This is a genomic window from Melghirimyces profundicolus (assembly GCF_003054245.1).
Lineage (GTDB): Bacteria > Bacillota > Bacilli > Thermoactinomycetales > DSM-45169 > Melghirimyces > Melghirimyces profundicolus.
In genome coordinates, this window is sequence record NZ_QBKR01000011.1 from 1 (window position 1) to 56,412 (window position 56,412).

General features: G+C 53.1%; 62 protein-coding genes, 2 tRNA genes, 1 rRNA gene, 1 other RNA gene and 5 pseudogenes (1 of these 71 only partly in view). 19 read left to right on the forward strand and 52 right to left on the reverse strand.

From position 1 onward, the window contains the following. Together C8P63_RS19545 and C8P63_RS08930 are read right to left on the reverse strand one after the other, a co-directional pair. Positions 1-162: pseudogene (locus C8P63_RS19545) on the reverse strand (IS5/IS1182 family transposase); the annotation flags it as partial. Positions 163-252: 90 nt separating this feature from the next. After that, a pseudogene (locus C8P63_RS08930) lies at positions 253-452 on the reverse strand (NAD(P)H-dependent oxidoreductase); the annotation flags it as partial. 193 nt (positions 453-645) lie between these two features. Here C8P63_RS08930 and C8P63_RS19550 point away from each other — a divergent pair. From C8P63_RS19550 to C8P63_RS19080, 4 genes are all read left to right on the forward strand, one after another. After that, positions 646-987: a LysR family transcriptional regulator gene (locus tag C8P63_RS19550; RefSeq protein ID WP_245920801.1), complete on the forward strand. Its 342-nt coding sequence runs from the start codon at positions 646-648 to the stop codon at positions 985-987. 12 nt (positions 988-999) lie between these two features. Next, positions 1,000-1,545: a substrate-binding domain-containing protein gene (locus C8P63_RS19555; protein ID WP_245920803.1), complete on the forward strand. Its 546-nt coding sequence runs from the start codon at positions 1,000-1,002 to the stop codon at positions 1,543-1,545. A gap of 145 nt (positions 1,546-1,690) precedes the next feature. Beyond that, positions 1,691-2,203: an MFS transporter gene (locus C8P63_RS08940; RefSeq protein ID WP_281258698.1), complete on the forward strand. Its 513-nt coding sequence runs from the start codon at positions 1,691-1,693 to the stop codon at positions 2,201-2,203. Next, entirely contained in the window at positions 2,200-2,364 is a 165-nt protein-coding gene (locus C8P63_RS19080; protein WP_170109581.1) for a hypothetical protein, read from the forward strand. Before C8P63_RS08940 ends, C8P63_RS19080 begins: the two co-directional genes overlap by 4 nt. Positions 2,365-2,453: 89 nt before the next feature. Here the strand turns inward: C8P63_RS19080 and C8P63_RS08945 are convergent, their stop codons facing one another. From C8P63_RS08945 to C8P63_RS18775, 5 genes are all read right to left on the reverse strand, one after another. Further along, positions 2,454-3,248, reverse strand: coding sequence for a 3'-5' exonuclease (locus C8P63_RS08945; RefSeq protein WP_108023342.1), 795 nt, complete (start codon positions 3,246-3,248; stop codon positions 2,454-2,456). 8 nt (positions 3,249-3,256) lie between these two features. Further along, a complete protein-coding gene (locus tag C8P63_RS08950) occupies positions 3,257-5,167 on the reverse strand; it encodes an N-6 DNA methylase (RefSeq protein ID WP_108023344.1) in 1,911 nt (636 codons plus the stop codon). 75 nt (positions 5,168-5,242) lie between these two features. After that, on the reverse strand, positions 5,243-5,431 hold the full coding sequence (locus tag C8P63_RS20025) for a DUF2325 domain-containing protein (protein WP_108023346.1): 189 nt from the start codon (positions 5,429-5,431) through the stop codon (positions 5,243-5,245). Continuing rightward, complete coding sequence (locus C8P63_RS19760; RefSeq protein WP_281258699.1) at positions 5,407-5,538, reverse strand: hypothetical protein; 132 nt, start codon at positions 5,536-5,538, stop codon at positions 5,407-5,409. Before C8P63_RS19760 ends, C8P63_RS20025 begins: the two co-directional genes overlap by 25 nt. Positions 5,539-5,751: 213 nt before the next feature. Next, positions 5,752-6,108, reverse strand: coding sequence for a hypothetical protein (locus C8P63_RS18775; RefSeq protein ID WP_146172149.1), 357 nt, complete (start codon positions 6,106-6,108; stop codon positions 5,752-5,754). Between the two features lie 12 nt (positions 6,109-6,120). Between C8P63_RS18775 and C8P63_RS08965 the strand changes: the two genes are divergently transcribed. Beyond that, positions 6,121-6,840 carry a hypothetical protein gene (locus C8P63_RS08965; protein WP_146172150.1) on the forward strand — a complete coding sequence of 240 codons (720 nt, stop codon included), beginning with the start codon at positions 6,121-6,123 and terminating at the stop codon, positions 6,838-6,840. A 79-nt stretch (positions 6,841-6,919) separates the two neighbouring features. On the opposite strand, the gene C8P63_RS08970 is transcribed toward C8P63_RS08965, so the two are convergent. After that, positions 6,920-7,129 carry a hypothetical protein gene (locus tag C8P63_RS08970; protein ID WP_108023353.1) on the reverse strand — a complete coding sequence of 70 codons (210 nt, stop codon included), beginning with the start codon at positions 7,127-7,129 and terminating at the stop codon, positions 6,920-6,922. 478 nt (positions 7,130-7,607) lie between these two features. Here C8P63_RS08970 and C8P63_RS08975 point away from each other — a divergent pair, with 478 nt between their 5' ends. The 4 genes from C8P63_RS08975 to C8P63_RS08985 all read left to right on the forward strand — a co-directional run bounded on the left by C8P63_RS08975 (position 7,608) and on the right by C8P63_RS08985 (position 10,275). Beyond that, entirely contained in the window at positions 7,608-8,936 is a 1,329-nt protein-coding gene (locus C8P63_RS08975) for a DUF2225 domain-containing protein (RefSeq protein ID WP_245920804.1), read from the forward strand. After that, entirely contained in the window at positions 8,923-9,063 is a 141-nt protein-coding gene (locus tag C8P63_RS19085; protein WP_170109583.1) for a hypothetical protein, read from the forward strand. The genes C8P63_RS08975 and C8P63_RS19085 overlap by 14 nt, the downstream gene beginning before the upstream one ends. A gap of 695 nt (positions 9,064-9,758) precedes the next feature. Continuing rightward, on the forward strand, positions 9,759-10,013 hold the full coding sequence (locus C8P63_RS18780; RefSeq protein WP_146172151.1) for a hypothetical protein: 255 nt from the start codon (positions 9,759-9,761) through the stop codon (positions 10,011-10,013). 19 nt (positions 10,014-10,032) lie between these two features. Further along, positions 10,033-10,275 carry a hypothetical protein gene (locus tag C8P63_RS08985; RefSeq protein ID WP_146172152.1) on the forward strand — a complete coding sequence of 81 codons (243 nt, stop codon included), beginning with the start codon at positions 10,033-10,035 and terminating at the stop codon, positions 10,273-10,275. Between the two features lie 425 nt (positions 10,276-10,700). Here the strand turns inward: C8P63_RS08985 and C8P63_RS08990 are convergent, their stop codons facing one another. Then, positions 10,701-11,000, reverse strand: a complete 300-nt coding sequence (locus C8P63_RS08990) for a hypothetical protein (protein ID WP_108023359.1) — start codon at positions 10,998-11,000, stop codon at positions 10,701-10,703. A 140-nt stretch (positions 11,001-11,140) separates the two neighbouring features. Here C8P63_RS08990 and C8P63_RS19765 point away from each other — a divergent pair, with 140 nt between their 5' ends. Further along, on the forward strand, positions 11,141-11,380 hold the full coding sequence (locus C8P63_RS19765; RefSeq protein ID WP_108023361.1) for an ATP-dependent DNA ligase: 240 nt from the start codon (positions 11,141-11,143) through the stop codon (positions 11,378-11,380). 23 nt (positions 11,381-11,403) lie between these two features. Then, on the forward strand, positions 11,404-11,928 hold the full coding sequence (locus C8P63_RS09000; protein ID WP_108023363.1) for an ATP-dependent DNA ligase: 525 nt from the start codon (positions 11,404-11,406) through the stop codon (positions 11,926-11,928). A 110-nt stretch (positions 11,929-12,038) separates the two neighbouring features. Here the strand turns inward: C8P63_RS09000 and C8P63_RS09005 are convergent, their stop codons facing one another. From C8P63_RS09005 to C8P63_RS19770, 6 genes and pseudogenes are all read right to left on the reverse strand, one after another. Then, positions 12,039-12,395: a DUF3147 family protein gene (locus C8P63_RS09005; protein ID WP_342748066.1), complete on the reverse strand. Its 357-nt coding sequence runs from the start codon at positions 12,393-12,395 to the stop codon at positions 12,039-12,041. After that, positions 12,376-12,786 carry a MarR family winged helix-turn-helix transcriptional regulator gene (locus C8P63_RS09010; RefSeq protein ID WP_108023367.1) on the reverse strand — a complete coding sequence of 137 codons (411 nt, stop codon included), beginning with the start codon at positions 12,784-12,786 and terminating at the stop codon, positions 12,376-12,378. Before C8P63_RS09010 ends, C8P63_RS09005 begins: the two co-directional genes overlap by 20 nt. 127 nt (positions 12,787-12,913) lie before the next feature. Continuing rightward, positions 12,914-14,083, reverse strand: a pseudogene (locus C8P63_RS09015) (IS110 family RNA-guided transposase). A 313-nt stretch (positions 14,084-14,396) separates the two neighbouring features. Continuing rightward, a complete protein-coding gene (locus C8P63_RS19090) occupies positions 14,397-14,672 on the reverse strand; it encodes a hypothetical protein (protein WP_170109585.1) in 276 nt (91 codons plus the stop codon). Between the two features lie 179 nt (positions 14,673-14,851). After that, positions 14,852-15,088 carry an HNH endonuclease gene (locus C8P63_RS20030; protein WP_425437276.1) on the reverse strand — a complete coding sequence of 79 codons (237 nt, stop codon included), beginning with the start codon at positions 15,086-15,088 and terminating at the stop codon, positions 14,852-14,854. Between the two features lie 314 nt (positions 15,089-15,402). Next, positions 15,403-15,672, reverse strand: a complete 270-nt coding sequence (locus C8P63_RS19770; protein WP_281258700.1) for a thermonuclease family protein — start codon at positions 15,670-15,672, stop codon at positions 15,403-15,405. Between the two features lie 528 nt (positions 15,673-16,200). On the opposite strand from C8P63_RS19770, the gene C8P63_RS09035 reads away from it, so the two are divergent. Beyond that, positions 16,201-16,920 carry a hypothetical protein gene (locus C8P63_RS09035; protein ID WP_108023373.1) on the forward strand — a complete coding sequence of 240 codons (720 nt, stop codon included), beginning with the start codon at positions 16,201-16,203 and terminating at the stop codon, positions 16,918-16,920. A gap of 203 nt (positions 16,921-17,123) precedes the next feature. Here the strand turns inward: C8P63_RS09035 and C8P63_RS09040 are convergent, their stop codons facing one another. The 3 genes and pseudogenes from C8P63_RS09040 to C8P63_RS09050 all read right to left on the reverse strand — a co-directional run bounded on the left by C8P63_RS09040 (position 17,124) and on the right by C8P63_RS09050 (position 18,771). Further along, positions 17,124-17,630: a hypothetical protein gene (locus tag C8P63_RS09040; protein ID WP_170109586.1), complete on the reverse strand. Its 507-nt coding sequence runs from the start codon at positions 17,628-17,630 to the stop codon at positions 17,124-17,126. Continuing rightward, positions 17,631-17,750, reverse strand: a pseudogene (locus tag C8P63_RS20035) (TcaA 3rd/4th domain-containing protein); the annotation flags it as partial. Between the two features lie 778 nt (positions 17,751-18,528). Beyond that, positions 18,529-18,771, reverse strand: coding sequence for a hypothetical protein (locus C8P63_RS09050; protein WP_108023379.1), 243 nt, complete (start codon positions 18,769-18,771; stop codon positions 18,529-18,531). An 865-nt stretch (positions 18,772-19,636) separates the two neighbouring features. Here C8P63_RS09050 and C8P63_RS09055 point away from each other — a divergent pair. Next, complete coding sequence (locus C8P63_RS09055; RefSeq protein ID WP_108023381.1) at positions 19,637-20,446, forward strand: mechanosensitive ion channel family protein; 810 nt, start codon at positions 19,637-19,639, stop codon at positions 20,444-20,446. Positions 20,447-20,578: 132 nt separating this feature from the next. Here the strand turns inward: C8P63_RS09055 and C8P63_RS09060 are convergent. The 7 genes from C8P63_RS09060 to C8P63_RS19095 form a co-directional block, all read right to left on the reverse strand. After that, positions 20,579-20,654, reverse strand: a tRNA-Thr gene (locus C8P63_RS09060). A 20-nt stretch (positions 20,655-20,674) separates the two neighbouring features. Further along, positions 20,675-21,041, reverse strand: a transfer-messenger RNA (tmRNA) gene (gene ssrA / locus C8P63_RS09065). Positions 21,042-21,159: 118 nt separating this feature from the next. After that, positions 21,160-21,627 (reverse strand): SsrA-binding protein SmpB, encoded by a 468-nt coding sequence (smpB, locus tag C8P63_RS09070; protein WP_108023383.1) that lies wholly within the window; start codon positions 21,625-21,627, stop codon positions 21,160-21,162. Positions 21,628-21,711: 84 nt separating this feature from the next. Further along, the gene (gene rnr, locus C8P63_RS09075) at positions 21,712-23,973 is read right to left on the reverse strand and encodes a ribonuclease R (protein ID WP_245920811.1); all 2,262 of its coding nucleotides are present in this window, start codon (positions 23,971-23,973) and stop codon (positions 21,712-21,714) included. Then, positions 23,939-24,793: an alpha/beta hydrolase gene (locus C8P63_RS09080; RefSeq protein WP_108023388.1), complete on the reverse strand. Its 855-nt coding sequence runs from the start codon at positions 24,791-24,793 to the stop codon at positions 23,939-23,941. Before C8P63_RS09080 ends, rnr begins: the two co-directional genes overlap by 35 nt. Before the next feature lie 514 nt (positions 24,794-25,307). Beyond that, positions 25,308-25,424 (reverse strand): 5S ribosomal RNA (rrf, locus tag C8P63_RS09085). Between the two features lie 123 nt (positions 25,425-25,547). Continuing rightward, positions 25,548-25,757: a hypothetical protein gene (locus C8P63_RS19095; protein WP_170109579.1), complete on the reverse strand. Its 210-nt coding sequence runs from the start codon at positions 25,755-25,757 to the stop codon at positions 25,548-25,550. Between C8P63_RS19095 and C8P63_RS20040 the strand changes: the two are divergent. Both C8P63_RS20040 and C8P63_RS09095 read left to right on the forward strand, forming a co-directional pair. Further along, a pseudogene (locus C8P63_RS20040) lies at positions 25,692-25,919 on the forward strand (ion transporter); the annotation flags it as partial. The gene C8P63_RS19095 and the pseudogene C8P63_RS20040 sit on opposite strands and share 66 nt — an antisense overlap. A gap of 59 nt (positions 25,920-25,978) precedes the next feature. After that, the gene (locus tag C8P63_RS09095; RefSeq protein ID WP_245920806.1) at positions 25,979-26,500 is read left to right on the forward strand and encodes a potassium channel family protein; all 522 of its coding nucleotides are present in this window, start codon (positions 25,979-25,981) and stop codon (positions 26,498-26,500) included. A 38-nt stretch (positions 26,501-26,538) separates the two neighbouring features. Here C8P63_RS09095 and C8P63_RS09100 read toward each other — a convergent pair whose 3' ends face one another. The 9 genes from C8P63_RS09100 to rpoN form a co-directional block, all read right to left on the reverse strand. Continuing rightward, positions 26,539-27,258: an alpha/beta hydrolase gene (locus C8P63_RS09100; protein ID WP_170109588.1), complete on the reverse strand. Its 720-nt coding sequence runs from the start codon at positions 27,256-27,258 to the stop codon at positions 26,539-26,541. 119 nt (positions 27,259-27,377) lie between these two features. Next, entirely contained in the window at positions 27,378-27,611 is a 234-nt protein-coding gene (gene secG / locus C8P63_RS09105) for a preprotein translocase subunit SecG (RefSeq protein WP_108023396.1), read from the reverse strand. A 289-nt stretch (positions 27,612-27,900) separates the two neighbouring features. Beyond that, a complete protein-coding gene (eno, locus tag C8P63_RS09110; protein WP_108023398.1) occupies positions 27,901-29,187 on the reverse strand; it encodes a phosphopyruvate hydratase in 1,287 nt (428 codons plus the stop codon). A gap of 42 nt (positions 29,188-29,229) precedes the next feature. Beyond that, complete coding sequence (gene gpmI / locus C8P63_RS09115; RefSeq protein ID WP_108023400.1) at positions 29,230-30,765, reverse strand: 2,3-bisphosphoglycerate-independent phosphoglycerate mutase; 1,536 nt, start codon at positions 30,763-30,765, stop codon at positions 29,230-29,232. Next, positions 30,762-31,532, reverse strand: coding sequence for a triose-phosphate isomerase (tpiA, locus tag C8P63_RS09120; RefSeq protein WP_108023402.1), 771 nt, complete (start codon positions 31,530-31,532; stop codon positions 30,762-30,764). The genes gpmI and tpiA overlap by 4 nt, the downstream gene beginning before the upstream one ends. A 13-nt stretch (positions 31,533-31,545) precedes the next feature. After that, positions 31,546-32,730, reverse strand: a complete 1,185-nt coding sequence (locus C8P63_RS09125; RefSeq protein ID WP_108023543.1) for a phosphoglycerate kinase — start codon at positions 32,728-32,730, stop codon at positions 31,546-31,548. A gap of 78 nt (positions 32,731-32,808) precedes the next feature. After that, positions 32,809-33,816 (reverse strand): type I glyceraldehyde-3-phosphate dehydrogenase, encoded by a 1,008-nt coding sequence (gene gap / locus C8P63_RS09130; RefSeq protein WP_108023404.1) that lies wholly within the window; start codon positions 33,814-33,816, stop codon positions 32,809-32,811. A 48-nt stretch (positions 33,817-33,864) separates the two neighbouring features. Further along, positions 33,865-34,890 (reverse strand): sugar-binding transcriptional regulator, encoded by a 1,026-nt coding sequence (locus C8P63_RS09135; protein ID WP_108023406.1) that lies wholly within the window; start codon positions 34,888-34,890, stop codon positions 33,865-33,867. Positions 34,891-35,087: 197 nt separating this feature from the next. Then, positions 35,088-36,482 carry an RNA polymerase factor sigma-54 gene (gene rpoN, locus C8P63_RS09140; RefSeq protein WP_108023545.1) on the reverse strand — a complete coding sequence of 465 codons (1,395 nt, stop codon included), beginning with the start codon at positions 36,480-36,482 and terminating at the stop codon, positions 35,088-35,090. A gap of 346 nt (positions 36,483-36,828) precedes the next feature. Here rpoN and C8P63_RS09145 point away from each other — a divergent pair. The 4 genes from C8P63_RS09145 (at position 36,829) to C8P63_RS09165 (ending at position 40,347) form a co-directional block, all read left to right on the forward strand. Continuing rightward, positions 36,829-36,903, forward strand: a tRNA-Arg gene (locus C8P63_RS09145). Between the two features lie 130 nt (positions 36,904-37,033). Next, positions 37,034-37,630, forward strand: a complete 597-nt coding sequence (gene clpP, locus C8P63_RS09150) for an ATP-dependent Clp endopeptidase proteolytic subunit ClpP (protein ID WP_108023408.1) — start codon at positions 37,034-37,036, stop codon at positions 37,628-37,630. A gap of 319 nt (positions 37,631-37,949) precedes the next feature. Then, positions 37,950-38,675 (forward strand): hypothetical protein, encoded by a 726-nt coding sequence (locus C8P63_RS09155; RefSeq protein WP_108023410.1) that lies wholly within the window; start codon positions 37,950-37,952, stop codon positions 38,673-38,675. Between the two features lie 313 nt (positions 38,676-38,988). Then, complete coding sequence (locus tag C8P63_RS09165; protein ID WP_108023414.1) at positions 38,989-40,347, forward strand: S8 family serine peptidase; 1,359 nt, start codon at positions 38,989-38,991, stop codon at positions 40,345-40,347. Positions 40,348-40,598: 251 nt separating this feature from the next. On the opposite strand, the gene C8P63_RS09170 is transcribed toward C8P63_RS09165, so the two are convergent. The 18 genes from C8P63_RS09170 to hisG all read right to left on the reverse strand — a co-directional run. Beyond that, positions 40,599-42,425: a monovalent cation:proton antiporter family protein gene (locus tag C8P63_RS09170; RefSeq protein WP_108023416.1), complete on the reverse strand. Its 1,827-nt coding sequence runs from the start codon at positions 42,423-42,425 to the stop codon at positions 40,599-40,601. Between the two features lie 142 nt (positions 42,426-42,567). After that, entirely contained in the window at positions 42,568-42,828 is a 261-nt protein-coding gene (locus C8P63_RS09175; RefSeq protein WP_108023418.1) for an HPr family phosphocarrier protein, read from the reverse strand. A gap of 65 nt (positions 42,829-42,893) precedes the next feature. After that, positions 42,894-43,829: a DNA-binding protein WhiA gene (whiA, locus tag C8P63_RS09180; protein WP_108023420.1), complete on the reverse strand. Its 936-nt coding sequence runs from the start codon at positions 43,827-43,829 to the stop codon at positions 42,894-42,896. 37 nt (positions 43,830-43,866) lie between these two features. Further along, positions 43,867-44,835, reverse strand: a complete 969-nt coding sequence (locus C8P63_RS09185; protein ID WP_108023422.1) for a gluconeogenesis factor YvcK family protein — start codon at positions 44,833-44,835, stop codon at positions 43,867-43,869. Between the two features lie 23 nt (positions 44,836-44,858). Further along, positions 44,859-45,737, reverse strand: coding sequence for an RNase adapter RapZ (rapZ, locus tag C8P63_RS09190; RefSeq protein ID WP_108023424.1), 879 nt, complete (start codon positions 45,735-45,737; stop codon positions 44,859-44,861). Between the two features lie 40 nt (positions 45,738-45,777). Next, positions 45,778-46,734, reverse strand: coding sequence for an ROK family glucokinase (locus C8P63_RS09195; protein ID WP_108023426.1), 957 nt, complete (start codon positions 46,732-46,734; stop codon positions 45,778-45,780). A 118-nt stretch (positions 46,735-46,852) separates the two neighbouring features. Next, on the reverse strand, positions 46,853-47,305 hold the full coding sequence (locus C8P63_RS09200) for an 8-oxo-dGTP diphosphatase (protein ID WP_108023428.1): 453 nt from the start codon (positions 47,303-47,305) through the stop codon (positions 46,853-46,855). A 161-nt stretch (positions 47,306-47,466) separates the two neighbouring features. Continuing rightward, positions 47,467-47,946: a CBS domain-containing protein gene (locus C8P63_RS09205; protein WP_108023430.1), complete on the reverse strand. Its 480-nt coding sequence runs from the start codon at positions 47,944-47,946 to the stop codon at positions 47,467-47,469. A gap of 179 nt (positions 47,947-48,125) precedes the next feature. Further along, complete coding sequence (locus tag C8P63_RS09210) at positions 48,126-48,461, reverse strand: thioredoxin family protein (protein ID WP_108023432.1); 336 nt, start codon at positions 48,459-48,461, stop codon at positions 48,126-48,128. A 19-nt stretch (positions 48,462-48,480) separates the two neighbouring features. Beyond that, positions 48,481-50,223, reverse strand: coding sequence for a tetratricopeptide repeat protein (locus C8P63_RS09215; RefSeq protein WP_108023434.1), 1,743 nt, complete (start codon positions 50,221-50,223; stop codon positions 48,481-48,483). Positions 50,224-50,301: 78 nt separating this feature from the next. Further along, the gene (locus C8P63_RS09220; protein ID WP_108023436.1) at positions 50,302-51,252 is read right to left on the reverse strand and encodes a ribose-phosphate diphosphokinase; all 951 of its coding nucleotides are present in this window, start codon (positions 51,250-51,252) and stop codon (positions 50,302-50,304) included. Between the two features lie 439 nt (positions 51,253-51,691). After that, complete coding sequence (hisIE, locus tag C8P63_RS09225) at positions 51,692-52,312, reverse strand: bifunctional phosphoribosyl-AMP cyclohydrolase/phosphoribosyl-ATP diphosphatase HisIE (RefSeq protein WP_108023547.1); 621 nt, start codon at positions 52,310-52,312, stop codon at positions 51,692-51,694. Positions 52,313-52,320: 8 nt separating this feature from the next. Beyond that, positions 52,321-53,079: an imidazole glycerol phosphate synthase subunit HisF gene (gene hisF / locus C8P63_RS09230; protein WP_108023438.1), complete on the reverse strand. Its 759-nt coding sequence runs from the start codon at positions 53,077-53,079 to the stop codon at positions 52,321-52,323. Further along, positions 53,076-53,819 (reverse strand): 1-(5-phosphoribosyl)-5-[(5-phosphoribosylamino)methylideneamino]imidazole-4-carboxamide isomerase, encoded by a 744-nt coding sequence (gene hisA / locus C8P63_RS09235; protein ID WP_245920808.1) that lies wholly within the window; start codon positions 53,817-53,819, stop codon positions 53,076-53,078. Before hisA ends, hisF begins: the two co-directional genes overlap by 4 nt. After that, the gene (hisH, locus tag C8P63_RS09240) at positions 53,816-54,439 is read right to left on the reverse strand and encodes an imidazole glycerol phosphate synthase subunit HisH (protein ID WP_108023442.1); all 624 of its coding nucleotides are present in this window, start codon (positions 54,437-54,439) and stop codon (positions 53,816-53,818) included. The genes hisA and hisH overlap by 4 nt, the downstream gene beginning before the upstream one ends. A 1-nt stretch (position 54,440) precedes the next feature. Beyond that, positions 54,441-55,031 carry an imidazoleglycerol-phosphate dehydratase HisB gene (gene hisB / locus C8P63_RS09245; protein WP_108023444.1) on the reverse strand — a complete coding sequence of 197 codons (591 nt, stop codon included), beginning with the start codon at positions 55,029-55,031 and terminating at the stop codon, positions 54,441-54,443. Then, positions 55,024-56,307, reverse strand: a complete 1,284-nt coding sequence (gene hisD, locus C8P63_RS09250; RefSeq protein ID WP_108023446.1) for a histidinol dehydrogenase — start codon at positions 56,305-56,307, stop codon at positions 55,024-55,026. The genes hisB and hisD overlap by 8 nt, the downstream gene beginning before the upstream one ends. Beyond that, positions 56,304-56,412, reverse strand: partial view of an ATP phosphoribosyltransferase gene (gene hisG / locus C8P63_RS09255; protein ID WP_108023448.1) — the end only. The gene runs 545 nt beyond the window's last position; the window shows 109 of its 654 coding nt (coding positions 546-654); its start codon lies off the right edge, out of view — the gene reads right to left on this strand; its stop codon occupies positions 56,304-56,306. The genes hisD and hisG overlap by 4 nt, the downstream gene beginning before the upstream one ends.

Here is a 56,412-nt window from a genome sequence, read left to right on the forward strand (position 1 = left end):
CCCTGTCTTCTCGGAATAAAGAGGAGCCACCCATTCGTGAACCTGAGAAAAGTCGATGACATCTTTCAATTTCCGCAGGATATGCTTTTGGGGAATGATCGCTTCCATATCGATCGCCTGAAAAAGACGAGGCTGGACGTATGATTGCTTTGGCGCTTTCATCAACTCACCCTATCGATCCGTGATGTTCTTCCGTAGACAGTTTTCGACACTGGAAGCTAAAAACCTGGTTTTAGTTGGACTTTTTCACCGGACTTCTAGGGAATATTTATGATTGTCAGCTGACCAATCGGGCTCATCGGCCTCCCATAATACAGGATTAAAACCATGCGATGTAAATCCAAGACTTCCGTCTCATGACCTGCTTCATTCAAACCTTCTATAAAACGGCTTGCTATCGCAAACGTCAAAGAATTGATCCTCGGATGCGTTACAACGGTCAGTACTTTCATGAACAGTTACCCTCCATTTTTCTTGAATCGGAAGTATCTATATTTATAGGGCGAAGGGACCGATCAACTCGCGTTTCAAGAGGCATTCCTCCTTTCGTCTGTCTCATTATAGATCCGGACTCCCCATTTGTTAAATGAATGGTTATGATTTAAACGATCGGATTTTATAATGAGAAGGAAAGGAGAGAACGCCATGGAGCTGCGCCATTTGAAAACATTCCGAACCGTGGCTAAAAGGGGCGGTTTTACCCGGGCCGGGGAGGAGCTGGGATATGCCCAGTCGACGATCACCTCTCACATCCACGCCTTGGAGGAGGAACTGGGCAGTCCCCTCTTCGACCGACTGGGGAAGCGGACAGTGCTGACCGAGGCAGGCCAACGCCTTCTCCCCTATGCGGAGGAGATGGACCGGCTATCCCGGGAAGCGGCGGAAACCGTCGTTACGGAGGAGACCCCGTCGGGTCCGTTGCGTATCGGGGCGCCGGAGTCCCTGCTCGTCTACCGGCTGCCGACGATCCTCTACGAGTACCGATAGCGTCATCCCCGGGTGCGGCTCGAACTCTCCCCCGGCCAGTGCCGGGATCTGCGGAGCAAACTGAAGGAGGGGGAGATGGACCTGGCTTTCCTTCTGGACGAGGAACGTACGGAAGCGGAACTGTGCACGGAAACATTGATTCGGGAGGAACTGGTACTTGTCGCTCCCCCCGGCCACATCCTGTCCGGCAGAGAGAAGATCTTCCCCGTCGACCTCGCCGACCATACTATCCTCCAGACGGAGGCGGGCTGTACCTACCGCACCCTGTTGGAAGACCGGCTGAAGGCAGCGTCTGCGGGCACTGGGCAACGGATCGATTTCTGGAACAGCGAGGCGATCAAACAATGCACCATGAGTGGCCTCGGCGTCGCATATCTTCCCCGCATAGTCGTGGAACGGGAACTGGAGGAGGGACGGTTGACCGAGCTTCCCTGGACCCACCCCGAAGACCGCGTCTCAACCCAACTCGCCTGGCACAAGGACAAATGGAAATCCCCCGCCATGTCCCACTTCATCCATCTGGTACGGGAGAGAATCGGTCCGGGAACCGCAAACTGAATCTAGGGGTAATACTACCAGGGGAACAAGAAAATAACCTCTTCGAATCTTCGTTTTTTGAGGAACAAACGAACTCCCCTGGAGGTTGAATATTGAAGGAACTGGATGATCGATCGTTGGGATTGGCCAACCGCTTGGCGCCCCCTTGGCGACCTTTTTTGTACGAAACCGGCCGGAGGACGTGGGACTCGTGCCAGATGAGGCCGGGAACACCGATCCATCGGATCCGTCGGCTGTTGTACATGAAACGGACTGGACATTAAAGAAAGCGATGCGGCTGATCCTTCTCTGCGTAAGTTTTCCGGCTCTGGTCAACACCGGACTCACCTTTCACTTGACGTCGATCATGAAGGAACTGGGGCTCGGAGTTTCCACGACGGCCCTCGTCTTGAGCTTGATGGCGGGGGCCGGCTTTCCCATGATCTTCATTGGTGGGTTTGCGGTGGACCGGTACCCCACCCACCGGGTCTTGGCATTTGTCTTTCTACTGCAACTGTCTTTTTTGGTTCTGATCTTGAATGTCCATTCGGTCACGGCTGCAGTGATCTTCGCCGTTATCTGGGGGGGATCAACCGGACTTGGACAGATTGTGTTGAATGCCATATGGCCTCAGTATTTCGGACGACGTCATCTCGGAAGCATCAAGGGGCTGCCATGACAGTCACGGTCGTGGGTTCGGCCTTGGGCCCCCTTCCTTACGGCATGGCTTACGACTGGTTCGGCGGCTATACAGAAGTGATCTTGGCGACCATGGCCTGTCCGGTCATTGGAACAGCCGCGGCATGGGCCTCCAAAGCTCCAGAAAAAGACGGCATCTGACCGTTCCCTAAGAGGAACGGTTTTTTTCAATCTTTGCCAGCTAAAAGAGGCTGTTGGCTTTTTCTTCGCCAACAGCCTCTCTTTTTATCTCATCGGGATGTAGTAACCGGATTTAAGCGATTTAACAATGGAAACGAGTTTTTCCTGGCTAAAACCGTGAGTCGGTGAAGCGGTCGGGTCATGGAGACATACAACAGTTTTAAATCCAATTCGTTCTCCGAGAAGGATTCCTCCCAAGTCACCAGAATAACATAATCAAACTCCAGTCCCTTGACGACATGGGAAGGAACCAAGACCACATCCACATCCCGCGTTTTCTCCTCCCCGGTCAGCAATTGAACGGAAAAGTCCGTTTGGGTCATGAGCGCTCGTTGAATCTTTTCGCACTCCTGAAGAGACCGTCCGATGATGGCTACGTTTCCGTATCCGTTGGCTTGGGCAAGATTCAGCTCGTCACGAATCGCGTGGATGCCTTCCTCCAACGTGTCGAACTCTTTAAACCGGGGCTTCTCCCCATGGCGAACCACGGGTTGGGCCGGAAGCACCCCCGGTTGCTCCATCCGATCAATCACTTCATTGGCGCATTCCATGATTTCAACCGTGGTTCGGTAGCTCTTTTCCAACGTGCGGAACTGACATCGATCTTCAGGGAAGACGTAATCGATGACTTCCTGCCAATCCCCGATTCCCCGATACCGGTGGATCCCCTGGGCCAGGTCCCCTAAAATCGTGAAGATACTGGTTCCCAACGCTTCTTTCAGGGCGTAGATCTGAAAAACACTGAAATCCTGCGCCTCATCGATGACCACATGCTGGATCTTTCGTTTGTTGGGGATCCCGTGCAGGCGATGTTTCAGATAAAGGAGCGCGAAATCCCCTACCACTCCTTTGCTTAAGATCGTTCAATAAACTTCAGAATCCCCATCTCATCATACAATTCCTGCAGTTGTTGTTGATACTTCTTTTCCGCCGCTTGAATCGCTTCTCTTTTCTCGTTATCCGCTCTCAGAAGGTGACGCGCGATTCGTTCCTGTTTATGATAAGGCAGGAGCGGGATCTTTATCGAAGCAAGATGTTTGGGGTTGATAATAGGTGCGACACTTCCACCTTGAAGGGTTTCGATGTATTGCACACCGACCGGGCTTTCCAGGAAGACTTTCAGGAAATGCGAATGTAGACCTTCCTTTGGACGCACCACTATAAAGTTATTCGAAGGCAGAAGCTTTTTTTGTGTCTCAGGAATCACGGCGACCTTCAAAGCCGTTCCTCGACTGGAAACTAGCACATCACCCGGTTTTGCTTCAAAGCGCAACGCCCTTCGAGGCTCGACATAGGTCGGCTTCAGCTGGTTGAACAGGATTTTGCCATCTTGAACATCGACAAGATTGATCAAATGGGAATTGGGTTCCTCCTCGTTTTCTTTGGGTGGATTCATTCCGCGAAAGGGTTTTGGTTCAGAGAGCTCACCCAGTACCTTTAAGGGAAGGTCAGAGTTCTCATAAGCTTTCGTACTGACCATGACATTGCCAATGGAGGTTTCAACGGAAGATGCTTCGATGTATCGTGCAACAGTCAAAACCCAGTCCTTTTCTTTAATTTCCTCCAAGGAAACCAGTCGGCTGTATCGCTGAACTTCTTGTTTGTCGCGATACGTTTGGACGATTTTCTCGAGCAATTGATTTTGTCTTCTGCCTTGTTGAAAGTCTTGTTGGGCGTAAATGAACTGAACCTTTCCCTTATGACTTTTGTTTTTGTTTAAGATGAGAATGGCAACAGGAATGCCTGTATTGTAAAAGAGGTTGGGCGGCAAGGAGATCACAGCATCGATCACATCCTCTTCCAACAGCGCCTGTCGAATCTGTTGGTCGGCTCCTCCTCGAAACAGTACTCCCATAGGAATCACGATGGCGGCCTTTCCTTGATCCTTCAAGGAAGACAGCGCATGCTGAACAAAGGCCAAATCAGAGCCGATTCCACTTGGAATGCCGTATTGAAACCGTCCGTAGGGATCCTGCCCGGCTTCTCTTTGCCCCCAATTCCTCAGGGAAAAAGGCGGGTTCATCAAAACATAATCAAACCGCTTCAGTTGAAATCCATCCGCCCACTGAGGTTCACGGATCGTATCTCCTTTTTTCACCTTGGCATCGTACAAGCCGTGAAGGATGAAGTTCTGCTTGCAAATACCGTAAGTTCGGCGATTGACTTCTTGACCGTACAGCTTGACTGGCTGAGGCTGTGCTTGTTTGGCTGCTTCAATCAAGAAACCGCCACTTCCTGCCGCACCATCATACACCGATCCTTCTTTGGGGCTCAGAAGTGCGGCCAAAAGCGTCCCGATATGGATCGGGGTGAAAAACTCTCCTCCGCTTCTCCCTTGATCGGCAGCCAACCTGTCCAGCAGACCTTCCACTGTTTGCGCTAAAGTTCCATTTAAGGGATCCGGGTCTTCCAGTTGATTTCGTGAGAAATTCATTTTATCCAGGTGGCGAATGAACTTGCGAAGGACCTCTTCGTCATGAATGAAGGTGTGATCAAAGGTAAACGCATCTTGAAGATCATGGTTTTCTTTTTCCAAGTCGTGAAACGCTTGATGAAGGTTTTTTCGGATGGAGGGGCCGACCTGAATCTCCCTCCATTGCGCTGTTGAAGGCAAAATATAGGGATGATCCTCGTTGTCGTTTAAGACCTTCAGAGTAAACAGGCTGAGTAGGATATCGATGTACTGCGAGGAATCTACGGCTCCCCGTAGGACATCCAGCCCGCTCCATACCTTCTGCAACATCTGATCCGATTGCTTGACCACGAAATCCAACTCCTTTTTCTCTCAGTATTCGTTTGAAGTATCGTTCATACCTCTATGATATAAGGCCTAAAAAAATCACTTCTCATGAAGCATCTCCTGTGCTCTTTCCAATAAACTTTTCGTTCCCGTTCGTTTTAGATACTGCATGGGCTTCTGATATCGCTTGGATAAGCGTCGTGCGCGATACATGCTTTCATGTGAGCAGGCATCTGTCATTAGGAAGACGACATCCGCTTTCTTCACCACCGTCTCCAACGATCGCATCGCCACTTTGCTTTTTGCACGAGATGATGAATGACATCCATGTTGTATGTATCTTTCCCCTTCACCTGCTTTGCCCTGCCCCCGATGACCGCAACCACCTTTCCCACCGGAACCCCTCCCCGTTGGTTAATGTTTCCTCTGCAGTATATGATACAACGGTAAATGATGTCAACGATTTTTTGAAGTATTTTAAATACCTCGTTATGAGAATGGCAGGATCAATGTCCTTAAATTGGGATCGTGTTACGAATTATTTGAAAGGAGACAGATCCATGGTTCATTCAAACGCTGAAATATACCTGATCGGCACGCATCCCAACTCACTGAACGGCGCACCCGATGATGATTTTCTTCAGGAGTTCTTGGCCGACGGTTATGTCACGCTCTTCTGGAAAGGGATCGGAGATGTCAGTCACCTGACAAGGCAGGAGATTGAGGATCGTCTGCGAAAGCACCGGGGTTTTTCTTTTTGGCCAGGAGGGGCGGTTGGCTCCTCCTTTTTTGTGCAACACCCACGCCCGAAGGATGTGAAGATTTGCTATACTAAATAAGATGAAAATCATACCAATGGAGGTTGATTTATGTTCCTCGGATTCCTCGCGTTTCTCGCTTTTTTGGCCGGTCTCTTCTTCGCCATCTTCCAGTTTCGTCGGATCAAAGGACCGACCCGGAAACAAGGTCTGCTAATCATGGCCGGCGCATTCATCGTGTTCGTGTTCGCAGTGGACAATTCTTCTGAAGAGCCGAAAGCAGCCGATGAGCCGAAGAAGCAGGAGCAGAAGAAGCCGGAGCAGGTCAAGTTGGACTTGAAGCGCACAATCACCGTGCAGAAAGATGAAGCGACGATCAAAGGAAAGACGGAACAAGGCGCAAAGGTCATCATCTATGAAGGAGAAATCAAAGAAAAGAAGCTGGCAGAGCCAAAGGTCGATGACAAAGGAAACTTCTCCTTTCTGGCCAAGAATCTGGAGCGAGAAGTCGATAACGCCTTTTACATCGTGGTCAAGAAAGAGAAAAAGGAGAGCGTGGAGAAGTATTTCTTCGTCCATCGCGAGTTATCCAAAAAAGAGAAAGTCGCCAAGCTAAAGAAAGAAGCCGAGGATATTCCTTACAAGCAATTGAAGAAGGCGCCCGATAAGTACAGAGGCAAGATCGCCAAATACAAGGGCCAGATTCTTGAGATCCACGAAAAAGACGGCATCACCGTCATGCGCATCGCCGTCACGCAGATGTCCAGCGGGATCTGGAACTTCAACGATGCCCTCATGGTTCGCTACGAAGGTACGATCAAGCAAGCAGAGGATGACATCGTCACCGTCTACGGCGAGCTGACCGGAAACGTGGATTACACTTCGCAGGCAGGATGGGATATCAGCATTCCTGGCATGGAAGCCGGACACGTTGAATGAATACATATTCCTTTCCCCCGGGATCGCCCGGGGTTTTTGCTTGCCAAAAAGAAAAACCCCCAATGATGGGGGCGATCCTTCATTCCTGTTTGCTTTTTTCGTACCTCTCGATGTATTCCTGCAAGGCTTTGCGAGTCAACATGGCCATGGACCATTTGATCGCGCCGCCCGTCTCTTGCGTTTTCTCCTCGGCAATCTCTTTCAGCTTCTCATGCATATCGGCTGGCATGGTCAGAATCAAACGTTGCAGTAGCCGACTGCTGTGAATGTCATGTTTTATCTCTTGCATATATATCACATCGTCATCATATGCCGGCTAATGCACCCCACATCATTTTTTCATGCGCTTCATCCTTGGAAAGGTCGAAGAGTTTGAAGTTGTGCCAATTATAGCCGAACTACTCCATGCCCGTGGTCAGCACTTCCGTCGAATTCCTTCCGTAATCGCGGCCGATGTAAGGTTTTATCCAGTCGTCTTTCACATCTTGTTCCTTCCCGGTCAACCCTTTGTAGGCAGGACCATCTCTTTGAAGTGTCCTTCAACAAAGCACACCATCGAGATCCATTTCGTTTCGCCGTTGACGAAACTCGATCAAGATGCACTTTAGCTTCTCGTTTGTCCTCTTGGTGCATCATAAATCTATCCCTTAGGAAAAAGCCCCGTAAGAAAAATTTCATCTTATGGCTGGAATATTGAACAAATAATTCAAACATTCCCTCCCCTATTGTAAAATGTTGTTGGAAAGAAAATAAGAGGAAGGAAGGGAATGAAAATGCAATCCGTTGATATCCATGACCTGGGCAAAGTTATCAGAAAGGTACGAAAAGAAAAAGGACTGCGTTTAGAGGATTTAGCTGATGATAAAATTTCGCCAGCGACCATCAGTAACATTGAACGGGGAGTTCCTCATGTTCGGTCTGATCGGGCCATCTATCTCCTGAATAAGCTGGGAATAGCACCGGAGGAGATCCCAGAGTTACTGATTGGGGAGCAAGAATCGCTCAAATCTCTGGAACAGCAGTTACAGCTGGCTGAGGTTCAACGAGATATCGGAAGGCCACAAACCGTTTTGGATGAACTGGACCACCTGGATATCAAAGATGAAAATCCTCTGGCCCCACTACTTTACTATATAAAAGGAAAGTGCTTGGTGTCTTTAAAACAATGGAAGAAGGCAGAACGTAGCCTGCATAAAGCAATTCAACTGGCCACCCAAGCTAAACCAGAGACGAACATTGAAGCAGCCGCCTTTTTGGAGTTGAGTGTGTGTCACTACCTTCAAAACGACCTGGACGGGGCCCTAAAGTTTACGGACAGTGGGATGGATGCCTTTATTTCCGGGGGAGATCGCCCTTATCTGTGGTACATACTTCAAAAGAACAAAGGGCTGTTTTTCGAACGGTTGGGACGTGTAGGAGAATGTCTCAAGCTGGTTCAAGATGTTTGGGAGGAGATGGACCGAATCGATGATATCGATGTGGTTCTCACCTTCTATTGGCTCCGGGCAGAAATGAGCTATCGGATGCAGATGGACGATGATGCCATCCGTTATGCTTCAGAGGGACTGGATATTGCCCGTCGGAACCTGTCTTACCGTTCCATCATCACCCTCTGCACGGTCTTGGGAAATGTTTTTATGAGAAAAAAGGATTTTGAAGCCGCAAAGAACTATTTCCAGACCGCGTTAGACTGCCCGAAAACGATGATTTCCAAGTCCTTGACCAAAACATTAATCAGCTTGGGAATGTTGTACAACCATCAAGGAAACACCACCCAAGCTCTGGAGACGTTTGACCAAGCGATCCAGAACGCCAAGGATCATAATGATGCCCCTCGCATAGTAAACGCTCTCCTCTTGATAGGCGATCTTCACCGCAAAATGGATCAGACAAAAGAAGCCATCCAAGTTTACGAGGAAGCCCTGAGTATTGCAAGAGATTACGTTTATAAAATAAGAGAACATCGGGCTCTTTATGGCCTAGCGGAATCCTGGCGAAACATAGATGAGAAGGAATTTCAGAAATATGTTCGAAGTATGTATGAGATACAGAAACACTTTGAAGACAAGGAGGATTTTCTTGATGAATTGGAGTAAACGTCTGATCCTCTCTATTATCACTGTCTCCTTACTGGGTGCGGGTCTCCTCTATCCACTGGTTGAAGAAAAAGAATTTACAATTGTAGCGACCAGTACCAACAGTGACGAACCTAAGGGCGGTTAAGTTTTGACCTGATCGGAATCTTTCGTATCCCGAGAGTTGAACGGCTTGCTCCAAGGTTTAAAACGACTCTATACACTTTGCAGCAAATAAAGTATCAGAGAATCTCATAAAAGCCCCGTTTGGGGCTTATTTATGTTTCATCAGATAATTGGCCACTTGCCACATGCGTTTTTGAACGTCTTTCCGATTATCCAGCACGGCCGCGATGTCCAGTAATCATGATAGGTCTTGTGCATAGCTTCACTCGATCTCTTGTAGAGAGCTTCCCAATTCATCGTTGGCTTAAGCATCATCGGTCGGCTCCTCGGCTCCGATAATGATGGAGAACGGAAGCAACTCCTTATCCTCCCCATTCCTCATGACCAGCCAACGCTCCACCGGATCAATCCGTACCACTTTAACCCGAACATACATTTGGATAGTAGCGGGGATTTGTAACAGCCACGTTGAACTTGATACATAAATTCAGAGTGGTATCATAATAAAATCTTTTAAAAAAGGAGCGAGACCAACTGTTAAGATTAATCCTTCTTATCTGGGGATCCATACTTACAATTTTGTTAACAGCGTGTGGACCGGAGATCAATCCGGGTGAAGTTTCCCAACATCTAAAAGATTATCTTTCTAAGAAGTACGACAAAGAGTTTGAAGTCACCAACATCAAAAGGGGCTGTACCGGATTCGGAGCCGGTTGTGTGAATGAAGCGAGGGGAATCGCCTACGCGAAAGACAATCCTGAAGTGAAATTTGAAGTCACTCACGATCTCAAAACAAAAGAGGATACCGATACGTACCACATCGATTTTTGGAGCCATCAAATCAAGAAGGAATTCAACGAAGACATCAAACAGAGCATTCAAGCAAATCCGGACTATATATTGGTATACGTAGAGAAAGATCGTTTGGATCCACAGGAGTTTCCTTACTGGCAGGATGTGCTCCCTCATTAAAGGGGTCTATATTAAGTTTGTGGTAAGCGACTGGATAGATTCCAACAAAGAGTGGAAACAGGAAGCACAAAAAAAACTGATCCAATTCAAGAAACGATTAGCCGACAAAGGAATCACGAAACAGCAAATGCAACTCTTTAAGGTCAGTGTTGAAACTCGAAAAGAAGATGATGGACATATCCAACAAACTTTGCAATACTCGGTCACCATGGATCAGGTGAATGATGAAACATTAACTGAACGGCATATTCGGTCTCAGTAAAACCACCCCTAATGAGGGGCGGGAAGTCTAGGCCAAATACCAAGGGTTCCACTACAACCACGCCTATCTCAGCACGCCAAATGCGATGAAGCCCTTCTCTGGTATCTACGAAAGAAATAAAACCCCCTTGGATTTTGCAATGAGGGGACTCTTATCAATATCATTTATGAATTTTTGTAGTAAAATAGAGAAGGTACCCAGATGAGGCATCTTTTTCTTAAAGGAGGGAGACCGTGAGTACGGTCTGATATTGGCTTCCCTTCTGTTAGTCCTCTCAGGCTTCTGGTGGGGGGCAGATTCAAAAGGAACATTCCACCGATCGTTTGAAGGAACAAAGAGAGATCCAGGTTCAAATCAAAATGGGTCGTCGTAAGAGACGATCCTTTTTCTTTGCACTTTAAAAGACCGGGATTCGTCCGGCCTTTTTACCATCCATTTTGGAGTCGATCTTTCATTCGCTCCGTGAGGTTTGGTTCCTTTTTTTGTTGAGCATCGGATTTATCCGCTCGTTCCGGTGATTTCTTCTCTTGTGAAGACGAGGCTGGGTCTGATTCGATCCGTTCGATGAGCGGGCTTTTCTGATAGTCCTGAAGGCTTTCCGGGTCGATCTTTACCAGAACAATATCCCCGCCAAAAAGTCGTTTGACCACTTGACCCTTCCACTTGCGATGAAGGGCCTGTTGCTCCTCTATGCTCACTCCCTCACGAAAGTCCACTGCAACCACGGATGAATCATCCTTTTGGGGTTGCGAGGGCGACGGGGGTTTAGGCTTCGTTTCAGTTTGGACAGAGGCATCGGGCTCAGACGAAGAATCGGGCGGAGGACTCGAGTTTTCCGGTTTCTTCGGCTTGGGTCCCGGTTCATTTGGCGCAAAAGGCTGATCAACCTTTCGATGACAAGCGATATATTGCCGAACCCAAGATGGATGGATTTCGGCTGCTTCTATCGACCATGGACGGAGTGAAAGCCTACACCCGTCATGGGAATGAGTTGTCGTCACGGTTCCCGGAATTGTTGCTCTCTCCCATTCCCGAGGGTACGGTGCTGGACGGAGAGCTAACCGTAACCGACAGCCAAGGTCGGCCCGATTTTGAACGGGTCTGAAACGGCTCAAAACCCGTGATCCGATGAAGGTGAAGCGATTGGCACGTTCCCTTCCCGTTCAATACGTGGTGTTCGACATTCTCATGCACCGCGGGGAACCGGTGATGGATCGTCCTCTGATGGAGCGGAAAGCCCTGTTGGAAGAGGCACTTCAGGAAGACGAGGTGTTTTCCCGGATCCGGCATATCGAGGAAAATGGAACCGGACTCTTCCGAGCGACAGGGGAAGCGGGACTCGAAGGGATCGTCATGAAACGGAAAGACTCCCTGTATCACCCCGGAAAACGCTCATGGGCATGGCAAAAGGTGATCCACTGGCACGAGACGGAAGTCATCATCACCGGATATCGAAAAGAGGAACCTGGCTGGTTGATTGCCGTGGAGGAAGACGGCCGTCTCCGCCCCGGTGGAGTGATGGAGCTCGGAATCGGTCCAAGGGAACGGAAAGCCTTCTATCAGGTGGCGCAACGGATTAAGATCCGGGAAGATCGGAAGTTTGTCCATGTGGAACCGAAGATCCACTGTCGGGTCAAATATAAAATCAGCTAATTGTCAAGCCAATAGTAGGTTCCAGCCATGGATTTTCCCCATGTACCGTCGGATATTTGGGTAATTTTCTACTAAGGGGTCACCGGACCATTCTACGAAACAAATAATAGTTAATTCTGCGGGGCTTGGACTAAATAAGTGATTACTCCCCATATGCTAATACCTATGAAAAGAGACAATAGGAAAGAAACATGGTACCTCAGGAAAAGAACAATAACTAGTAATAAAAGAGCAGTTGGGATTAATCCCCACAAAACTCCTGTCAAAAAATCAGCAATCTCCCTGGAACTTTGCTTTCCTAATGACAACCAAAAGGCAGATAGCAAACTGACCAGTGGTAAAGCTGCAATCCATCCCCCAAACGTGGGTGATCTATTTGCTAACCAGGTAACGAATAAAATAACTGTGGCAGAAACCAGTGCTTTGATTAATATAAAAAGCATTAGATTATGATCCCTCCTTAACATACTTTAGTAGCAATGAAAACCCTTCAAAGATTTGTTTTTTATCTTTTATCGGCATGTTACGAAGTACATTATCCAATTTTTCAATATCTAACCCCGTTTGTTCTTTGAGAATTTCCCAACCTAAAGTTGTAACCTTTAGTTCGACAACCCGTTCATCGTCTCTTCTTCGTTTCCGGGAAAGCAGTTTTTTATCGGCTAGGCGACGGAGAATCTCGGAAGCAGTGTTATGTGCACAACCTAAATGTTCAGCTACCTCGCGGACAGTTCCCCCCTTATTCATTGCAATATATTGAAGAGCACGGACAGAGGAGTGTGATAATGGAATGGTAAACTTGGGATGACAGTGGTAATAAATCGAAGTAAATATTTGAGAAAGATGCTGGGAATTCATAATGTTCCTCCTATATCGTTTATGAGGATTATATCGTATAGAACGATATATCGGCAACCACTTTCGTTTCAAACCAGAATGGTATGCTAAACCTTTCCATTGGAAGGTAGGTGTTACCTTGTTCTGTTCAGCCTGTCAGAATCGATTCACGGTAGACTTCTTTCCGAGTCAGCAAGACATAGATGATACGTAACAGTTTGTTAGCACAGGCGATTATTGCCACCTTATGCAGTTTGCCTTCCAGCCTTTTTCTGTCGTAGAATTCGCGTAAACAGCGGTTTCGTTTTCCACGAAGACCACATTGGACAGCGAGAAACATTGCCCTTCGCAACTGTTTGGACCCTCGTTTGGTGATGTGGTTTGTGGTCGAGACAAACTTTCCGGAAACGTAAACACTGGGATCCAATCCGGCGAAGGCCCAAACCGATCCACCTCTCCCACTTCGGACAGGATTGTAGCGGCTATTTTGTCCCCTACACCGGGAATGGACCGGATAGAATCATATTCATGAATGTCCCGAGCCACGGCTTCCATTTCTGTTTCGATCTGCTTGAGATGTTCTTGATGCCGGGACAACAGCTCCATCATTTCTCGTACAAGCACCCGATGACTCTCACAGATAGCCAAGACCGGACTGTTCTGTGCCGCAGTCATCATTTTTTTGGCTTTCTCTTGCGCCCAGGCTTCGGACCGGGAACACGCGGTTAATGAGTGAATTTCCGTTATCAGCTTTTCTTCTCCCGCTTCCAGGACAGCCGAAGGAGTCGGATACCGGTGTAGCATTTTTAAACACGTTTTGCAGAACAGATCGGAGAATACTCCTGGATACAACGGAAACACCTGATCCAAAATCGCCTGGAATTGGAGCTTCAGTTGAACATAGGCAGTTGTCATCGCTTCATGATGTCGGGTCAAAAGGCGCAAACGGGAAAGAGAATCCTGTTTCGGTTGAGAGGGGGAAAACTCCTCCTTGTAAAACAGCTCTGCCAAGTGGTAAGCATCTTGCGCATCTGTTTTGACTTTCCGCAAGTGAGACCGTTTAGACCACTGTGCGGTCAACGGATTTACCACGACCACAGGATATGAATGTTGCTCCAGAAAAGTAGTCACCGGCAAATGGTAGTCCGACAAATGGTTGCTTTCCCGTTCGGTTTTCCACTTCACTCAGGCACAACCGCAACCGATTTAGTCCCGCTTGGGAATGTTCAAACTGAAAGGGTTTGCCAAACGGTTTCCGGCGATCTAAAAATGCTACACTTTTTCCCTTAGAAATATCCACCCCTACAACCGGTTGCATTTCACATTCCCCCTATCCTTTTTGCCGGTCGCTTCTCCCTGTATGCTGCAGTACCACAGCTTCGCTCGTTATACGAGATCTTGTCTCAACCAGCTCAAACATGGTTCCTACAACAGGGGCGAACGGTTTTTATAACGGGATCGCATCCCAAATGGACCCTCGTTCTTCACCGGCTACCTCCAGTCTACTAAAAGAGGCCAACCAAACCGGTTGACCTCATAATACGAAATGGACTCACGCGGGGTATTTGCGTGAGCCGGTGTTTCAGGGGTTTTGCTTATAAACAACCGAGGGCCTTGAAATAAGGCTCTTTTTAAGATTTCTCCTTGGATTCTTCTCCCCCGTCCCAGGTGTTGGGGCCGACCCATTCGTCGTCTTTAATGAGTCCTCGTTTGACGGCAATCCGATAGACGGGGAGTTTTCGGAACTCCTCCAGCGTCATCCCGCTCTGGTAAAGGTCGTGTATGAACTCGGGGCTTTTGTACGGCGGGAGATCCCAGCTTCCTTCGGGAACTAAAAGATAGCCCTTCCCCCAAGCCCAAACCTGGAACAACCCCTCCAGTGTGATCCGGTCGGCGTATGTCAGCAATTTTCGGACCCGTTCGCTGGCTTCTTTCCCGAGCGGTTGCTCCCCTAACCGGGGGTAGGGGCGCCTTATCTGAGTTCATCGGTAGCGTAAGCAGTTTCCGATTCCAAAGATAGGTTTCCAAGACCTCCCCTCCGAACCGTACGTACACCCCTCGATGTATACGGCTCTCAATCGGCTTCCTAATCAAGCCTTCCTGCATGTAGATCTTTATGGCATCTTCTACACAGTACCATTGTCTTTCTATTCCTGCCGATCATAGCCTTCTCCCATTCCGATTTTCCCTTTAGGTCTTTTAGTTTTCGGATGTGGTGAACCTCGAAAGGGCCTTTGGTTGTGTTGCACCATTCACATTTTTCTACACTGAGGCGCTGTAGTAGGCCTGATCTGCAGGCGTTCCTTATGTTGGATGGTCTGATGTCAGGGTCTTGGTACTCCTTTTTTGGGGACTACTGTCTTTTGAATCCCTCATCGTAGAATTTCCGGAACTTTTCTTTGCCTTTGTGCATGTATGTTATTCCGATTTCTCCATTTTTGTTGTATTTCTTTTCTGTGAGAAATTTAGCGATATTTGACCTGTATTTCCACCCAAGTGTTTTGAGAAAGCTGGTTTGGAACAGATGGCATGCGTGTGACAGTTTGTGGTCACCGTTCGGCTTTCGTCTAAACGGGTAGATGGTTGGTGATAGGACTGTGGTTATTCCTAGCTGTCCTCAGCAATTCCTTAAACGCCTTATGGGCGCACATGGCGGGTTTCTGGTGTATCGATCAATAAGTACCGAACCGTCTCCACTTTCCCATCAACCTTGAACTTACTGGTATCCCCGTCCACATGTTCCACAAACTTCACTTCTTCAGCGTCCTTGGGTTCTTTTACGAAAACCTCTTCGGCCGGGCCAGTGGTGACATCTTGTTTAGGTGGCTGCGGATCATCCCCCTTTTCCCCACAACCCGTCAACAACAGGGCCAGCGCGAGAAGTAACACCCAAAATTTTTTCTTCAACATATCCTCTCCTTTCCCCCTGATTATACGGATGTGCTTGTTAAAAGTTCCCGCTTGGGTAGCGGAATACCCGATCATAGCCACTCGTTGAATGAAGAGAAAGGGACCAGTAGGGAACCGGCGTTTTAAGGCTGGACATTTCGGGAAAAATGGAGAACAACAATTTTTGACTTGACCTTCGTAACCACGTAAGATAGAAGTAAGAAAAACGATATGAGGATCTCCTTCATTGGAGGTTTTACCAATGCAAATTATGATGCCGCCTCACCCTAAGAAGGTGAGAATGGGGGAATTAACCTCCTTGGAGCGGAAAGTGTACCGATTCGTAAGATCACGCCAAGTTGTCACAAATCTTTCCGGAATGGAACGACAACTGAAGATTGATCCAAAAACGGCGATGAAAACACTGTATAGTCTAAAGCAATACGGTTTGATTGATTTTCGGATGCAAGCTGTGCCTAAACACTGAGTCCTTCAAAGGAAGACCCCGTTTCTGGGGTCTTCTTTCTAGTGAGGTGAACGGTACGATTGCAAAAAGAACCTCAGGAAATCTTGGAATCCTTAGATAGACTGGAACAAGATGTGTACACTACCATTATAGAATTAAAGATTGCTGATTCTACAGAAATTGCGAAAGTTTTAGAAGTAGATGAATGGGATGTCATGTTGGCGATCATGACGCTGGGTGAAGTGGGATTGGTTAAACCTGGACTTACCGCTTCAATCCGAATCCCCCCTCATAATTTCCGGGCGTATCGCCCTGGTTATGATGATCCTTCAGATTATGTGGAAGAATGGATATGCGAAGCACTTGGGGCAAGAAAAACGTCACATATGACGAAATCCCATGATGGAGTATTGGAAGCGAACGATGAAATCATTCGGATCGAGATTAAGTATGCTTATGAAAGTGGAAATCGGTTAACATTCAATAATCTCAAGCCGACGGGTCTTTATCATTTTGCTATCATGCCATTTTGGTTAAATGGAGAAGATCCCAAAACGTATAGCCCTTATACTTGCACCGGAATCTACATATTATCAAAGGAAACATTAGTGGAGCGATTAATCGATCGTACGAACAAAGTCCAGCTGACTGCCCGGCAAATCCCTCAGATGGATCCTGTTCGATATACTTTAGAAGACTTTATTCACTGGGGAAAGGATCCCTTTCATTTCCTTCGGGAAATCGTTCTGGAAAATGAAAAGCTATTGGAAATTAACAAGAATATTCGTCTGTGGGATTAGCTTATACATAAGTGAATGCCCACACGCTTGACATTTTTTATTCAATGTAATCAGGGTTTAAGTTCCTTTATTCTGATGTCAATACAATTTATTTCTATACTCATATCGTTTGAATCTATAACCACTTCATTCCATTCCGCGTTATCAACCTCTTACTTACATTATCCCAATAAAGTCCCAGATTTTTCATCTGGGGACTCTGATCATTTAAATGTACTTTTTACTACATCTTTTCCTTCCATCACGTCTTTGTTGCCAAAGGTTCCCGTAACATCGGAATAACCGGGCTCCAATGATGTAATCAACCACTTTTTCTTATCTTCATAATACGCCAATGTAACGCTATATTCATGGTAGTTGTCCTGCATCTCTCCGTCGGAGAAAAAGCCCGTATCGACTTCCTGTCGGTGGAGTTCTATAGGGATCATGGCTTCAAATCGATCGGTTTGTTCATTCTTTTGGAATTTATAATAAGCAAAGTCGATTCGCGTTCCTAAAGCTTTTCCTTTATAGGGTTCGTCATTTCCGTATTTCTTTTCATAACTAAAGCCTTCTGCTTCTTCCTTTTTTATATTGTCTGTCACCGTTGTGTATAAATCAGCATTTAAGGATTTGTGCGCTTTGACGTATTCTTTGGCATAGGTGTTGACCAAGTCGACGATTTGCTTCCGGGTGTTCTCTGTATGAAAGGGATTAGGTGTGATTTCCAAGACTTCGGTGTCTTCATCGATGATAACGGTTTCACTGGCAGCTTCCCCCCACGGAAATGACTGTTTTCCATACGCTTGAATGGTTCCGTTTTTGGATACGGGACCAAATTTTTTAAAATCACTAGCTTTAGTTTTTTATAACTATAGTTTTCTCTTCCATCATTCCTTCTCTTCTGAGATACTGTTTACAGCCCCTCGCAGATCGTGTTCACTAGGGGTAATGTATCGAGGTCGCATTTGTTCCAGGTTCCTCTGCAGTTCCCCACGACTTTTCATGTTGGACCCTCCGTGTCCTTTTGGATTCGATTTTCGCCTGTGGTGGGTTCCCGGCTCGGATCCAAGGATTCGATTTTTCCGCTGGAGAAATCGGTCGGCGACGATCCTGTTTCAAGTAATAGAGATCTTTTCCGAAATCCGTCATATATCTTTCCCTCCTGGTTGGGGATGACATCACCCAAACAAAAATCCCAAAGACTTTGCTGTCCTGCCCAGCGGAGAATCAGCCTGCAAGGGCGTTCAGGGGTAAAAGCTTCTCTGTGTTGCATCCGCAGGCATTTACCCTTGCCCGCAGCAGGATGATTCGGAGCGGACCGTGCAACCATCTCTGCAGGACAGCATAGCGAGACCGGGGAGCGCAAGCGACCCAGGCGAGACTTGTGCTCTGTGAGTGCATAGCGAGACCGGGGAGCGTAAGCGACCCAGGCGAGACTTGTGCTCTGTGAGTACAGCCGGAGCGGCTTTGGGTAAATGCTGCCGCTCACTTTTTCACAACGCTTCCAGGGAACCGATCCGCATTTGTGCGGTTGGTCGAAGCGGTGTCGGTCGGGCATCTGCCGCCTTTTTTTGTCTTCGGGGGAGATCCGATTTTCTCCAGACTCACCCGGACTGCAAAAGAGATTCACTTCAAAACCTTAACGTTTTTTGGTTGATGGAGGGTCTGTTGGATTTTTTTCTGGAGCTGCCGATTCTGTTGCAACGCCTGCCAGCCGTCATAGATCTCATTCAGCATCTTTTCCACCCGGGGAACTTGGGTCTCCTGAGAGATGGATTCGAACATTTGTTTCATTGTTTCGATAATCATTTCTTCTCGTGCTTGCAACGCCATAAACAAGCTTTTATATTCATCTTGATCAAAATCCATTCGCAAGCTCCTTTCTCCAACGGAATTGAGTGGCTGCTCCCCGAACGCCACACAAGAGATGCTTGTCTGTGTTATCACGATGAAAAAGGCCCTCTGGGGCCTCAGGGTGATGGATCGCTATATACTGGCAGAGGAGTGGACCCTCTCAATCTCATCTTACCAAAATAATTATTAATCTTTTAATAAATGAATTTTATATTTATTTTAAGTCGTTAATCTGAATCTTCAGTGGAACTGAAAACCGAATGTCACTGAATGCCTATCACGCTTAAATGGAGTGGTCGAACGGCTTAACGACCCTGATCGAAGTATCTATTCTCAGACAAAAGAATCGTAAAAACATTCATCTTGTGACGGATACTCACAGATTTCACCTTCCTTTAGAATCGAAACTTGTATCATCATTTTTTGTTCGAAAGGGGTATTGCGTTGGCAGAATATCATGTCAAATTTGTTTTGGGTGGAACGAACTCGGCCATACCGACCAAAAAGTTAAAAAGCGGAGATCGACCGGTTTTGTGTACCGCTTTTCAGAAGAAAAAGACGTGATGATTAAGGAATCCTTCACCTACCAAAACCAAACCGTTTATCTCACGGATCAGTTCGGAGTGATTTACGATAAGGAGTTGCAATTCGTTCCAACGGTTGCTGTTTAACCCTATCCAATCGATTCAATCCGTAACCGAATGAAACAAACCGATTGAAACCCTTTGTTGGATAAAAGTCTCCGAATTGAAATTATTCGGCCATAGCAGATGGCCCCCGGTGCACCCTTTAGGAAACGACATTCTTTTTCTAAAAGACGAAACCTTTCGCGATGTGGAAGGCTTCGACATAAGCTTTTTAACGAAGGGTTGCTGATACAATGCGTATTTATACCACATCCATCTTTGGCTCGCTTGTAACGGCGGGGATCATTATTGCCGTATCCATGCTGGTTTATTTCATTCTGAAAGGCATCATTACCCGTGTAGCGAACCGAAAGTTGAAAAAGGACGATGATGCCAGCCGATTCCACACGCTGACTTCGGTTCTGACCAGCTTGGCCGCTTACGGGATCTTCTTCATCGCTTTCGTCATGGTATTGAATGAGTTCGGTGTCAACACCTCCGCCATTCTTGCCAGTGCCGGCATCCTGGGACTCGCGATCGGCTTTGGTGCGCAAGGCTTGGTAAGTGATACAGTCACCGGCTTTTTTGTGTTAGTGGAAGATCAAGTAAACGTCGGGGAGTATGTCACCATCGGGGGGTATTCCGGAGTCGTGGAGGAAACCGGCCTTCGACTCATGAAGCTGCGGGGATTCAACGGGGATCTTCATTTTATCCCGAACCGGGAAATCGCCTCCTTGACCAACCATTCACGCGGCAACATGCAAGCACTGGTGGACATCAGCATTTCCTACGATTCGGATATCGATCAGGCTGTCCGTGTGCTGCAATCGAAATGCGATCAGATAAAGGAACGCCTCCCCCAAATCGTGGAAGGCCCCAATGTCCTGGGAGTTCAGGCTCTCGGTTCATCCGATGTTGTGATCCGGATCCTGGCCCGGACGGAGAATGGAGAACAGTGGGCAGTGGAACGGGAACTGAGAAAAGAATTGAAAATCGCATTGGACCAGGCAGGCATTGAAATCCCATTTCCCCATCAAACGGTGCTCTACAAGGAAACAACTTAGACTGCCAAGAATATCGATTCTGAATAACAGAGTAAACCCTCTTTATCCCAACGGAAGTTCAGATTCATTCAGGCTTCAATCACCGGTCAGTGAAACGAAAAACCATCCCGCCGATGTGGGATGGTTTTTCGTTGGTGCTGATGGAGGGATTCGAACCCCCGACCCCTTCATTACGAGTGAAGTGCTCTGCCAGCTGAGCTACATCAGCACGATATTGCATTGGGTAAATGGTGGAGGCGAGCGGAGTCGAACCGCTGTCCGGAGACATCGCCACGTCGGCTTCTCCGAGCGCAGTCGCCGTATTCAGATCTCACTCATCGAACTGCCCGACGACAGGCGCTCCGATGAGCCAGCTGCCTTTATTTCGCTTCCCGGCCGGCAGCGCGTCCGGTCAGCTAGCCCGCTTCAGTTATGAGACCCGGTCACTCCACACGGGCGATGGAGAGCCGGATCCTGGCCGGCTTGGATTAAGCAGCCAGAGCTTGAGGTTGTTGTTTGCCAGTTACATTTGGCAATCCGCGTTTTTACGAAGGACGCAGCCCCTCGGCTCGCTACCGACGCTCGATCTGCCCCCGTCGAATCCCAAAACGCCCCCGGGATGGAAGACGGAGTTTTGCTCAAGCTTCAACAGAATATATTATAACACCCTGCCGACGGCTTGTAAAGCCTTATTTATAGAATGGACCGTCGCCGTCCATTTCATCCGACAAAGATCATCGCATCATTTTCTGCTTCAACTGACGGCGGATCTCCCGGTCCGCGTCCCGTTTGGCGACAGCCTGCCGTTTGTCGTGGAGTTTTTTCCCTTTGGCGAGGGCCAATTGGATTTTGGCGAACCCGTTCTTAAGATGCAAATCCAGCGGGACCAAGGTAAACCCTTTTTGCTGGGTCAATCCGATCAGTTTGTTGATCTCTTCTTTGTGCAGGAGAAGTTTCCGGGTGCGCGTCGGATCATGGTTGAACCGGTTTCCCTGTTCAAAGGGGCTGATGTGCATGTTGAGGAGATACACCTCGCCCCCGTCGATCCGGGCGTAGCTGTCTTTCAGGTTGACCCGCCCCTGCCGGATGGACTTGATCTCCGTTCCGGTGAGCACGATGCCCGCTTCATAAGTATCTTCGATGTGATATTCGTGCAAGGCTTTTTTGTTCCGTGCCACCACTTTTACTCCGCCTCGGGACATCGTGTCTCACCTCCGTTCGTAAAAAATGCATTCTTAAGTATATCAACACACAGGAAGAGCCGTCAACCGGAAAAGAGACCGGCGTTAGCCGGTCCGACGGTTCCTTTTCCCTTTTTTCTTTTTCCCTCGCCCCTTTTTCCGGCCGGAGGCGGCCGGTTTTTTGTCCCCGTTCCGATTCCCCGGGGATCTCTTGTCTTCTTTGGCCGGGTTCCGGTGTTGAGGGCGGTTCGGCGGGGTCCCGTCGGATTCGTCTTCTCCCGCGAATTCGAAATCCACCTTGTGTTCGTCGATGTTGACCCCCGTCACCCGGATGGTCACTTTGTCGCCGATGTTGTACGACTTCCCGGTCCTCTCCCCCACGAGGGACATGGAACTTTCATTAAAGTGATAATAATCATCGGTCATGTAGCTGACGTGGATCATCCCTTCCACGGTGTTGTCCAATTCCACAAACACACCGAAGGAGGTGACACTGCTGATGATCCCCTCAAAGGTTTCCCCGACCTTGTCCATCATGAACTCGGCCTTCTTCAGATCATCGGTTTCCCGTTCGGCGTCCACGGCGATCCGCTCCCGTTCGGAAGCGTGCTGAGCCGCCCCGGGCAGCCATTCTTTGAGAGCGACCCGCCGTTTATCCGACATCTTTTCGTTGTTTTCGATCCATTCCCGTATGATCCGGTGGATCACCAAGTCGGGATAACGTCGGATCGGGGACGTGAAGTGGGAATAGAATGGAGCCGCCAGGCCGAAGTGACCCAACGATTCGGCGGAGTATTTCGCCTGTTGCATCGAACGAAGCATGACGGTGCTGATCACCGGTTCCTCCGGTTGTCCCTTGATTTCCTCCAGGAGCTGCTGCAAAACACGGGGTTTGATTTTGTCGGCCTTTCCCCTGGCCTGGTAACCGAAGTGGGTGATGAACTCAAAGAAGCTCTGAAGCTTTTCCGAGTCCGGATGCTCGTGAACGCGATACATGAAGGGCACTTTCCGTTTGTAAAAATGCTCGGCGACGGTCTCGTTGGCCACCAGCATGAATTCCTCGATCATCATCTCGGCAATCGTGCGGGGGCGCTTCACAATATCCACCGGCTTGCCTTGCTCGTCGACGATGATTTTGGCTTCGGGAAAGTCGAAATCGATCGCTCCCCGGGCGAAGCGCCGCTTACGCAACGTCTCCGCCAACCGGGCCATCCGTCGGAAATCTTCCACAAGGGGAGCGTAACGCTCCATCAGCTCCGGATCTTCGTCCACCAGGATCCGTTTCACGTTGTGATAAGTCATCCTCTCATTGGTCCGGATCACGCTGGGATAGATGTTGTGGCGAACGACGTTCCCTTTTCCGTCCAACTCCATATCACAGGTCATGGTGAGACGGTCCACCTGCGGATTAAGACTGCAAATCCCGTTCGACAGGCGCTGGGGCAACATGGGAATCACCCGGTCCACCAGGTATACACTGGTCCCCCGGTCGTAGGCTTCCCGGTCGAGAAGGCTTCCTTCCTTCACATAATAGCTGACATCCGCGATATGAACACCCAGGCGTACGTTTCCGTTGTCCAGTGGCTCCACGGAGACAGCATCGTCCAGGTCTTTGGCGTCCTCCCCGTCGATGGTCACCATCGTCCGATCCCGGAGATCCCGCCTTCCGGCGATTTCCTCCCGGGAAATGGAGTCCGGAACGGCTTCCGCTTCCCTCAGCACATCTTCGGGAAAATCCTCCGGGAGCTGATATTTTCGGATAATCGACAAAATGTCGACACCCGGGTCGCCCCGGTGTCCGAGGACTTCTTTCACCCGTCCCTCGGCACTCTTGCGCCCATGGGGATAACCGGTCAGTTCGACAACCACTTTGTCCCCTTCCCGGGCCCCGTTTTTCGCTTCTTTGGGAATGAAAATATCGGAGGAGAGCCGTTTGTCATCCGCGATGACGAACCCGAAATGCTTGGAGTCGGTATACGTGCCCACGACTTCCGTCCGTCCCCGCTTCAGGATTCGGACGACTTCCCCCTCGGGACGCAGGCCTTCTTTTTTGATGCTGTGCACCCGCGCCAAAACCGTGTCCCCGTCCATGGCCCCATTCATTTCGTTTCCGTGGATGAAGACATCCTGATCAGAGGGAAAGTCCGCATCCGGAATCACAAACCCGAAGCCTTTGGCGTTCCCCTGAAGCCGCCCACGGACCAGGTTGAGACGTTCGGGAACCCCGTAACGATTGGTACGGGTGCGGACGATTTGCCCCTCTTTCTCCATCTCGTTCAGCAGCCGGATGAAGGGGTCCCATTCCTTCACGCCGAAGGATTGCTGCAATTCTTCAGCAGTCAGGGGTTTGTATGCTTTTTTTCTCATGTACTCCAATATCTTTTGTTTTTCCACCGATCAAATCTCCTTTCCCCTCCGGGGGATCCCGCCTGACTCCTTCGCCTGCCAAGCGGCGGGCAAAGGCGTCCACATCGGCGAAGAGTTGTTCCCTCTCTTTGTCCAGGGTGATGATGTGACTCGACTTCTCATACCAGATCAGCCGCTTGTCCTCGGAGGAAATATGGTGATATATGTAGAGGGCGCTTCGGGGAATCACCGTTTCGTCCTTTTTCGCCTGAACCACCAGGGCAGGCACTTCCACTTCCGGCAGATGGCGCCGGACGTGGCGGATCAGCCGGTTCAGGCTGGAAATACATTTCAACGGGGTTCGGTCGTAAGGAACCAAATGTTCCTCGATATGGCCGGGCTTTTCCCCGCCCCGCTTCAAATAGGGCATGACCCAGCGGACGGCGTCCACCAGATGATGCCGCTTATCCCGAAGATAGATCGGTGCGCAAAGGGAGACCACCCCGGCCAGGGGACGGGTGCGGGCCAGGTTGAGTGCCAGGGCTCCTCCCATGGACAACCCCGCCGCCACAATCCGCCTCACCCCTCCCTTTTCACACAGGTGGTCATAGGCGTCCAGCACGCTTTGCCACCAGTCCGTCCAGGCCGTGCATTCCATCTCTTCCGGGGACGTTCCGTGACCGGCCAGAAGAGGCGCATGGACGGTGTATCCCCGCTCTTTCAGGTATTGGCCCATGGGCCGCAACTCCGAAGGGGTGCCTGTAAAGCCGTGGATCAGCAGGATGCCGGTCTCCCCCCCTTGATAAAAAAAAGGATCCGGAGAACGGCGTTTGATCTTCATCGGGACGAGTCGCCTCCCTAACCTGTTTTCCCTTCAATTGACAGGCCCAATCACCTGTTTCCAAAAAATGAATTCTTCTTCAGCTTTTCCAACCCGGAGGGTTTCAACCGGATGGGAACCCGAGGAATCACTCTACGTTACGTTATCCACGATATCACAGAAAGGTTCCCGTTGAAACGGCAAAGACACTCAAAGCGTAGCGATTTAAATGTTCGTTTTGAGAAAAGGGGAAGCAAAATAGCGACTTTGCTGTCCTGCCCAGATAGTGCAACCATCTCTGCAGGACAGCATAGCGAGACCGGGGAGCGAGCGACCCAGGCGAGACTTGTGCTCTGTGAGTGCATAGCGAGACCGGGGAGCGAGCGACCCAGGCGAGACTTGTGCTCTGTGAGTACAGCCGAAGCGGCTTTGGGTAAATGCTGCCGCACAACGCTTCTCAGAAAAAGGAAGCAGTCGGGAAACCCTTCATATAAAGCAAAAAGACAGCTCTGAAGAGCTGCCTTTCCGAAGAAATGCCTGGCAACGTCCTACTCTCCCGGGGGCTCTCGCCCCAAGTACCATCGGCGCTGAAGGGCTTAACTTCCGTGTTCGGGATGGGAACGGGTGGATCCCCTTCGCCATCGTCACCAGACGTTTGTTATCATAACACGCCCGCTCTCTTTTGACAAGGGGTGCTGAATGGTACTTTATCCCAGTCTTTCTGCCGGCGGCGGATTTCTTTTTCCATTCATTTTTATCCATCTCTCCCCGGCACTCATGTTAAGATGTGATCGTGGAGATTTTCGTTATTTTTGTCAAAAACAAGGGGGTGAAAACATTGATCCAAAATCCGATCCGGGTGCTGACTTCCCCCCGTCAGCGGGATCGAATGCGCATTGCCTACGAAATCTTTGTCGTCATGGTCACCTTCACCTATACCATTCTGCTGATCAGCGCTTGGCTGGACGTCCACCGGAAAAGCCATTGGATCACCCCGGATCTCCTGTTGTATTTCGACCGGTTCCTTTTGATCTGGTTTGCCCTGGAATATGTGATCCGGCTGACAAACGCTCCCGATAAAAAACGGTTTGTAAAGGAGCACTGGATCGACCTGTTGGCGATCGTTCCACTGGATCAGTACTTCAGGCCCCTGCGCCTCCTGCGACTGATCCGGTTGCTCCGTTTAATCCGGATGTCCTCCTTTCTGTGGGGTTTACACGGACCCGGGAAGTGCAACTGTCCGTCATTGTCGCCACCGTCATTATCCTGTGGGGTTCCGGCGGCATCTATGTTCTGGAATCGGAAATCAATGAGGGGATTGAAAACTTTTCCGATGCCATATGGTGGGCGGTCGTCACCACCACCACCGTCGGATACGGGGGCATCTCCCCCGCCACCTTCGGCGGTCGGATGATCGGGGTTGTGTTGATGATCACCGGCATCGGTCTGATCGGATCCGTGACCGCCAGCGTGGCTGCCCACTTCAGTCAGGTTTTGATCCAACAACGCCGGGAAACCCATTCCCCGGAAAACCGGGTTCGGGGCGAGCTTTTGACGACGGCGAAAGAATATCTGAACCGGATTGATCGCCTCACTCCGGAGGAGTACCGGACTCTTCTTCAGCTGTTGGAAACCTTGCGGGTATCGGGGGACCCCGATTCTTCCCATCCCCCTTCGGCGAGCCAAACCGGAAGCCGGGAAAACCAAGCCGGCACGGAACCCATATAAAAAACCGAACCCGGCGGTCCATCGCCGGGTTCGGTTTTTTACCGAGCCTTTTGTTTGGGCGTTTGCGGAGAAAGAGCCAGGAACGCGCGGATCTCCTCCATCACCCGGTCCACTTCGCAGTCGGCACAGATCAGGTGACGGGAACGGGGCAGCAACACCAGCTTCTTCTCCCGTGCGGGGAGGCGGGAGTGTATTCTGCGGGCTCCTTTGGGATGGGTCAGGTCATCCTTTTGCCCCTGCAGGATCAGGGTGGGGACCTCCAACTCGTCGTACAACGGTTCCACCGCTTTTATCAATTCGTAAAGTTCATTGATCGCATGCATCGGAGAACGGGTCAGCCGGCGGAAATACTCCTTGAGATAAGCCATGGAAGCGGCGCTGTCGGTCGCTTTCAGCTGTCCTTTCACCACATCCGTCATCCCCCGGAACAGCTCCCGGGGATTGGGAAGGGTGGGTGGACTCAGAAGCACCAGGCGGTCTACGGGATGATGCCGGGCAAGGACCACCCCGATCAGGGCACCCATGGAAAACCCGATGACGTTTACCTCGGATGAAAGAGGCTTCAATTGATCCAGGGCGTTTTCCGCACTTGCCACCCAATCTTTCCATGTGGCGCTTTTCATATGATCGCGTCCGGAGCCATGCCCCGCCAGCAGCGGGCAATGGAGTGTTCCTCCGTCTTTTTTCAACATTTCCGGAAGGGGTCCCAAGTCGTCCGGGGAACCGGCAAACCCATGGAGCAACAAGTAACCCTTCAATACTTTCGCTCTCCTTTGTCTCAATGTTCTGGTGAATGTTCTTCAGGGACAAAAAAAACAGCCGGGCTGAGCCTGCTGTTTCCCGTCACTGGGTTCCGGCCGTTTTTAAAAGACTCCTGTCACTTGATGAAATAACCCGCCAACAGGGTGAGAACCATGAACAGGACGCCCAAAACCACCGTTATCTTCCCCAGCAGGGCGTCGATCCCCCGCGCTTTGGTTTTTCCGATCAACTGTTCGGAAGCGCCGCCGATCGCACCGGAAAGTCCGGCACTCTTACCTGATTGCAACAGAACAACGAGAATCAGTGCAATACTGACGATGGCCAACAGAATATCCACGGCGACTTTCATCTCGGGGTACACCTCCCGTCGAAAACGTTCTACGATCACAGAAGTACTGTACCACAACCACCCACCGTTTTCAACAAACGCTCCTGGGCAGGACAGCAAAGTCGCTGTTTCGGGTAAACGCTTCCCCCTTCTTCTGAGCCTATCCAACAATCACAACGCTTTTAGGTTGGGGGCGCGTTTGGCCACGAGACCGTTGGCCATCCGGCAAGGCAGGGATTTTCGGTTTTCCTGCAGTATTCCGCCAAAGACGAAAAAAATGCCGGGTTCCGGGAACCCGGCTTCTTCAACGTTACTTCTTCAAATGATAAAAAGCGGCTTTTCCGGGGTACTGGGCATTGTCCGCCAGCTCTTCTTCGATCCGGAGGAGCTGGTTGTACTTGGCGACCCGGTCGGTCCGGGAGGGGGCGCCGGTTTTGATCTGCCCCGCACCTGTCGCCACCGCGATGTCGGCGATGGTGGTGTCTTCCGTCTCACCGGAACGGTGGGAGATGACGGCGGTATAGCCGGCCCGTTTGGCCATCTCCACGGCATCGAAGGTCTCGGTGAGAGTGCCGATTTGGTTCACCTTGACCAGGATCGAGTTGCCGACTCCATTTTCGATTCCTTGCGCCAGGCGTTCGGTGTTGGTGACGAACAGGTCGTCCCCCACGAGCTGAACCTTGCCGCCCAGGCGCCGGGTCAGTTTCTCCCAGCCTTCCCAATCATCTTCGGCCAGTCCGTCTTCGATGGAGATGATCGGATACTTATCCAGCAGTTCTTCGTAGAAGGTGATCATCTCATCCGCCGTCCGGGTGACCCCTTCCCCTTCCAGGTGGTAGGCCCCGTCTTTATACAGTTCGGTGGAGGCCACGTCCAGGGCCAATACCACGTCGGTCCCCGGCTGATAACCCGCGCGTTCGATCGCCTTCACGATGGTGGAGAGGGCTTCTTCGTTGGAGGAAAGGTCCGGGGCGAAGCCGCCTTCGTCCCCCACGGAGGTGGAAAGACCTTTCTCCTTCAGGACGTCTTTCAGATTATGGAAGACTTCCGCCCCCATCCGAAGCCCTTCCTGGAAACTCTCGGCGCCGACGGGCATCACCATGAATTCCTGGATGTCCACGTTGTTGTCGGCGTGTTCGCCGCCGTTCAAAATATTCATCATCGGAACGGGAAGCGTTTTGGAATTAAAGCCGCCCAGATAGGCATACAGGGGCATCCCCAAGTCTTCGGCGGCGGCACGTGCAACGGCCATGGAGACGCCCAGGATGGCGTTGGCTCCCAACTTCCCTTTGTTTGGAGTTCCGTCCAGCTCGATCAGGGTGCGGTCAATCCCCGCCTGGTCCGTCGCCTCCAGGCCTTCCAGTTCCGGGGCAATGACTTCATTCACGTTCTGGACCGCTTTCAGCACCCCTTTTCCCAGAAAACGCTCGCGATCCTGATCCCGCAGCTCCACCGCTTCATGGGCACCGGTCGAGGCGCCGGAAGGGACAATCGCCCGTCCCATGGCCCCGGATTCCAGGATGACTTCCACTTCCACCGTCGGATTGCCCCGGGAGTCCAGCACTTCCCGGGCGTGTACATCAAAAATCATGGTCATTTGTCGTTCTCCTCCTTGGATCCATGAACAGGGGATGTTAAGTCAGTCGATGAGGGAACGCCCCGTCATCTCCCGGGGTTGCGGGAGGTTCAGCAATTTCAGCAACGTGGGCGCCACATCCGCCAGGATTCCACCTTTCCGAAGCTTCACCGACGGATCGGTGACGATGCAGGGAACGGGAAAGGTGGTGTGGGAGGTGACGGGTTCCCCCTTTTCGTCCAAGACCTGGTCGGCATTTCCGTGGTCGGCGATGATGACGGCAACCCCGTCTTTGGCAAGAACCGCCTCCACCACGCGACCGAGGCACTCGTCCACCGCTTCCACCGCTCGGATGGTCGGCTCCAGTTTCCCGGAATGGCCGACCATGTCCGGGTTGGCGAAATTGAGAATGATGGTGTCGTGTTTTTCCTCCCCGATCTCTTTCAGGAGGGCGTCGGTCACCTCATATGCGCTCATTTCCGGTTTCAGGTCATAGGTGGCCACTTTGGGTGAATTGATCAAAATCCGATCCTCTCCGGGAAACGGATCTTCGCGCCCGCCGCTGAAGAAAAAGGTGACATGGGGATACTTCTCCGTCTCGGCAATCCGGAGTTGTTTCAAACCGTGCTGGGAAACCACTTCACCGAAGGTGTTGTCCAGATCCGTCGGTTTGTAGGCCACATAACCGTCCACCGATTCGCTGAATTTGGTGAGGCAGACATAATAGAGATTTTCCGGTTTCTTTTCTCCCCGATCAAAGCCGCGAAAGTCGTCGTTGGTAAAAGCGAGGGAGATTTGTATGGCCCGGTCGGGGCGGAAGTTGTAGAAGATGACTGCGTCATTCGACTCGATCCTTGCGATGGGACGCCCGTCCTCCCCTTCGATGACCGTGGGCATGACAAACTCGTCATACACGCTCTTTTCGTAGGACTCCTTCACCGCTTGCACCGGATCCCGGTACGACGGCCCTTCTCCGTACACCATGGCCCGGTACGCTTTTTCCGTCCGCTCCCAACGTTTATCCCGATCCATGGCGTAATAACGACCCTGGACCGTGGCGATGCGTCCCACCCCGACCTGGTCGATCTTCTCCTGCAACCGCCGGATGTAATGGATGCCGGAATCGGGCGCCACATCACGCCCATCCAAAAACGCGTGGATGTATACTTCTTCAAGCCCCTCCTTGGCCGCAAGGTTCAGGAGCGCGAACAAATGGTCAATATGGCTGTGCACCCCGCCGTCAGACAAAAGGCCGTACAGGTGAAGCTTGCTTCCGTTCTCTTTAACGTGCCGGACAGCACCGAGGAAGGTTTCGTTTTCAAAAAAGGAACCTTCTTCGATCTCTTTGCTGACCCGGGTCAAATCCTGATAGACCACCCGGCCGGCACCGATGTTCAGATGGCCCACTTCGGAGTTGCCCATCTGTCCTTCGGGAAGACCGACCGCTTTTCCCGAAGCGGAGAGGGTCGTGTGGGGAAAGGTGGACCAGTAGCGGTCAAAATTGGGTTTATCGGCCTGGGCGACGGCGTTTCCGTGCGTTTCTTCCCGCAGGGCGAAACCGTCCAGGATGATGAGGGCGACGGGTTTTTTCCGACTCACTTCAGATCCCCCCGTCGATGGGCCGCTTCCACCAACCGGGCAAAGGACTCGGGATCCAGGCTGGCTCCGCCGACCAGGGCCCCGTCGATCTCCCCCATCGCGAGGAAAGAATCAATGTTGGCCGGTTTGACACTCCCGCCGTAAAGGATCCTCACTTCATTGGCCACCTGCTGATCGTATTGGTCGGCGACGGTTTTCCGGACGAATCGGATCACTTCGTCGGCGTCTTCCGCGGTGGCCGATTTGCCCGAACCAATGGCCCAGACCGGTTCATAAGCCAGGATCAGCCGGGTGACGCCGTCGGAACTGAGTCCCCGGATCGCCGCCACCACCTGGCGGCGGACCACTTCCCGTGTCTGTTCAGCTTCCCGTTCTTCCAGTGTCTCGCCCACGCAGACGATCGGCGTCAGACCGTGGTCGAGGGCGGACCGGGTCTTGAGGCGGACCATTTCGTCACTTTCGGCAAAATGGATGCGGCGCTCGGAATGGCCGATGATGACATAATCGATCGGCAGGGCTTTCAGCATGGTGGGGCTGACTTCACCGGTGAAGGCCCCTTCTTCTTCCCAATGCATGTTCTGGGCCCCGAGTCCGATCCGGCTTCCTTTCGCTTCTTCCGTCAGGGCCGGGAGGGCGGGAAAAGGAGCGCAGATCACCGTCTCCACTCCTTCCCGGTTCCCCCGGTCACGGAATGCGGAGAAGAAGTCGATCGCCTCGTTCACGTTTTTGTGCATTTTCCAGTTTCCTGCGATCACCGGAGTACGCAAGTGGGTCACCACCTTATCCTTTATCGTTGAGGGCTGCCACACCGGGAAGGACTTTTCCTTCCATCAGTTCCAGAGAAGCGCCACCGCCGGTGGAAATATGATCCACCCGGTCCGCCAGGCCGGATTTTTTGATCGCCGCGGCAGAATCCCCCCCGCCGATGATGCTGGTCGCCGGAGAGTCGGCCACGGCTTCGGCGATGGCGAAAGTTCCCTGGGCGAAGCGGTCGAATTCGAAGACACCCAGGGGCCCGTTCCATATGACCAGACGGGACTCACGAATGATCGTTGCAAAGCGTTCCCGAGTTCGGGGTCCGATATCCATGCCCTCCATATCCGCGGGGATGGAATCAACACTCACGGCCTCGGCACGGGCATCGGCGGAAAATTCGCCGGCGACCATCACATCCTCGGGCAGAACCAGGTTGACTCCCCGGTCGGCGGCCTTCTGCATGAACGCCCGGGCTTGATCGATTTTTTCGGGCTCCAGCAGGGATTGGCCGATCTCAAGCCCTTTCGCTTTCAAGAAGGTGTAAGAGAGTCCCCCGCCGATCAGAAGATGGTCCACCTTCTCCAGGAGATTGTCGATCACACCGATTTTATCCTTTACTTTGGCTCCGCCGATGATGGCGGTAAAGGGACGGTCCGGCGATTCCAGCGCCCGTCCCAGGGTTTCCAGTTCCTTCTGCATCAGGAAACCGGCCACCGCGGGCAGGTGTTCGGCAATGCCGGCGGTGGAAGCATGAGCCCGGTGGGCGGCTCCGAAGGCGTCATTAACGTAGAGGTCGGCAAGTTCGGCATAGGCCCGGGCCAGGTCCGGATCGTTCTTCTCCTCCCCGGGATGGAACCGGAGGTTCTCCAGAAGGAGGATTTCCCCTTCCTTCAAATCCCTCACTTTTCCTTCCACTTCTTCCCCGACGGCTTCATCCGCTTTGGAGACCGACCGGCCCAACAGATCCGACAGTCGTTGGGCCACCGGGTCGAGACGCAGTTCTTCCACAACCGCTCCCTTGGGCCGTCCCAGGTGGCTGGCCAGAATGAGTCGGGCCCCCCGTTCCGTCAGGTGGCGGATGGTGGGCAAAGCCGCCCGGATCCGGTTATCGTCGGTAATGTTCCCGTCCTCCAGGGGAACGTTGAAGTCCACACGGCAAAACACGCGCTTTCCTTTGACATCCACATCGTGGATCGACATTTTGTTCACGGATCCATCCTCCTCGGACATGCACGCGAAAGAGGAGAGTCTTCCTCTCCCCCTCGCTTTTTTCCCTTTATTCTAGTCTTACAGACCCCTCTTGGCAATGTAGGACATCAGGTCGACCATGCGGTTGGAGAAGCCCCACTCGTTATCGTACCAGGCGACCACTTTCACCATGTTTCCGTCCTGGATCATAGTGGACAGCCCATCGACGATGGAGGAATGGGGGTTGCCGTTGTAATCTTTGGAAACCAAGGGCTCATCGGAATAATCCAGGATGCCCTTCAGGTTCCCTTGGGCTTCCTTCCGCAATTGATCGTTCACTTCCTCCACGCTCACTTCTTGATTCAGCTCGGCCACGAAGTCCACCACCGAAACGTTGGGGGTGGGCACGCGCATGGCAAAACCGTTCAGCTTGCCTTCCAGTTCCGGCAGCACTTTGGCCACAGCCTTGGCGGCTCCGGTGGTTGTCGGAATGATCGACATGCCGGCAGCCCGTGCCCGGCGCAGGTCCTTGTGCGGAAGATCCAGGATTTGCTGATCGTTGGTGTAGGAATGAACGGTCGTCATCAATCCGCGGCGGACACCGAAGGAATCATGCAACACCTTGACCACAGGGGACAGGCAGTTGGTGGTACAGGAAGCGTTGGAAATCACGTGGTGGGAAGCCGGATCATACTTGTCGTGGTTGACCCCCATCACCACCGTCAAATCTTCATTTTTGGCCGGGGCGGAGATCACCACTTTTTTGGCTCCGGCTTGCCGGTGCTTCTCAGCATCTTCCTTTTTGGTGAAACGACCGGTGGATTCGGCCACAATCTCCACACCCAGTTCCCTCCAGGGGAGTTGAGCGGGATCCCGTTCTGCCAGCACTTTCACCTGCTTGCCGTTTACCATGAGCCCTTCATCGGAAACTTCCACCGTACCGTCATAACGGCCGTGGACAGAGTCGTATTTGAGAAGGTGAGCCAGGGTTTGGGCATCGGTCAGATCGTTGATGGCCACGACTTCCAGCTCCGGGTGTTCCATAGCGACACGAAACACCGCCCGACCGATTCGTCCAAATCCGTTGATTCCGATTTTGGTTGCCATACAGATCCCTCCGTGTGTAATCAAATGATGATGTAAGGAAACAATTAATCAACCGTGTTGTTTGAGGATGGCGCGCGCTGCAGCCTCATCCGTAATCAACGTGTCCCGTCCCGAGACCGGACAGACCGCAGCGATGGCCTCGGCTTTACCGGCCCCGCCGGCGACAGCAATCGTCATCTCCACATTCTCCAGATCTTCCAGACTGAGACCCAGGCTCCGTCCGCGATAGACGATCTCGCCTTTTCGGTTAAAGTAATAACCGAAGGCCTCGCCCACCGCTCCTTTTTCTTGCAGCAACCTCAAAAGTTCGGGGGAGGATTTCCGTCTCGTCGCCATGGTAGTAGCATCCCCGATGCCGTGCACCACAATACGGGCCGACCGCACCAACTCCAGTACTTCCTGAATGTGCGGTTCCCGGATGAGCGTGTCATAGGCTTCATGACTCAGTTGCTCGGGCACGTGCATCAGACGGTAACGGCCGCCCGCTTTCTGAGCCATCAGCGAAGTGATGTAGTTGGCCTCCAGCTCCACCTCTTCCCCCAGGCCGCCCCGTGCCGGAATGAAGATACTCTCCCTCAATGCGGGAGAAGCTTTCATCATTTCGGCGACAGCGGCCACGGTGGTGCCTCCCGCGACAGCCACCACCTGCCCCGGACGGGCCGTCTGCTTCAACAGCCGGACCCCCGCGCGCCCCATTTCCTTTTTAACCCAATCGGACTGGTCGGAATCCCCTTGAACCACAACCGCTTTTTTCAGGCGGAGAACACGGGCGAGTCGGATTTCAAGTTCCGTCAGTCCAAACAGATCTTTAATGATGGGTTCCAAATCGGATACCAAATCCGCACCCAGGGGAGTCAGGCTCATACCAACCGCCTCGATCCGGACCAGTCCCCGATCTTTCAAAAAATCGACTTCGCTTCGGAGCACCCGTTCCGTCATGGCCAGGGCCGAAGCGAGGCTTCGCCGGCCAACAGGCTGCATCAACCGGATGTGACGCAACACTTCATACCGCTTTCGCATCACCTCGAGCAGATCGGGAAGTAATTGACGCTGCAATTCAAGTATCGATTTCATCCCCCGTACCTCCCGGGACAAAAAATGTCCCACGTAGCGAAATTCGTCCCATCCGGCCCAAAAAAAAAGACGGAGCTTCCAATTTGGATTCTATACCAGCCGAAATCCTTTGACAAGGAAAAAAGCGGAGCGGGGGCTTCTCTTTGATTTACTATTCCCTTTCCCGTCCCGCCCCCCCGTCGACCCTCGTTCAGTTGTCAAAACCTCCGCCGTGCCTGGGAAGATGCGATCCCCATCTCCTCCCGATATTTGGCCACCGTGCGGCGGGAAATCCGAATGCCGTGATCTTTGAGGAAGTCGGCGATTTTTTGGTCGGACAGGGGTTTCTTTTTATCCTCGTTTTCAATGATCCGTTCCAGCTTATCCTTTACACTTTTGGACGAAGTGATTCCTCCGCCCCGACTGCTTAATCCTGCGGGAAAAAAATAGCGGAAGGGAAACAGCCCCCGCGTGGTCTGCATATATTTGTGGCGGGTGGCCCGGCTGACGGTGGATTCGTGCAACTCCACGGCCTCCGCAATCTCCCTGAGGGTCAGGGGCTTCAGATGGGATACCCCGTACCGGAAAAAGTCTTTTTGGAAATCGACAATGGCCCGCGTCACCCTGTAAAGGGTGTTTCGCCGCTGCTCGATGCTCTTGAGCAGCCACATGGCCGACTGGATCCGATCTTTGATGTAAGTGACTGCCTGCCGGGACCCTTCATCGTCGCTTCGCAAGATCCGTTCATAATGGGTGCTGATCCCCAGCCGGGGGATGTAACTTTCGTTGACGGACACCTCGTATTCCCCGTCAAATTCCCGAACGGTGACGTCGGGAAAGATATAGCGGGGACTGCTCCCGTGACAAGCGAGACCGGGACGGGGATTGAGTTTCCGAATTTGATCCGCCGCCCGCTGAACTTCCCGAACGGAACAGCCCAGACGTTCGGCCACCTGTTTGACCTTTCCCTCCGCCAGATCCCGGAGATGGGACTCCACGATCCGGAAAATCACCGGATCCTTTTCCCCCTTCCGGGAAAGTTGAAGACCCAGACATTCCGCGAGACTCCGGGCCCCCACCCCCGCGGGGTCCAGGGTTTGAACCACCCCGAGCGCCCTTTCGAAATCCTCTTCCGTCCAATTAAAGCGCTTACAACATTCTTTAAAATCCACCCTCAGATATCCGTCGCCATCCAAGTTTCCGATGATGTACTCACAAATTTTCCGGGTATGGGCATCCACCGTCAAATATCGGATCTGTTCCTCCAGCAGTGCGGCCAGGCTGTTATCCGTGTCGGCGATCCGTTCAACGGGATTTTCACCATCTTCTTCCCATGTGAAGGTGGACCTTGGGTACGAACCCGCATTCCCTCTCATGAAGGATCCCCAATCCGCCAGGTGCTCGGACGACATGGATGTCGGATCCTCCATCACCGGTTCCCTTTCCGTATCATCCATTTCCAATACCGGGTTTTCAATCGCCTGCTCCTGTATATACTGTATAAGGTCCGACGCCGAAAGCTGCAAAACCTGAATCGCCTGCCGCAGCTCCGGGGTCATCACCAGCTTCATCTGTTGCTCCTGAACCAAACCGTAACCCATGGAAAGAGCCATCTCCGTCACCTCCGCGTGTTTCAGTATATGTGTGCCCTTCCGCCTTTCATGCAGGGCAGGAGCCTCTTTTCCGGGATAAAAAGGAGGTTTGAACCGAACAAAACCGGGTACACTGAAAACAGGGAATCTGTTTGTCATCTTCCATTTTAGCACAATGGTTTCGATATGGGACTTTATACTTCCGAATACCACATACTCCATTCCTTCATGAAACTGTATAACCCCTGACGGTTGCCATCTCCACGACAATTGCCGCAAATCCGACTTTCATCTTCCCCCCTTGCATTTGGGACGATGGTTCGTTATAATAACATTTGTCGTTGGCTTTCAAGCACCGCAATATCGTGCGCCTATAGCTCAGGGGATAGAGCACTGGTCTCCGGAACCAGGTGCCCAGGTTCGAATCCTGGTAGGCGCACCAAACGAGATGGCAACCGAATCCAACTCGGTTGCCATTTTTCTTCACCCGTGTTTGACCTATCTTGACCATAGGTCGGATCCCGGGTTATGATGATACTACATTTTGATCCACCCGAAGAGGAGGAACCAGGATGAACTTGATACCCTACGTTGTGGAACAGACCAACCGGGGCGAACGTTCCTACGATATTTACTCCCGCCTTTTGAAAGACCGCATCATTTTCCTGGGAAGCGAAATCAACGACGCTGTCGCCAACACGGTGGTGGCTCAGCTTCTGTTCCTGCAGACCGAAGACCCCAACAAGGATATTCAGCTTTACATCAACTCCCCGGGCGGCTCCATCTCCGCCGGCTTTGCCATCTATGACACGATGCAACACGTGAAATGCGACATCCAGACGATCTGTATCGGCATGGCCGCCTCCATGGGCGCCTTCCTGCTATCCTCGGGGACCAAGGGAAAACGCTTTGCGTTGCCCAACAGCGAAGTCATGATCCACCAGCCGCTTGGGGGAGCTCAGGGGCAGGCCTCGGACATTGAGATCAGCGCCCGGCGCATCCTGCGCATGAAGGAGCGACTGAACAAACTCCTTTCCGAACAGACAGGCCAACCCCTGAAAAAAATTGAGCAGGATACGGACCGGGACCACTTCATGACAGCGGAGGAAGCGAAAGAGTACGGGTTGATCGACAAGATCATCGAACAACAGATCCAAACGAAAAAATAACGGAACACCAACCCCCTTTCCGGGGGTTTTTTGTTCAGCCCGGAGGTGGGATAAAGATGAACCCCTTTGACAGACAGGAACGGTATTTGTTCTGGGTGGCCGTCATCGTGGCCTTGGTCATGTTTTTTTCCTTCGCCGGCCGCTTTTTCCGGTGAAAAGAATCTTTATCTGATTTTTCCTCCTTTTGTGCTGAAAGCCAAACCCCGTATCATCATTGAATTTTTAGTGTTTCTTCATTCAGAATTCAATTGCTTTTCCTCCTTTGGATGTGTTACGCTTACTTTGGGTAAGCGATGGGCCGTGCTGAGGAGGATAAGCATTGAGAACTGCCGCTCTCACTTTGATGTTATTCGTGTTGGCTCTCATCACAGCACCGGCAGCCTTTGCCGAATCTTCCCGGGAGAATGCCGCATCTTCCATGAATGCCGTCTACTACACCAAAGGCGACAAACATGTTGTTGAGGTCGCCCTCCCCGAGGCGACGCACCCTCAGGGAACCTGGGTTCTCACGTTGAACGGAAGTCAGGAGCAAAGTTCCCCTGAAAGCGCCGGGGCGAAAAAATTCACCGCGGAATATGAAGACCTGGTACCCGGAAGGAACTATCAGCTCATCGCTGTCTTTTACGGCAAGGACGGCTCCAGGTCCATCGATCTGGACGGTTGTTTCCAATTCCAACCCGCTGAAACGCAATCCGACTCGAATAAAGTTCCATTGAAAGATTGCGGCTTTGCGGAAGTGGTGAACAAGCTTAAAAAATCGGGGGAAACGGCCGGGAAAGCAGCCTCCGGGGAGGATGACGCTGTCCTTCCTTCCGCAGATGAAGGAAAAGGAAACGCTGAGAACCCCGAAAAGTCCACGAAAAAAGCTCCCGAACAGGAAGAGGAATCCGGCACTCTGGAGAACTTGAACAGCGGCCAAAAGGAAAAGGGAGGTCCCATGCCGGACACCTCCGCCGATACTTTTCCCGCTGCTTTGGGACTGCATCTGATCCTGTTGGGATTTGCCCTCTTCGGCTTTCAGCGGAGCCCCATCATCGGAAAGTAACAACCGGACAGTTGACGGGAGATCCGGCAGTCTCCACAGCAGATCCCGATTCCTTTCGGGTAAGGAAGATTTCATCAAGGCAACGGATGCCGTGTTCCGGACCGATCCTTTTACGAACCGCCCTGCGTGACAACTTGAGAATTTGAAGCTCTGTTTTTCCGGAACCAAAAAATCCATGACGCCCATCCGCCCAGACAGGCCGCCCGGCCTGTTTTTTTTGCTTCAATAAAGGATTCCGGGAGGCCGGGACCGAATGGTACCACTGTTCGGTCTGAAACCGGACATTCCCAACTTATGAAAGGGGGTCCAATTCATGAAAAAGCTTCTCGCTTTCATGTCGCTGGCGGTACTGGCGGTCGTGCTTCCCGCCTCCTCCCTGCCTGCGGCGGCGGCAGCGGAGACCCAGACCTACCTGATCAACTTCGAAGGAGAAGGTCTGCCTTCCGATGCCCGTCAGACGGTGGAACGGGCCGGGGGAACAGTGCTGAAGGAGGATCCGGGTCTCTCCTATATCAAGGCCAGCTCCTCCGACTCTGATTTTCTTTCCGAAATCCGCAAGGATGCAGATGTCGCGAGCGCCGGGGTGGAGCAGCGGATCGTTCAGGAAACGGCGATCGAACGCCAACCCTTGGAAAGCACCGGAGACCACCCCCTCTATGAACCGTACCAGTGGGATATCCAACAGGTCACCCAAAACGGTGAAAGCTGGAACCTCCCTGCCGGCAAAGGCTCCAGAGATGTGGTGGTCGCCGTGATCGATACGGGAGTGGACCTGGAACACCCGGATCTCCGGGACTCCATCGTGGATGTCAAGTCCTTCGTACCGGGGGAGTCTCCCCAGGATGTGAGAGGGCACGGGAGCCACGTGGCGGGATCCATCGCCGCTGACGGAGCGGTGCTGGGAGTCGGTCCCCAGCTGGGGATTGCCGCTCTGAAAGTATTCCCCAAAGAAGGCGGCGCCCCCACCTCCTGGATCGTGGATGCGATCCGCTACGCGGCGGACCGGGATTACGACGTGATGAACATGAGCCTCGGTTCCTACGTTTTCCTTCAGGACCCCGACGGCAGCCCGGATCAGTACATGGCGGATATCAACCTCTTTAAAAAAGCGATCGCCTACGCCCACGAAAAGGGAGTCACCGTGGTCGGTTCAGCGGGAAACGCCGCGGCGGATATCAGCAACCCGGCCCGTCTGACCCACCACTTCGATGACGGGGGCGATGACAAAGGCGCCACCCACCGAAACCCGGCCAGCAACCTTTTAATCCGGGTGTCCGCCGGCAACAAGGATAAAGAACTCACCTTCTACTCCAACTACGGAGTGGGCAAGATCGACCTGATGGCTCCCGGCGGGGATCTCGGCCCCGATTACAACCCGGAAACCGGGGAGGGGCGGGACCACACTTATCTGTGCCTCAGCACCGTTCCGGTGGTGGAAAACGGGAACGTGACCGGACACGGGTACGCCTGGTACGGCGGAACCTCCATGGCCGCCCCCAAAACGGCGGGTGCAGCCGGTGTCGTGATCGCCAAGCACGGGAAGAACCGGCTTTCCCCGAGTGAAGTGAAATCCATCCTGCAACAATCCGCTGAGGATCTCTACCAGAAAGGCTACGACGCTCAAAGCGGTTTCGGTCTGGTGAACGCGGTCAGCGCTCTCAACCGACGGTAACCGGAAACCCCCGACCGATCCGTCGGGGGTTTTCCATCTTACTCTCGGACCTATTGACTAGTCCGTTCACTCTGAGAAAACAACCTTTCGTCTATTGTCATCCATGCATACCCCGCCGTAATATAGGATCAGGAAGACCAAGACCTGTGGAGATAAAAAAATGATGACCAGACCCAGCCGGGCGCCGGCCCATAAGGACCGGCGCCCGGCTTTTCAGGTTTTTGTCCAAGCCATCCTTCTCAAATGCACCATCAACCGCTCAGCTTCCGGCGGAGACGTTGAACATGCTCGGGGGTGTCGCTGACAATCAGCCGGTCCCCCAGTTGCAGAACTGTATCCCCGTGGGGAATAATCACTTCGTTATCCCGCAGAATGCGGAGAACCAGGGAATCCCCCAGTATCGCCAGATCGCGGATTCGCATCAAATGATACTGTTCGTTCATCATCGGGATTTCCTGCAGGTGTCCTTCCGTGGTAACCAGATTGATGACCGAAGGGTATTCGATCCATGCTTTCACCAATGTCATGTTGGAGAAAAAGCTGGAAACCAAATGGATCTTGCTGTTTTCGGGCAACGTCTTCTTTTTTTCCACCCGGGCGATCACCTGACCGACCCCCCGGTTCTCGGCTTCCCGGGCAATCTGGAAGTTCCGGTCGTCATCATTGGTGAAAGCCACCAGAATGTCTTTGTCGAAAACCTGTTCCTTTTCCAGTTCTTCCAGCGAACCCGAATCCAATTCCACCACCGGATACGGATACCGGTGAACCGGCTCCAGATTGGTCTTGTCGGAGCCGTAAAGCGTCACATCGTAACCGTCTTGATTCAGATCTTGGGCCAATTTCAACGTGACGGCATTGAACCCGATGATCGACACCCTGGAAATTCGGGAACTGACTTTGGCGTCGGGAACCACCCGCTGGAAAATGATCGGGGAGGTGATCACCGTCACCACCGCTGCCAGGATGAGGGCCGTGTTTGTGGTGTTGTCGATGATGCCGAGGCTCATCCCAACCGCTGCGGCGGCAATCACCAGGCTCAGTGTGGAACTGAGAAAGATTCCGGAGGCAACCGACTCCTTCCAGGTAAACCAACGCCGGAAGACGGGGATGACGATCAACTTGGAGAGATAAAAAGCGAGCAAAAACAAGCATAACATGACCAGGGCTTTCGGGTCCCCGAACATCCCGGGCAGATCCAGCCTCGCTCCCACCATAACAAAGAAAATCGGGATCAGGAAACCGAATCCGAAAGCGTTCAGCTGCTTCACAAAGCTTTTTTCGGGTGAAATCAACGAGAGAATCACCCCGGCCAAAAACGCCCCCAGTATGTTTTCCGCTCCCACTCCCTCGGAAAGGGAAACGAAAAAGAGGATCAGAGCGAATACACCGCGGGTTCCGAGGGAAATCGTCTCCCGTTGTATTTTCTCCAACCATTTCCTCGGACGGGCCGCGACGATCAGCCGGTAGACCACGAAAAAAACGACAAACAGCAGAAACAGAAGCAGGATGTTGGAGAAGCCCTCCCCTTCCGAAGATCGACGGAAGGAGACATGCACCGCCAGCAACATCATGGTAAAGAAATCGGCGATGACGGCGGTCAACAGGATGGATTGGCCGAGGGCGCTCTGCAACAACCCTTTGTCTTTCAACACCGGCATGGTCACACTGACCGAAATCGTGGATATGATCAGTGTCATGAAAAAGATATCCGTCACATAACCGATGAGGCTCAATAACCAGGCCAGAACCAGGGAGGCCGCGAAAATGGCCGCGAAGCTGATCACACCGATCAGCAGAGGATTGGCCGAACCCGATTGTTTTCGGCTTTTCTGGATCAGATCAAAGTCCACTTCCAGCCCGGTTAAAAACATGAGATAGATAATGCCGAGCATGGAGAGGAGTTCCAGCACCTGGTCTTCCTGTATCAATTTCAATCCGCTTTCCCCCAGCACCAGCCCCGCTGCAATTTCGGCCACAACCACCGGAACTGCGTTCCAACGGAGCCGGTGAAGGAGAATGGGGACCAGGAAAGCTGCGATCACTACAATCATGAGAGAGGTTACGGAATGTCCTTCCATGGTTCCTGCCCCCTTTCCCGAGACAGATCGATATACAATGCTTCTCTATCCAATAATAATCCCCACCAAACCGCTTTTATGTGCTGACATAAAAACGAGCCGCCACCAAGGGGCAGCGGCTCAGCGGGGACAAACCGTCCCTTCAGATCTCTTCCTTGCTGACGATGGCCGACAGAGCCTCCACCGCTTCCTCCGCGTCGGAACCTTCGGCGGAGATGGTGATTTCGGCACCGTTGGACACGGCCAAGCTCATGATCCCCATAATGCTTTTCGCGTTCACTTTTTTGCTGTCTTTGCTGATAAAAATCTCCGATGAATACTTATTGGCTTCCTGGACGAACAGTGCGGCCGGACGGGCATGCAAACCTGTTTTCAATTGGACGGTAACGTTTTTCTCAGCCATAGGGATCCCTCCTGGGTTGAATTGGTTGATATGAGAATCTCAGGGAACCTGAGTCGGATCACTTATCACTCGGATTTGACTTTCAGTTTCCCGGCGATTTGGTCCAGCTTTCGCAAACGGTGGTTAATCGCCGACTTGCTCACTTTTTTGGGCAACATCTGTCCCAGTTCCGTAAGGCTGACTTCGGGATGCCGGAGCCGCGCCTCCGCCACTTCCCTGAGCCGATCCGGCAATTGATCCAGACCCAGCTCTTGCTCGATGAGCCGAATGTTTTCCACCTGTCTCATGGCAGCCTGGATCGTCTTGTTCAGGTTTGCCGTTTCACAATTGACAAGCCGGTTGACCGAGTTTCGCATGTCTTTCATGATGCGGACGTCCTCAAAGGCGAACAGGGTGCGATGGGCACCGATAATGCTGAGGAATTCGCCGATTTTATCCCCTTCTTTTATATAAACGACAAACCCTTTTTTTCGTTCGAGCCATTTGGCATGAAGATGATAACGGTTCATCAGGTCGCACAGGTGCTGACTGTGGTCCTCGTAGGCGGTCACAATCTCCAGGTGGTAGGAACCGCTGTCGGGATTGTTGACCGACCCCCCCGCCAAAAATGCCCCCCGAAGATAGGCGCGGCGACAGCACTCGTTTTTCACCAACGCCGGGTGAATTCCGCCGATTCTTTCCAGCCCTTCCCCCAGTATGTGCAAATTCCGGAGAATTTTTTCCGCACCGGTGAAAATACGGATCGCGTAGGTATTGTTTTTCTTCAACCGGGCTTTTTTCCGGATCAGCACTTCCGGTTGCAGCCGATATTGCTTTTTCATCAGGCTGTAGGTTCGGCGGGCGATCGAGTTGTTTTCCGTGGTTACTTCCAGACCGATCCGACCGTTCCCGATCTGGATGGTTCCGTTCATTCGCACCAATGCCGAAAGTTCAGCCCGGCGGCAGCAGGAGCCGGTCTCGGTTCGTGTCAACTCCTGTTTGGTGGCGGATGCAAAGGACATGTCCATCACTTCCTTCAATTTCCGGTTCCCACGGTTTTCACGGGTGAACCAGATTGACGATCCAACGGTTCAGTTTGGCGGCATCATGACGGATCACGGTTTCGATCTGCATGAGATCATCCGCAATGACCTGACAACCAAAAGCCTCCAACACTTCCACGTCCGCCCGGACCATGGCCGCCCCTTCCTCCGCGTAACGCTTCAATACGGCGGGCGGCGGAACTTTGTTGTTGACGATCACCACATCGAAAAACCCTTCCCCTACATGATCCACGATGGCGGACACATGATCGGAGGCCGTATAGTCGTCCGTTTCGCCTGCCTGAGTCATGACGTTGCAGATATAAATTTTCTTCGCCGCGGACCGGTGGATGGCCTCTGCCATTCCCTTGACCAGCAAATTGGGGAGAATGCTGGTGTACAAGCTTCCAGGACCGATGATGATTCCGTCGGCTTCCTCGATGGCCTTCAACGCCTCGGGCAACGGGTGGGCTTCCTCCGGTTCGAGGTAGACGCGGCGGACTTTTTTGCCCGCTTTGGGGATCAGTGACTCCCCCTTCACCACCGTTCCGTCATCCATCTCGGCGCACAGCACCACTTCCTCTTCCGTCGACGGCAACACCTGACCCCGCACCGCCAACACCCGGCTCATGTATTGGATGGCATGATTGAAGTCTCCGGTGATTTCTTTCAGGGCCGCAATCATCAGGTTTCCCAGATTGTGCCCGGCCAAGCCGTTCCCGTTCCGAAAACGGTGCTGAAGCACCTTTTCCAAAAGCGGTTCCGTATCGGCCAGTGCCACCAATACATTCCGTATGTCCCCCGGCGGAGGCATCCGAAGGTCGGTCCGGATCCGCCCCGAACTCCCCCCGTCGTCCGCAACGGTGACAATCGCCGTGATTTCGACGGGAAGTTCCTTCAAGCCGCGCAACATCACGGCCAGACCGGTCCCCCCTCCAACCACAACCAGTCGCGGTTTCCTGCCGGCGATTTCCCTTGTTTTCAAGAATGGACACCTCTTTGAAACCCTCAGCCGCTCTTCTGGATGTCCCGATGCGCGACACGGGTCTGTTCATGCTCCGAGAATTGCCGATTCAGATATTCGGCAACGGCGACAGAGCGGTGTTTTCCTCCAGTACAGCCGATCCCCACCACCAGGCTGGTCTTTCCTTCCCGGTGATAATGGGGAAGGAGGAAGGAAAGCATATCGGTCAGTTTATCAAGGAATTGCCGTGTCTCTTCCCATTTCATTACGTAATCGTAAACATCCTGATCTTTGCCGGTCCCGGGTTTCAGCGACTCAACATAATGGGGGTTGGGCAAAAACCGGACATCGAACACCAGATCCGCATCGATCGGGATCCCGTACTTGAATCCGAAGCTTTGGAACGTGACGGCCAACCGGTTTTGGTCCGTCTGATGGAACCGGGCCACTATCTTTTCTTTCAGCTGAGCCGGTTTCAACTGGCTGGTATCAATAATCTGATGGGCCCGGCCTTTGATCTCTTCGAGGAGCTCCCGCTCCAGCCGGATGCCGTCCATCGGCGTCCCCTCCGGAGAGAGCGGATGCCGCCGGCGGGTTTCCTTGTACCGGCGAACCAGCACCTGGTCGCCCGCATCGAGATAAAGGATCTGGTAATGAATCCCGTGGTGTTTTTCCAAGGTGTCCAGGGACTCGAACAACGAGGAGAAAAATTCCCGACCTCTCAGATCAATCACCAGGGCGGCTTTTTGGAGCTGTCCGCCGGATTGTTCCAGCAGTTCGGCCAGTTTCGGGAGCAAAACGGGCGGCAGGTTATCGATGCAGAAGAAACCAAGATCCTCCAGGCTTTGCAACGCAACGGTTTTGCCAGCCCCGGACACACCGGTGATCACCACCAGGTTGATCTCTTTGTTTTCGGAAGCCATCTCCCGTCACCCGCCTTCCGTCCGTTTATTATATGAACACTCAGCCCAAGGTTTCCCACTTTGCCGTCAAACCCGCGGCTCCGATCAAACCGGCATCGTTTCCCAGTTCGGCGGGCAGAATGCGGACACCGGCGGCCGCATGAGCCAGGGTGTGACGGGCATAGGCTCGGCGCAGGGGCGAAAAAAGCCGCTCCTTCGCCCGGGAGACCCCACCTCCGATGATAAAGGCGGCGGGGTTCAACACCACGGAAAGAATGGACATCACCTTCGCCAGTGCATCGGTCGCCCGGTCGATCACCGTCAGGGCCACAGGGTCCTCTTTATCGGCCGCCTCAAAGATATCGCGGGCTGAGATCGTCCCCTCCCGCACCTGGACTTCCAGCTGCGATTTTCTCCCTTCGGCGACTGCCTCTTTCACCAGGCGGACCATACCCGTGGCGGAGGAAACCGTTTCCACGCATCCCCGTTGGCCGCAGCCGCAGAGAGCTCCGTCCTCTTCCACCCGGATGTGTCCGATTTCCCCCGCCAGACCGGAAACACCGTGAACCAGTCGTCGACCGGTGATGACCCCGCCTCCGACTCCGGTGCCGAGAGTGATGCAGACCAAGTCTTGCAATCCGGCGCCGGCGCCGCTCCAAGCCTCTCCCAAAGCGGCCACGTTGGCATCGTTGTCGATGGCGACGGGAATGTTCAGTTCCGCCTCCAAGTGATCTTTCACCGGCATGTTTTCCCAAGGGAGGTTGGTCAGGCGAATGATTTTCCCTGCAGGGATGTCCAGGAATCCCGGCAACCCCAATCCGAGTCCGGCTACTTGCTCCCAGGAAATCCCGGCTTCCCCGGCAATGCGTCTCGCTTGGAAAGCCATTTGGGACAGACCCGCTTGCCCGTCGGACGGGGTGGGTGTCTCGGCCTTGTGGAGAAGGCGGCCTCTCTCATCCACCACCCCCAACTTCATCGTGGTCCCGCCCACATCGATTCCGATGAATCTCTTCCCCATGGTTTTCCCGATCCCTTTCCTTCGAGATGAGTTCAATCTTTCTTTGGTTGTCGCTAAACTTGGTATGAATATACTCGATTGGACAAAAGGGGTCAAGCCGGGACAGTATCCGTCCCTCTCACGGAAGGTTGTGGTGAAGCAGTTCTTCATTTGGGTTATATACCATCCGTCCGATCAACATTTTGGAGTCTTTCAGCAACCGGGTCAAGATCTCGTGATCCATGCCGGAAGTCGGGAGATTCGGCACCGCCTCCAGCGGTTGCCAGCACAGTTCCCCTTCTTCCGACCGCTCCAACAGATCCCCCCGGCAGCGGTCTGCACGAAAGGTAAACAACATCCATTCCTTCTCCAGACGCCCTTGTTTTTCCACACACATGGTAAAGACGCCGCACAAGGAGGGGGCTTCCAGCATCAGCCCCGTCTCCTCGCGGTATTCTCTGCACACGGTCTCCAATACGGTTTCCGATGGTTCCATCTTTCCGCCGGGGGCGACCCACCACCCGCGTCGGGGTTTCTTCAGGAGCAACACCTGCCCGTTCTGTATCAGTAAACAATTCGCAACACGCTGCATCCGATTCACCTCTGCCGTGAAAACTCCCCCTCAAGAAAAAAAGCGGGTTGGACGCAACCCGCAGCCGTTGGGAGTCGAAGAAAAGCGCGCGGTTCCCCATTCCCATTATACATGAGTACCGCCGGGAGAGACCAACACTCCCGGCGGCCGTTGATATTTCTTCAGGGGGTACGGCTCTTCTTTTGCTTCAGTGCCATATTTTCCAGAAACTCCTGTTGAAAATACTCCGTCACCTTCTCCATCAACACCCTCCGGGTCAGGATTCCCAAAAAACGGTTGTTGAGGTCGATGATCGGAATATAGGGACGGTCCAGCAACACATCGAAGGCAAAGGAAAAGATCGAATTGGGCAGGATCCCGGAATGGTTCTGGTTCATGGCATCCCGGACTTGGAACTCATCCAGACGGTGAAAGCGGAAGTCGTTACGGTTCAGCATAAAATCCAGAATATTGGTTTTGCTGATCACCCCGTCCACTTTTCCCTCCTCATTAATGACGGGAACGGAAGCATATCCCCTTCGGGTCAGGACCAACAGCGCCCGTTCCAGTGTCCAATCGGGATGAACGGTGACCACCTGTTCACCGGGGATGATCAGCGAGGAAATTTCCCGGTCAAACAGACTCGACAATTTGTTTCCCATCTGTACACAACCTTCGCCTCGGAATCTCAAGGTGAAAATAGAAACAAAGGTTCCGTTTGCTGGGCATCCTTTCCAGCATCCATCATATCGCCCGGTGCCCGGTCAAGTCAAGCACCTGCCAGAACCGAATAGATTATTACCCCCGGGCTCGGTTTTCAAACCTCAAAAAAAGTCTCCGTTCATGCCGGAGACTTGTTGTCCATCATCACCCGCTCCAGAAACAGAGGGATGTTTTCTTCCTTTTTCGCTTCCCTGCTGCGAAGCCGTGCGATCTCCACCCCTTCACGGAAAACGATGAACGCAGGCACGCCTTTGACACCGAATTCCTCAGCGATCTTGCGGGCTTCGTCCACATCCAATTCCCCAAACCGGAAGGTTTTCCCGAACCGGGTTTCCAAATCGGGCATGAAAAACTTGATCCGTTTGCAGTCAAAACACCATGAAGCGCTGAACTCCACCACTTTTTCCCCGCTGGAGATGAAAGGGCGGAACGTGTTGTTGTCCAGTTTTTCCACGACTCTCCCCCCTTGGGCTCTACTTGGAGCTCCAGGAAAATCGGGAACCGTCTCTTGTCACCCGGCACGTCTTCTCCAATACCCGTACATGCCGACCGACGGTGGAGGAGGAGACCTCGTGTTTTCGGGCCACCGATTCCTGCGTAATCGCGATTCCGTGAAGCCGGGCGACCACGTATTCCAATGCGGCCGCCCAACCTTCCACTTTGCGGATCTTGGGAAGGTTGGCGTGATTCTTTCGAAGAAACTCGGCCCATATGATCTGGGCATCGTTTAATTGACTGATGTCATACAGACCGTCCATCCCGTTCAGACAACACTCCAACACCTTTTCCCAAGCCTTCAGCCAAACCGGAAGTTCCCGGGTCAGTTCACAGGGGGGGATGGTCAGTTCCCGGCCGCCGAGTATGGCCCGGTAAGGCCCCTTAGCCTCCATTTGCTGAAGGACGTAGAGGGCGATCCGTTTCAATTCATCCTCTTCATCCTGTTTCATCAGGAAGCTCCGGAGGACCTGTTCCACTTCCCGGTCGGCAATCCACTCAAACACTTGCAAAACCTGGAGTTTCGTTTCTTTGTCCCCGTGATTCAGGGCCCAGAAAAACGAAGAACGGATCAGGGGATTTTGCCGGATCTGGTCAGGCAAGGTATTCTGTTGACGGTCCAGCTGTATCAGTTGTTCTTCGAAGGGCAGCTGGTACTGATAGCTCACCGTGGGAACGTTCTCCGGCGGAAATGGCTCCCAGTGGTCCAATTGGTTGAGATAGAAGACGGGGATCTCCGAACCGGGATCCAGATCCCTGGCCATTCTCCAGTAATTTCGTGCCCGGTCAAACCGTTTTGTGTTCAAAGCGGCGGCAGCCGCATAATGGTACAGGCTCGGATCGGGCCGTTCCTCCCGTTTCAGAAGTTGCCGGAACAGGCGGTATGCCCCTTCATGTTCCCCCAGGATCCCGAGGGTGGTTGCCAATTTATAGGTGTGTTCGGAATGGAAAGGCACCCATTTTTTCAACATTGCCACCAGCCGGTTCCGATTTTCCCGGTCCCCGCGGTGCTGGAGAAAGACGGCCAGATTGCAGAGGGCATGAAGGTTGTTGGGATCGGCGGTGAGGACACGGTCAATCGTGTCCACGGCTTTATCCACATCCCCGGCGTAATAATAAGCCAAAGCCAGATTGTTCATGCCCGCGTGGAAATCGGGATATTCTTCGACCAGTTTCTCCAGTACTTCTTTGGCCTGCAAAAACTGCCCCGCTTCCAGATATCGACGGGCTTCGTCGTGCCTTTTCAGCCACTCCTGCTTCGGCTTCGCTTGCGGCCGGCGGGGTTGCCGGCCCAATTCATAGGCCAGCATTTCCAACATCTCTTCCGCCTCGGCCGCGAACTCACCCCCGGGATCTTCTTCGAGATATCGGATCAGACATTCTTCGGCAAGCTCAAAATCTTCCAGGTTGGCTGCGTTGTTGGCCATGTAGAACCAACACTCCAGCAGATCCGGATCCACCTCGGTCAGGATGGTCTCCAAAACTTCGTTGGATTCTTCAAAGCGGCCCATTTCGGAGAGGATTCCGGCCAGGTTGCACTGGTTGACCGGATTCTCCGGTTCCTTCTCCACGGCCAGCCGAAAATACTTCAACGCTTTATCGTAGCGATGGCGGTCCAAAGAACGGACGGCCCGCTCGAAGAAAAAGCCGGCGTCCAAACGGAGCCTCACTACCTTGCGCCCTTTGGCCTGCCTCTTAACGTCTGCATGCTGTTTTTTCATCGCATTCCCCACCCAACAACAGGGTTTTGAGGTCATTGCATACGCGTTGCTGAAAAGTATACCATATCCTGCGGAAGATTACATACCCGCCCTGAAAAGGGTGCTGATGGAACCGCCCCGCTCAATCAACCGGATCGCTTTGGCCAAAAGGGGGGCCACCGACCGAACCGTAAAAGATTCCGGCAGCGTCTTTCCTGCGGTCGGGACGGTATCGGTGATCACCACTTCCCGGATTGCGGGATGATCCAGTTTGCGGACCGCATCACCGGAGAATACCGGATGTGTGGCACAGACGGTGGCGGCCCGGGCGCCCTTCTCCCGAAGCCCTTCGATCACACTGACAATGGTACCGCCTGTATCGATGATATCCTCGATGATGATCGGAGTGCGCCCGCTCACCTTTCCGACGATATGAGTGATACTGGCTTCGTTATGTTGAGGGCGTTTCTTCATCATGATGGCGAAGGGGGCATCCAGATAGGTGGCCAGTTTTTCCGCCGTCTTCGCACGGCCGGCATCCGGCGAGACCACCACGGGATTCTCGATCCGCTTTTTCTTCAGATATTCGGTCATCAGGTCCAGAGCTGTCAGGTGATCCATCGGGATGTTGAAAAACCCTTGGATCGCCGGGGCATGGAGGTCGATGGTGATGACACGGTTCACACCCACCGTATGTAACAAGTCCGCCACCACCTTGGCGGAGATCGGCTCCCGGGGCGCGTCTTTTTTCTCCTGGCGGGCATAGCCGAAATAAGGAATGACGGCGTTGATGGAACGGGCGGAAGCCCGTTTTGCCGCATCCACCATGAGCAAGAGTTCCATGAGATGATCGTTGATCGGGCGGGACATCGTCTGCACCAGAAAGACATCGGCATTCCGGACACTTTCTTCGTAATGAATGTAAATTTCCCCGCTTTTGAAGCGCCGGATCTTGACCCTGCCCGGCTCCGTATCCAAACATTCCGCCATTTTCTCCGCCAGCTCCGGGTTGGATGTGCCGGAAAAGAGCATGAATCCTCTGGAATTCATCGGACCCCCCCTGCCGTACCCCGACCGTATTTCCATATTCAAGTTGTTTTTCCAATCGGATATTCCTCGGATTTCCTTTATTGTACGGAAGGAGAAGGAGCAACGTCAAGCTCGGGTCCGCCCCCCTTTCTCTTTCTCCTCTTTTCTTATAAACGGTGGGGATCTTCCGGCGGCTTCAACAAAAACTTTTTCTCCACAAAAAACACATGGATGAACCGCACCAAAAGCTGGAATCGTTGTGAAAAAGTGAGCGGCAGCATTTACCCAAAGCCGCTCCGGCTGCTGTCCTGCAGAGATGCAGGCACTGTCCGCTCCGCAAAGTCGCTATTTTGGGTAAACGCTTCCCTTCTTCTGAGAGACTGACCATAAATCACAACGGCTTCCAGTTGCCCGAACAACAGTCAACGTCTGCAAAAAACAAAACGGGACCCGTGGGTCCCTACTTCCCGCCTCCATGGCGTTTTTCCAGTTCTTCCAGCACCCGGTCCAGGGGGAGTTGCTGTTCCCTCAAGAGGACCAACAGGTGGAAGAGAAGATCGGAGGCTTCCCAGGAAAGCTCCTCGGACGAGCGGTTTTTGGCTGCGATGACCACTTCCGTCGCCTCCTCCCCCACCTTTTTCAGGATCTTGTCCGTGCCTTCTTCCAAAAGGTAGGTCGTATAGGATTTTTCCGGCCGCGTCATATCCCGCTCGGCGATCACTCTCTCCAGCGTGTTGAGGATGGCAAAACGGTCGGGGGAACTCTCCTTCCCATCCTCCCGGAAGCAGGAATAGTCCCCGGTGTGACAGGCGGGTCCCCGGGGCCTGACCCGGACGAGAAGGGCGTCCCGGTCGCAGTCGGGTTGGACGGAGATCACTTCCTGGGTGTTTCCCGAGGTGGCTCCCTTGTGCCAGAGCTCCAGCCGGGAACGGCTCCAAAACCAGGTTTCCCCCGTCTCCAGGGTTTTTCGGAGAGATTCTTCGTTCATATAGGCCAGGGTCAGCACTTCCTTGCTGTCGGCGTCCTGAACGATGGCCGGGATCAGTCCGTCCCGGTCAAAACGAACATCGGCGGGATTCAGCTCCTGTTTCACCGGACGTGCACCCCCTTCTTTTTCAGATACGCTTTCAGCTCTTCCAGGGGGACTTCCCGGTAGTGGAAGATGGAAGCCGCCAATGCCGCTTCCGCCCGGGTCCGGGTGAAAACTTCATAGAAATGTTCCCGCGCTCCGGCACCTCCGGAAGCGATCACCGGTACCCGGACCGCATCGGCAACCGCTTCGGTCAGTTCCAGGTCAAATCCGGTTTTCTGTCCGTCCTGATCCATACTGGTGAGCAGAATCTCCCCCGCCCCCCGCTCCACCGCCTCACGGGCCCACTCGACGGCCCGACGTTCTGTACGGTTGCGTCCGCCGTGGGTGTAGACAACCCAATCCTGCCGCTCTTCATCGTAGCGGGCGTCGATGGCGACCACCATGCACTGCGTTCCGAAGCGGCGGGCACCGGCCTCGATCAGGGCGGGATTGTCCAATGCGGCGGTATTGATGGAAACCTTGTCGGCTCCCGCTCTCAAAATGCGGAACATGTCCTCCGTGGAACCGATCCCCCCTCCCACGGTGAATGGGATGGAAAGAACCCCCGCCGCTTCGCGAACCACTTCCACCATGGTTTTTCTTCCTTCATGGGAAGCGGAAATATCCAGAAATACCAGTTCATCGGCACCGGATCGGTCATAGAGCGAAGCCAGTTCAACGGGATCCCCCGCATCCTTGAGGTTGACAAAAGAGACCCCTTTGACCACCCGGCCGTCTTTGACGTCGAGACAGGGGATGATGCGCTTGGTAATCATGATTCGTTCCTCTCCCTGATCGCGTTCAATGCTTCCTTCAGATCGACATCACCGGTGTAAAGCGCTTTGCCGACAATGGCACCGGCCACCCCTTCGTCCCGGAACCGGGCTAATTCCACCAGGTTGCCCACGTTTTTCACACCCCCGGAGGCGATCACCTGCTTCCCGGTGGCCATGGCAAGAGACCGGACGGCGGGAATGTTGGGTCCGGTCAGGGTCCCGTCACGGGAGATGTCGGTAAAGATGAAGGTTTCGGCTCCCAGGGCCACCATCTCTTTCCCCAGGTCCTCCGCCAATATTTCGGACACCTCCAGCCAGCCGTGTGTAGCGACCCGGCCATCCCGGGCGTCCAGACCCAGTGCCACCCGGTCCCCGTATTGGCCGAGGGCCTTCTCCACAAATTCGGGGTCGTCGATGGCGGCAGAACCGATCACCACCCGTGAAACTCCCATGTCAAGAAGGGTTTCCAGGCGCCCGGCATCCCGGACACCGCCTCCCACCTGGACCGGAATGTCAACAGAGCCGACGATGTCCCGGATCACGGACAGGTTGACGGGTTCCCCCGTTTTGGCGGCATCCAGATCCACCACATGGATCCAGGGTGCTCCCTCCGCCTCCCAGCGGCGGGCCATGGATGCAGGAGACCCCTGATAGACCGTTTCCTGATCGTAATCCCCCTGAAACAGACGGACACAACGGCCGCCCCGGAGATCGATGGCGGGATAAACGGTAAAATTCACGGAAAGCTCACCCCCTCCCTGCATAAAGCCGCAAAGCGTTCCAGGAGCTTCCGCCCCGTCACGCCGCTTTTTTCGGGATGGAATTGCATGCCGTACAAGTGATTCCGCCCCACAATGGCCGTCACTTCCCCGTGGTAATCGGTCACCGCCAGAATATCTTCCGGATTATCCGGGAGGACATGATAGGAGTGGACGAAATAGGCATACCCTTCCTCCACCCCTTTCAGCAGTGGGTGCGGCCCGTTAAACCGAAGACCGTTCCATCCCATGTGCGGAATATTGAAATCCCCTTCAAAACGGACCACGTGGCCGGGGAGCAGGTTAAGGCCCTGGTGATACCCGTGTTCCTCGCTCCCGGTAAAGAGCAGCTGCATCCCGAGACAGATTCCGAGGAGCGGCTTTTTCTCTTCCAATGCCCTCTTCCGGATGACATCCACCAATCCTCTTTTTTTCAGCTCTTTCATGGCATCACCAAAAGCCCCCACACCCGGCAGGATGGCGCCGCTCGCCTCCCGGATTTCCTCAGGGTCGGAAGTGATGAGGGGGCGATGGCCCATGCGCTCCAGGGCCCGGCTGACACTATAGAGATTCCCCATTCCGTAATCGATGATGGCGATCATGTCACAGCACCCCTTTGGAGGAGGGAACCGACTGGACGCGGGGGTCCGTCTGAACCGCTTCGTCCAGGGCCCGTCCCAGCGCTTTGAACAGAGATTCCACCATATGGTGGGTGTTTCGCCCGTAATGGAGGATCACGTGGAGATTCATCCGGGCTTCCAGCGCCAGTTTCCAGAAAAATTCATGGACCAACTCCGTATCAAAGTTCCCCACCCTCGGGGCGGGAAACTCGGCGCGAAACTCCAGATGAGGACGGTCGGAAAGGTCCAGGACCACCTGGCCCAGGGTCTCGTCCATGGGAATCCAAGCTTGGCCGTATCGGCGAATCCCCTTTTTGTCCCCCAGCGCTTCCCGGGTCGCCCGGCCCAAACAGATGGCGATGTCTTCCACCGTATGATGGTCGTCAATCTCGTTGTCCCCGTCCGCCTCCACCGTCAGATCGAAGAGTCCGTGTTTGGCGAACAGATCCAGCATATGCTCGAGGAAAGGAACACCGGTCTTCAGTTCGGTCTTGCCCGAACCGTCCAGACCGAGGCGGAGACGGATCCGGGTCTCGCCGGTCTCCCTTTGGATTTCCGAAGTTCGCTTACTCATTCTTTTCCCCCTTCCTGAGCCGGACGCGAATGGATTCGGCGTGGGCCGCAAGCCCCTCGGCCTCGGCCAGGGTGATCACCGCATCCGCATCCCGGAACAGCGCTTCCCGGCTGTAGGAAATCAGGCTGGTTTTTTTGATGAAATCGTCCACCCCGAGGGGGGAGAAAAACCGGGCGGTTCCATTGGTCGGCAACACATGGTTGGGACCGGCGAAATAATCCCCCACCGGCTCGGGGCTGCAGGGACCCAGAAAGAGGGCACCGGCGTTTTTCACCCGGCCCGTCCACCGCCACGGATCTTCCACCATCAATTCCAGGTGCTCGGGAGCCAGCCGGTTGGCCGTTTCCACCGCTTCCCCCAGGTCCTGCGTCAGACAGATCGCCCCATGCTCCCGAAGGGATTCTTCCGCGATCTCCTTCCGGGGTAACCGTTCACACTGTTTTTCCAGCTCGGCTGCCACTTCCTTCGCCAGATCAGCGGAAGGGGTGATCAGGACGGAGGAAGCCATCGGGTCGTGTTCCGCCTGGGAAAGGAGATCGGCCGCCACATGGACGGGGTCGGCGCTTCGATCGGCCACCACGACGATTTCACTGGGCCCGGCCACCATGTCAATATCCACTTGGCCGTAGACCAGGCGTTTAGCCAGAGCGACGTAAATGTTTCCCGGTCCGACAATCTTGTCCACCCGGGGAACGGAAGGCGTACCAAAGGCGAGAGCGCCCACCGCCTGAGCTCCCCCCACCTTGAAAATCCTGTGAACGCCGGCCTCACGGGCCGCCACCAGCGTGGAAGCGTGGATGCTGCCGTCGGGCCGGGGCGGGGTGACCATCACCACATCCTCCACTCCGGCCACGGTTGCGGGAATGGCGTTCATCAGAACCGATGAAGGATAAGCCGCACGGCCCCCCGGCACATAGATCCCGACCCGGGACAGGGGCCTGATCAGCTGGCCCAAAACGGTTCCGTCGCTGCCGGTCTCCATCCAGGACTGGCGCCTCTGCCCTTCGTGGAAATGCCGGATCCGCTCCGCCGCCCGGCGGAGGGCATGAACGAAGGAATCGGAGACCCGGGTGTAGGCTTCCTCCACTTCCTCCTCAGCCACCTCAAAGCTCATCAGCTCGGTTCCGTCCAGCTCCCGGGTATACCGTTTCAGGGCATCGTCCCCTTCGGCCCGGACTGCCGCCAGGATTTCCCGCACAGCCCGCTCCTGACGGGGAGTTCCTTCTTCCGTCGAACGCCGTGTCGAAAGTTCATCCGGCTTGACAATGGCGATCATTTGCTTCCCCCTTTTTCGTTGACCACGTGTGCCAATCGCTCATAAAACCGGTGGATCGGAGCGCTTTTCAACCGGTAACTGGCCCGGTTGGCAATCAGCCGGGAG

Excerpts from the sequence above, each read along its gene's own strand:
- C8P63_RS09055 (WP_108023381.1), top strand. The coding sequence starts at position 19,637 with ATGCGTATTTATACCACATCCATCTTTGGCTCGCTTGTAACGGCGGGG.
- C8P63_RS09010 (WP_108023367.1), bottom strand. The coding sequence starts at position 12,786 with ATGAATTCCCAGCATCTTTCTCAAATATTTACTTCGATTTATTACCAC.
- C8P63_RS09135 (WP_108023406.1), bottom strand. The coding sequence starts at position 34,890 with ATGAAATCGATACTTGAATTGCAGCGTCAATTACTTCCCGATCTGCTC.
- C8P63_RS09215 (WP_108023434.1), bottom strand. The coding sequence starts at position 50,223 with ATGAAAAAACAGCATGCAGACGTTAAGAGGCAGGCCAAAGGGCGCAAG.
- C8P63_RS08975 (WP_245920804.1), top strand. The coding sequence starts at position 7,608 with ATGAAAATGCAATCCGTTGATATCCATGACCTGGGCAAAGTTATCAGA.
- C8P63_RS09205 (WP_108023430.1), bottom strand. The coding sequence starts at position 47,946 with ATGGGAAACAAATTGTCGAGTCTGTTTGACCGGGAAATTTCCTCGCTG.
- C8P63_RS09080 (WP_108023388.1), bottom strand. The coding sequence starts at position 24,793 with ATGAAGATCAAACGCCGTTCTCCGGATCCTTTTTTTTATCAAGGGGGG.
- rnr (WP_245920811.1), bottom strand. The coding sequence starts at position 23,973 with ATGAGAAAAAAAGCATACAAACCCCTGACTGCTGAAGAATTGCAGCAA.
- C8P63_RS19095 (WP_170109579.1), bottom strand. The coding sequence starts at position 25,757 with ATGGCTTTTCCGGTGGACGTCCAGCCAAGCGCTGATCAGCAGAATGGT.
- C8P63_RS19085 (WP_170109583.1), top strand. The coding sequence starts at position 8,923 with ATGAATTGGAGTAAACGTCTGATCCTCTCTATTATCACTGTCTCCTTA.
- whiA (WP_108023420.1), bottom strand. The coding sequence starts at position 43,829 with ATGTCCTTTGCATCCGCCACCAAACAGGAGTTGACACGAACCGAGACC.
- C8P63_RS09175 (WP_108023418.1), bottom strand. The coding sequence starts at position 42,828 with ATGGCTGAGAAAAACGTTACCGTCCAATTGAAAACAGGTTTGCATGCC.
- C8P63_RS09170 (WP_108023416.1), bottom strand. The coding sequence starts at position 42,425 with ATGGAAGGACATTCCGTAACCTCTCTCATGATTGTAGTGATCGCAGCT.
- C8P63_RS09200 (WP_108023428.1), bottom strand. The coding sequence starts at position 47,305 with ATGCAGCGTGTTGCGAATTGTTTACTGATACAGAACGGGCAGGTGTTG.
- rpoN (WP_108023545.1), bottom strand. The coding sequence starts at position 36,482 with ATGGCTCTTTCCATGGGTTACGGTTTGGTTCAGGAGCAACAGATGAAG.
- C8P63_RS09195 (WP_108023426.1), bottom strand. The coding sequence starts at position 46,734 with ATGGGGAAGAGATTCATCGGAATCGATGTGGGCGGGACCACGATGAAG.
- gap (WP_108023404.1), bottom strand. The coding sequence starts at position 33,816 with ATGGCAACCAAAATCGGAATCAACGGATTTGGACGAATCGGTCGGGCG.
- C8P63_RS08970 (WP_108023353.1), bottom strand. The coding sequence starts at position 7,129 with ATGCAAGAGATAAAACATGACATTCACAGCAGTCGGCTACTGCAACGT.
- hisD (WP_108023446.1), bottom strand. The coding sequence starts at position 56,307 with ATGATCGCCATTGTCAAGCCGGATGAACTTTCGACACGGCGTTCGACG.
- rapZ (WP_108023424.1), bottom strand. The coding sequence starts at position 45,737 with ATGGCTTCCGAAAACAAAGAGATCAACCTGGTGGTGATCACCGGTGTG.
- hisH (WP_108023442.1), bottom strand. The coding sequence starts at position 54,439 with ATGATCGCCATCATCGATTACGGAATGGGGAATCTCTATAGTGTCAGC.
- C8P63_RS09050 (WP_108023379.1), bottom strand. The coding sequence starts at position 18,771 with ATGGATTTTGATCAAGATGAATATAAAAGCTTGTTTATGGCGTTGCAA.
- C8P63_RS09165 (WP_108023414.1), top strand. The coding sequence starts at position 38,989 with ATGAAAAAGCTTCTCGCTTTCATGTCGCTGGCGGTACTGGCGGTCGTG.
- secG (WP_108023396.1), bottom strand. The coding sequence starts at position 27,611 with ATGAAAGTCGCCGTGGATATTCTGTTGGCCATCGTCAGTATTGCACTG.
- C8P63_RS09220 (WP_108023436.1), bottom strand. The coding sequence starts at position 51,252 with ATGAATTCCAGAGGATTCATGCTCTTTTCCGGCACATCCAACCCGGAG.
- C8P63_RS09005 (WP_342748066.1), bottom strand. The coding sequence starts at position 12,395 with ATGTTAAGGAGGGATCATAATCTAATGCTTTTTATATTAATCAAAGCA.
- hisB (WP_108023444.1), bottom strand. The coding sequence starts at position 55,031 with ATGAGTAAGCGAACTTCGGAAATCCAAAGGGAGACCGGCGAGACCCGG.
- clpP (WP_108023408.1), top strand. The coding sequence starts at position 37,034 with ATGAACTTGATACCCTACGTTGTGGAACAGACCAACCGGGGCGAACGT.
- C8P63_RS08965 (WP_146172150.1), top strand. The coding sequence starts at position 6,121 with ATGGCCGGCGCATTCATCGTGTTCGTGTTCGCAGTGGACAATTCTTCT.
- C8P63_RS19080 (WP_170109581.1), top strand. The coding sequence starts at position 2,200 with ATGACAGTCACGGTCGTGGGTTCGGCCTTGGGCCCCCTTCCTTACGGC.
- C8P63_RS09000 (WP_108023363.1), top strand. The coding sequence starts at position 11,404 with ATGAAGGTGAAGCGATTGGCACGTTCCCTTCCCGTTCAATACGTGGTG.
- hisF (WP_108023438.1), bottom strand. The coding sequence starts at position 53,079 with ATGATTACCAAGCGCATCATCCCCTGTCTCGACGTCAAAGACGGCCGG.
- eno (WP_108023398.1), bottom strand. The coding sequence starts at position 29,187 with ATGACCATGATTTTTGATGTACACGCCCGGGAAGTGCTGGACTCCCGG.
- smpB (WP_108023383.1), bottom strand. The coding sequence starts at position 21,627 with ATGTCCCGAGGCGGAGTAAAAGTGGTGGCACGGAACAAAAAAGCCTTG.
- C8P63_RS20025 (WP_108023346.1), bottom strand. The coding sequence starts at position 5,431 with ATGCGATCGTTGGAGACGGTGGTGAAGAAAGCGGATGTCGTCTTCCTA.
- C8P63_RS19550 (WP_245920801.1), top strand. The coding sequence starts at position 646 with ATGGAGCTGCGCCATTTGAAAACATTCCGAACCGTGGCTAAAAGGGGC.